Source organism: Escherichia sp. WS1265, from assembly GCF_046487585.1.
Taxonomy (GTDB): domain Bacteria; phylum Pseudomonadota; class Gammaproteobacteria; order Enterobacterales; family Enterobacteriaceae; genus Escherichia; species Escherichia coli.
The window spans coordinates 1-56,755 of sequence record NZ_JBJQJE010000003.1; the positions used below are offsets into that span (position 1 = coordinate 1).

Below are 56,755 nucleotides of genomic sequence, written 5' to 3' on the forward strand. Positions count from 1 at the left end.
GGCACGTCCGAAATTTGCGTATCTGGCACAGGGAATTAACAGCAGCGCAGCAGGGAGAAAAAATATAATGCGAGACTTAACCCTCAAATTTGCCGACAGGGCCGACTTTTCAGCCTTTATGGAGAGTACTGGCTATTATGATGACGAGTCGATGCAGGATGATATTCTTATTGACGTGATAGGTAACGTGTACAAAGAAACCGGAGAACTGAATGAAGATGGCGAACCGGTATGTGTTAAGGAAGACGGATATTTTGTAAACGTGCGCATCATTAATGATGTGAAAACACCGTCAATATTCGATGAATACGTGGTTGCTGTTGAGCATCAACTTCGTGGCTGGATGTGAGGAAGAATAATGGCTACATCGACAGTAATTCCTGATGACATCAAAACGCTAAAATCCGATGTTAGCAAATTAAAAAACGATCAAGGAAGCTACGCAACAAAATCATATGTAGACAGCAAAGATGAAACCGTTGGTGACTGGTCTGCTTCATGGTATCAGCAGGTATTGCCAACTAGCGGAGCTATATTTGGGAGAAAACTCCGCTCAACTCACAGGACGGCAGGTGTTGAGGATGCATATTGCGAACTATACCTCAAAAAATGGATAGACAGTCCAGGTAACGCAATGGCGCGCCTTAACCTGAACGATAACGGGACAAACATTTGCTGGGACTTTACCAACCTTTATGGCGGTACGATGATTTTTCCCGGTGACAGCGGATACCTCAAAATGGGTAACTGCCTTATGTCATACAGCAAGCGTGGAAGTAACGCGCTTATTAAATTTGATTACACCGACACATTACAGATCAAATATGCCAATCATGGGTCAACCATGACATTAAACACACAGGGAACCGCTTATGCTGGTGTTACTGCTCAATTGTGGGGCAACTCCAGCCGTCCTGTTGTTTATGAAGTCGGTGTTGATGGTGGCGCTTATATGTTCTATGCGCAGAAAACTACCAGCAATACCTACGAATTAACGGTTAACGGCGCGTGCAATGCAAGTGCATTTAATCAAGGCTCTGACCGGGATCTGAAAGACAACATTCAGGTGATCGATAATGCAACTGACCGCATCCGTAAAATGAACGGCTATACATACACGCTTAAAGAAAACGGTATGCCTTACGCTGGTGTTATTGCACAAGAAGCCCTGGAAGCCATCCCCGAAGTCGTAGGGTCTATGATGAAATATCCAGACGGTGGGAGTGGATTAGATGGAGAAGAAGGTGAACGGTATTACACTGTAGATTATTCTGGTGTTACTGGCTTGCTTGTTCAGGTAGCCAGAGAGTCAGACGACAGGATAACAGCACTGGAAGAAGAAAACGCAGAATTAAGACAAAGATTATCTGCAATTGAGGCGGCGCTTGCGTCTAAATAATATTAAGGGGACGAGCGCCCCGTTATATTGGGTAGGATGAAAATGGATATAACACCTTTCCTTCATGCTCTTTGTGCTGTGGCTGCGCAGCTACTGATTGGTTTTTTTACCGGGAACTGGGCTTACGGAGCGATAGCCGGTTGTACGTTCTTCATTGCGCGTGAACACACCCAGGCAGAATATCGCTGGATTGAAATGTTCGGGCATGGCAAGCGTATGAATATGCCGTGGTGGGGCGGTTTTGATCCGCGCGCGTGGGATGTGGCAAGCCTGATGGATTTTGCTGTGCCGGTGGTGCCGTGTCTGCTGATCTGGATGTTGATCCGTTAAATATAAAAAGTAAAAAGCCGCAGTAACTTGTCATGATAGGATACTGCGGCTGGCTGGTTAACTTTCGATAGTGCGAGTATTGAATGATTTCCAGCCGTTACTGATTTTACGTGCTAATTAGTGAACAAACCACTCGTCAGCAGACTCCCAGGTATCTTTCAGAGTTTCCTGAACAAAAGTTTTAGCTGAATCTTTATCGGCGGTGCGCGTAACAGAAAGGCCATCGTTGCTGGTGGCTTTTACGATCACCTCTACATCGTCATAACGTTTACTGATGCGTCGGGTTAATTCTTCCTTTAACGCATCCACAGCACCGTTTGGCATTTTAGTCATTTTTTCTTTGGCTATGCAGATCTCAATACGCATAAAAGTCCCTCTATACTGTGTTTGTATACAGTGTTATTTTTAACTGTATGGATAAACAGTGTCAAGAGGTCTTATTTCTGCTCCTTTGGAGCTCTTCAAAACGATTATGTAAAGATTTCGGATACAGTTCGGTATATACCTGCCATAGCACGTTTAATGAACGATGCCCTGTAACCTGAGCGACTTCCTCAATACTAAAACCAGCCTCAAATAAGCGACTTGCCCCTTCTCTACGCAAATCATGGTATCGCAGATCTTTAATACCTAATTTGCTTCTTACCCTCTGAAATCCTGCAGTAACAGAAGTGCTGTTATATGGAAAAATGAATTCCGATTTTTTGGGCTGTCGTTGGACGATATCCCAGGCTTCCCCAAGCAAGGCTACTTTCATGTGGTTGCCTTCCTTTTTGCGTGGATCTTTCCTGTCTCTTACGAGTATAGATTTTTGTTCCTGGTCGAGATCTTCCCATCGTAACCGGCATACTTCTCCGATCCGCATACAGGACCACACAGAAAATTTGAGGATATCAACGAACGGAATTTTTGAGCATTTATGAGTAGATCGTTGTTGAAGGCCTTCAATGAGCATGTCCAGTTCATCAGATGCTGGTCTACGATTACGACGGTTTGATTTACCAATCAAACCAAGTTTAAGTAGATATGGGCGAGCGCTTTTCGCCGGGTTTGATGTGTAATTAATTCCGTATACAGGTTTGGCCGCATCCAGAACACTGCCAAGATAACTAACATCGTGGCTGACTGTTGCTGGACCTGCACCAGCGTTGTTTCTTAGCCTGCAATGTTCAATTACGTCATTTTCTGTCAGTTCAGATAGTTTGATCGCGGAGATGTCACTATCCATAAGCAGTTCCAGCACATATCTTTTAGTACGGCCTGCTTTACCTCCGGCATTTGGGTCATTTAAATATTTGTGTAGTAAGTCACGGACTGTAAGTCCGTCAACTGCATTTGATGATGGAATGCCATATAGATCTAATTCCATCACTTTCTGTGTTCCCCATGTTTTGGCATGAGCATGTTTAGGGAATGTTTTGCTTTCCCTGTAAGTGATAACACCTTTTTCTTTGATAATCACATTACAGCGATAGCGTGGTGTGCCATCGGATTTTAGTCGTTTCTCTATGTTATAGTACGCCATTACACGACCTCGTTATTTCGGGTTCCCATAAAACGTGGGAACCTGTGCGGGAACCTAACGCGAGAAAAATAGCCTGAAATGTTCAAAAATGCACGATAATCATGAAACACAAAAAATTAATCAAACCAGCGTGATGCCTGAAAAAACTGGTGTTTACTGGAATTCTCGGTTTAGCATTGCTCCAATGCTCGACTGGACGGACAGACATTGCCGCTATTTCTTGCGTCTGCTTTCCCGCAATACGTTGCTGTATACCGAAATGGTGACCACAGGGGCGATTATTCACGGTAAAGGTGATTATCTGGCGTACAGTGAAGAAGAACATCCGGTAGCGTTGCAACTCGGCGGTAGCGATCCGGCGGCGCTGGCGCAGTGTGCGAAGCTGGCAGAAGCGCGCGGATATGATGAGATCAACCTGAATGTCGGCTGCCCGTCTGACCGGGTGCAGAACGGCATGTTTGGGGCGTGTCTGATGGGTAATGCGCAGCTGGTTGCCGACTGCGTGAAAGCGATGCGCGATGTGGTGTCGATTCCGGTGACGGTGAAAACGCGTATTGGAATCGATGACCAGGACAGCTATGAATTTCTCTGCGATTTCATCAACACCGTTTCCGGCAAAGGCGAGTGTGAGATGTTCATCATCCACGCACGTAAAGCCTGGCTTTCTGGGTTAAGCCCGAAAGAAAACCGTGAAATCCCGCCGCTCGATTATCCGCGTGTGTATCAACTGAAGCGTGACTTTCCGCATCTGACGATGTCGATTAACGGTGGCATCAAGTCGCTGGAAGAGGCTAAAGCGCATTTGCAACATATGGATGGCGTGATGGTCGGGCGCGAAGCGTATCAGAATCCAGGCATTCTGGCGGCGGTAGACCGAGAGATCTTTGGTTCTTCGGATACCGATGCCGATCCGGTGGCGGTGGTGCGTGCCATGTATCCGTACATTGAGCGTGAACTCAGCCAGGGGACGTATCTCGGCCATATTACCCGGCATATGCTGGGCTTGTTCCAGGGTATTCCTGGCGCGCGGCAGTGGCGGCGTTATTTAAGTGAAAATGCCCATAAAGCGGGTGCTGACATTAACGTGCTGGAACACGCGCTCAAACTGGTGGCAGATAAGCGTTAACTTTTCACCAAAAAGTAGTCAAATTCACCACGCCCTGCGCACCGTCGCGGGGCGTTTTGCTGTTAAATCAATAGATTATTTTTGGCATGATTCTTGTAATGCCAGCAAGAGATTTCATATTTGGGAGAGCATCATGCTGGAACTACTTTTTGTGATTGGCTTTTTTGTCATGCTGATGGTCACCGGCGTTTCGTTGCTGGGTATTATCGCTGCGCTGGTTGTGGCGACGGCCATTATGTTCCTCGGCGGTATGCTGGCATTGATGATTAAGTTGCTGCCGTGGTTACTACTGGCGATTGCGGTGGTGTGGGTTATTAAGGCGATTAAAGCACCAAAAGTGCCTAAATATCAGCGTTATGACCGCTGGCGTTACTAAGGGATTGTGCGGATGATCACAACCTAAGGTTTTATCCTTAGAACAAAATAGGAATTGATAATCAAATCTGTCACTATTGCGCCTCTAACAGATTCATCGTGCTGTACCCTACATACAGCCGAACTATAAAAAGAAAGGGCTTCCCAGGTGGAAGCCCTATTTCTTTTATGGAATCAACAGGCTGGAACCTTGCGTCGCCCGGCTTTCCAGAATCTCATGCGCACGCTGCGCATCCTTCAGCGGATATTTCTGCTGCTCGGCGACATCGACCTTAATCACACCGCTGGCAATCAAAGAGAACAGTTCATTACTGGCCTCGGTTAATTCCTCCCGCGTGGTGATATAGCCTTGCAGGGAAGGGCGTGTCACATACAACGAGCCTTTCTGATTGAGAATGCCTAAGTTCACACCGGTAACCGCACCTGATGAGTTGCCAAAACTCACCATTAAGCCGCGGCGTTGCAGGCAATCCAGCGACCGTTCCCAGGTGTCTCTGCCCACGGAATCGTACACTACGCGCACTTTCTTACCGCCGGTGATCTCTTTCAATCGCTCGACCAGATTCTCTTCACGATAGTTAATAACCTGCCACGCGCCGGCTTTTAGCGCGCTCTGCGCTTTTTGCGCGGTTCCTACGGTGCCGATAAGTTTCGCGCCCAGAGCTTTTGCCCACTGGCAGGCAATCAAGCCAACGCCGCCAGCCGCTGCGTGGAACAGGAACTGCTCATCAGGTTTAATTTCATAGATTTTGCGCAGCAGATAATAAACCGTTAAGCCTTTCAGGAAGGATGCCGCCGCTTGCTCAAAAGAAATTGCCGCAGGCAGAATCGCCGCTTTATCCGCATTAATGTTATGCACCGAGCTGTAAGCGCCTAACGCCGACTGCGCATAGACTACACGATCGCCTGCCTTAATATGCTTTACACCACTGCCGACTTTACTCACGATGCCTGCCGCTTCGGTACCTAATCCGCTGGGTAGCGATGGCGGTGGGTAAAGGCCGCTGCGGATATACGTGTCGATAAAATTGATGCCGATGGCTTTATTTTCGACCTGGATTTCATTCTCCGCCGGATCGGCAGGAGTGAACTCTACGGCTTGAAGTACTTCCGGGCCACCGTGCTTGTGAAATTCAATTCGTGTTGCCATGTGTCCTCCAGAACGTATCGTCAGGGTCTGCTTCATATGGTAAAGTTTCGACCCATTCTTTATCTCGGTAACTCCATTCACTATGGCAGGAAATAAACCCTTCAACAAACAGCAGGCTGAACCCCGCGAACGCGATCCACAAGTTGCCGGGCTGAAAGTGCCTCCGCACTCGATCGAAGCGGAGCAGTCGGTGTTGGGCGGTTTAATGCTGGATAACGAACGCTGGGACGATGTAGCCGAGCGTGTGGTGGCAGACGATTTTTACACCCGCCCACACCGTCATATCTTTACTGAAATGGCGCGTTTGCAGGAAAGTGGTAGTCCTATCGATCTGATTACCCTTGCGGAATCGCTGGAACGCCAGGGGCAACTCGATAGCGTCGGTGGTTTCGCTTATCTGGCGGAGCTGTCAAAAAATACGCCAAGTGCGGCGAACATCAGTGCTTATGCGGACATCGTGCGTGAACGTGCCGTTGTTCGCGAGATGATTTCGGTTGCGAATGAGATTGCCGAAGCCGGTTTTGATCCGCAGGGGCGCACCAGCGAAGATCTGCTGGACCTGGCTGAATCCCGCGTCTTTAAAATTGCCGAAAGTCGTGCAAACAAAGACGAAGGGCCGAAGAACATCGCTGATGTGCTCGACGCCACGGTGGCGCGTATTGAGCAGTTGTTTCAGCAGCCACACGATGGCGTTACCGGGGTAAACACCGGTTATGACGATCTCAACAAAAAAACCGCTGGCTTGCAGCCGTCGGATTTGATCATCGTCGCCGCGCGTCCGTCGATGGGTAAAACGACATTTGCGATGAACCTCGTCGAAAACGCGGCGATGTTGCAGGATAAACCGGTACTTATCTTCTCGCTGGAGATGCCATCAGAACAGATTATGATGCGTTCTCTGGCGTCGCTGTCGCGCGTTGACCAGACTAAAATCCGTACCGGGCAGCTCGATGATGAAGACTGGGCGCGCATTTCCGGCACCATGGGTATTTTGCTCGAAAAACGTAATATCTATATCGATGACTCCTCCGGCCTGACGCCAACGGAAGTGCGTTCCCGCGCGCGCCGTATTGCCCGTGAACACGGCGGCATCGGGCTTATCATGATCGACTACCTGCAACTGATGCGCGTACCGGCGCTTTCCGATAACCGTACGCTGGAAATTGCAGAAATCTCCCGCTCGCTGAAAGCACTGGCGAAAGAACTGAACGTGCCGGTGGTGGCGCTGTCCCAGTTGAACCGTTCTCTGGAACAACGTGCCGACAAACGCCCGGTCAACTCCGACCTGCGTGAATCTGGCTCTATCGAGCAGGATGCGGACTTGATCATGTTTATCTATCGTGATGAGGTGTATCACGAAAACAGTGATTTAAAAGGCATCGCGGAAATTATTATCGGTAAACAACGTAACGGCCCAATCGGGACGGTACGCCTGACCTTTAACGGTCAATGGTCGCGCTTCGACAACTATGCGGGGCCGCAGTACGACGACGAATAATAATTATTTTATGAATTAGGTAATTAAAGCAAACACTTATCAAGGAACACAAATGCAAGCGGCAACTGTTGTGATTAACCGCCGCGCTCTGCGACACAACCTGCAACGTCTTCGTGAACTGGCACCTGCCAGTAAAATGGTTGCGGTGGTGAAAGCGAACGCTTATGGTCACGGTCTTCTTGAGACCGCGCGAACGCTCCCCGATGCTGACGCCTTTGGCGTAGCCCGTCTCGAAGAAGCTCTGCGACTGCGTGCGGGGGGAATCACCAAACCTGTACTGTTACTCGAAGGCTTTTTTGATGCCAGAGATCTGCCGACGATTTCTGCGCAACATTTTCATACCGCCGTGCATAACGAAGAACAGCTGGCTGCGCTGGAAGAGGCTAGCCTGGACGAGCCGGTTACCGTCTGGATGAAACTCGATACCGGTATGCACCGTCTGGGCGTAAGGCCGGAACAGGCTGAGGCGTTTTATCATCGCCTGACCCAGTGCAAAAACGTTCGTCAGCCGGTGAATATCGTCAGCCATTTTGCGCGCGCGGATGAACCAAAATGCGGCGCAACCGAGAAACAACTCGCTATCTTTAATACCTTTTGCGAAGGCAAACCTGGTCAACGTTCCATTGCCGCATCGGGTGGCATTTTACTCTGGCCACAGTCGCATTTTGACTGGGTGCGCCCGGGTATTATTCTTTACGGTGTATCTCCGCTGGAAGATCGCTCCACCGGTGCCGATTTTGGCTGTCAGCCAGTGATGTCACTAACCTCCAGCCTGATTGCCGTGCGTGAGCATAAAGCCGGAGAGCCTGTTGGTTATGGTGGAACCTGGGTAAGCGAACGTGATACTCGTCTTGGCGTAGTCGCGATGGGTTATGGCGATGGTTATCCGCGCGCCGCGCCGTCCGGTACGCCAGTGCTGGTGAACGGTCGCGAAGTCCCGATTGTCGGGCGCGTGGCGATGGATATGATCTGCGTAGACTTAGGTCCACAGGCGCAGGATAAAGCCGGGGACCCGGTCATTTTGTGGGGCGAAGGTTTGCCCGTAGAACGTATCGCTGAAATGACAAAAGTGAGCGCTTACGAACTTATTACGCGCCTGACTTCAAGGGTCGCGATGAAATACGTGGATTAATCGTTCTGTAATATTTGATTGTCTGTGCCGGATGCGGCGTGAATGCCTTATCCGGCCAATAAAATCCTACCAATTCAATAAGTTGATGTTCTTTCATGTTCTTATAAAGGTCGTGCCTCTGGCGAATGTACGTTTGTCATGAGTCTCACTCTGTTGCTAATTACCGTTCGCTCCTGAACATCCACTCGATCTTCGCCTTCTTCCGGTTTATTGTGTCTTAACCACCTGCCCGTAAACCTGGAGAACCATCGCGTGTTTCAAAAAGTTGACGCCTACGCTGGCGACCCGATTCTTACGCTTATGGAGCGTTTCAAAGAAGACCCTCGCAGCGACAAAGTGAATTTAAGTATCGGTCTGTACTACAACGAAGACGGAATTATTCCCCAACTGAAAGCCGTGGCGGAAGCGGAAGCGCGCCTGAATGCACAGCCTCATGGTGCTTCGCTTTATTTACCGATGGAAGGGCTTAATAGCTATCGCCATGCCATTGCGCCGCTGCTGTTTGGTGCGGACCATCCGGTACTGCAACAACAGCGCGTAGCAACCATTCAAACCCTTGGCGGCTCAGGGGCATTGAAAGTGGGCGCAGATTTCCTGAAACGCTACTTCCCGGAATCAGGCGTCTGGGTCAGCGATCCTACCTGGGAAAACCACGTAGCAATATTCGCCGGGGCTGGATTCGAAGTGAGTACTTACCCCTGGTATGACGAAGCGACTAACGGCGTGCGCTTTAATGACCTGTTGGCGACGCTAAAAACATTACCTGCCCGCAGTATTGTGTTGCTGCACCCATGTTGCCACAACCCAACGGGTGCCGATCTCACTAATGACCAGTGGGATGCGGTGATTCAAATTCTCAAAGCCCGCGAGCTTATCCCATTTCTTGATATTGCCTATCAAGGATTTGGTGCCGGTATGGAAGAGGATGCCTACGCCATTCGCGCCATTGCCAGCGCTGGATTACCCGCTCTGGTGAGCAATTCGTTCTCGAAAATTTTCTCCCTTTACGGCGAGCGCGTCGGCGGACTTTCTGTGCTGTGTGAAGATGCCGAAGCCGCAGGCCGCGTACTGGGGCAATTGAAAGCAACAGTTCGCCGCAACTACTCCAGCCCGCCGAATTTTGGTGCGCAGGTGGTGGCTGCGGTGCTGAATGACGAGGCATTGAAAGCCAGCTGGCTGGCGGAAGTAGAAGAGATGCGTACTCGCATTCTGGCGATGCGTCAGGAACTGGTGAAGGTATTGAGCACAGAAATGCCAGAACGCAATTTCGATTATCTGCTTAATCAGCGCGGTATGTTCAGTTATACCGGTTTAAGTGCCGCTCAGGTTGACCAACTACGTGAAGAATTTGGTGTCTATCTCATCGCCAGCGGTCGCATGTGTGTCGCCGGGTTAAATACGGCAAATGTACAATGTGTGGCAAAGGCGTTTGCTGCGGTGATGTAATGCAGGAAAGCAGGCTGGAGTTACCCAGCCTGCAGTGAAATTAAACTGTTGTCGCTTTCACTCTTGCTTTATAGATGATTTTTTTGATGCCATCGTTCTACGTGAGAGGTAATAAAACGTTGTTAGTTCTAACTTGTTAAGTTTATCCCAATGTTCTGGAGTGCTTTTCCCTGTTTTACCGTGTGGAATAATAATTTTTGCACATCTAACCATTATTAAATTTAATAATAAGTATCGGGTTTGTTACGATAGGATTTTTCTATATCCTCAAGAATATGCTTTGCCTTATTGCCTGTGACTATCTGAGATTCAATTATAGTATCGTTAAATTCTAAAGTTAAAGAGAACTCTTTTTTTCCGCTTTGTGTAAGTTTAACCTTATATTGATTACCAATATCAAATAAAAAGGTCCTGTAATGAGAATAATCACCTTTAACCTCCTCGGCAAAACAGCAAAGCGTGCAAATATACATACAATCTTTCTTACCCCTGATTTTGTTAACTAAATCAATAAATGCGTGAAAAACTGTACTTGCAATAGAACTTGATACTTCTTCTCCAGGTCTACAAAAATCTTTTGCAATTTTTAACTGTGTTTCTATATATAAAAAGAGATCTTTGGCATAAGAGAAATCTTTGGCATAAGAGATATCTTTGTTATTTAGTGTATCTAGCTCTACAGGTAAAGATGTCGTTTTGTTGCTATTCACATTTGATATATTCATATCATCATCTCCTTCGGGAGTAATAAAATTAGTCACCATTGTAGGGTAGGGGGCTGGTCAATCAGAAATCATCTTTATAAACTTCGATTGTTTTTGTAATGCTGTATCATTAAGTTTATTAAATCGTACAGCAGATAAATGTTCTATCAAATTTCGCTCATTTGCAGAGGATTCATCATAATAAACGCAAAATTAATGTATTCTTACATCGCGTAATAAACATTTTTTTTACAAAAAACGACAGGAACGTATTTACTGGGTTAAATATAATCATCCTGCTTTTCATCACAAAAACCGCAGATAATCCTTCCTTTCCCCGGCTGCTGGCGTTATGGTCAGATGGTTTTTGCAACAAATCTCACAATAAAAAGTTTCAACATACTGACTATTTAGGGAAAAATATGCGCAAGATCACACAGGCAATCAGTGCCGTTTGCTTATTGTTCGCTCTAAACAGTTCCGCTGTTGCCCTGGCCTCATCTCCTTCACCGCTTAACCCTGGTACTAACGTTGCCAGGCTTGCTGAACAGGCACCAATTCATTGGGTTTCGGTCGCACAAATTGAAAATAGCCTCGCAGGGCGTCCGCCAATGGCGGTGGGGTTTGATATCGATGACACGGTACTTTTTTCCAGTCCGGGCTTCTGGCGCGGCAAAAAAACCTTCTCGCCAGAAAGCGAAGATTATCTGAAAAATCCTGTGTTCTGGGAAAAAATGCACAATGGCTGGGATGAATTCAGCATTCCAAAAGAGGTCGCTCGCCAGCTGATTGATATGCATGTACGCCGCGGTGACGCGATCTTCTTTGTGACTGGTCGTAGCCCGACGAAAACAGAAACGGTTTCAAAAACGCTGGCGGATAATTTTCATATTCCTGCCACCAACATGAATCCGGTGATCTTTGCGGGCGATAAACCAGGGCAAAATACAAAATCGCAATGGCTGCAGGATAAAAATATCCGAATTTTTTATGGCGATTCCGATAACGATATTACCGCCGCACGCGATGTCGGCGCTCGTGGTATCCGCATTCTGCGCGCCTCCAACTCTACCTACAAACCCTTGCCACAAGCGGGTGCGTTTGGTGAAGAGGTGATCATCAATTCAGAATACTGACAGAGCGGGAGAGCGTGACACTCTCCCGAATGCTGTTTTTTTAATCACACCTTTATCCTTTCGCTGTCTTGCTGCAAACTGATTAAGAGAGTTTTATCAAGGAGCAGCACATGTGGTATCAAAAGACGCTCACGCTTAGCGCCAAATCTCGTGGGTTTCATCTGGTAACGGATGAAATTTTGAATCAGCTGGCTGATATGCCGCGCGTTAACATCGGTTTACTGCATCTGTTGCTGCAACATACCTCCGCCTCTCTGACACTTAATGAGAACTGCGATCCCACCGTACGCCACGACATGGAGCGTTTTTTCCTCCGCACCGTTCCCGATAACGGAAATTATGAGCATGACTATGAGGGAGCAGACGATATGCCTTCTCATATCAAATCCTCAATACTGGGAACATCGCTTGTATTGCCGGTGCATAAAGGGCGTATTCAGACCGGCACCTGGCAAGGCATCTGGCTGGGGGAACATCGCATCCACGGCGGATCGCGTCGCATCATCGCGACACTACAAGGGGAGTAAAAAATGACCATTTCGGAGTTGCTACAATATTGCATGGCAAAACCAGGCGCAGAACAGAGCGTGCATAACGACTGGAAAGCGACGCAGATCAAAGTGGAAGATGTACTGTTTGCGATGGTGAAAGAAGTAGAAAATCGCCCAGCTGTTTCGCTGAAAACCAGCCCGGAGCTGGCAGAGTTGTTACGTCAGCAGCACAGTGATGTGCGTCCGAGCCGCCATCTGAACAAAGCGCACTGGAGCACTGTTTATCTCGACGGTTCGCTGCCGGATTCGCAAATCTATTATCTGGTGGATGCGTCTTATCAGCAGGCGGTGAATTTGCTGCCGGAAGAAAAACGTAAATTGCTGGTGCAACTCTGAAAGGAAAAGGCCGCTCAGAAAGCGGCCTTAACGATTACAGCATCGGCTTGAGGAAGCGCGCCGTATGCGAAGCTTCGCACTCCGCGACGGTTTCTGGCGTACCGGAGACGAGGATTTCGCCGCCGCCACTGCCGCCTTCTGGTCCCAGGTCGACAATCCAGTCAGCGGTTTTGATCACGTCGAGATTGTGCTCAATCACCACAATGGTGTTGCCCTGATCGCGCAGTTTATGCAGTACGTCGAGCAGTTGCTGAATATCGGCGAAGTGCAGACCGGTGGTCGGCTCATCAAGAATATACAGCGTCTGCCCGGTGCCGCGTTTTGACAGCTCACGCGCCAGCTTCACGCGCTGGGCTTCACCACCAGAAAGTGTGGTTGCGGACTGCCCGAGGCGAATGTACGTCAGACCAACGTCCATCAACGTTTGCAGCTTACGCGCCAGTGCAGGTACGGCATCAAAGAACTCACGCGCCTCTTCGATGGTCATATCCAGCACTTCGTGGATGGTTTTGCCTTTGTACTTAATCTCCAGCGTTTCACGGTTATAGCGTTTGCCTTTGCACTGGTCGCACGGTACGTAGATATCCGGCAGGAAGTGCATCTCCACTTTGATCACGCCGTCGCCCTGACAGGCCTCGCAGCGTCCGCCACGGACGTTAAAGCTGAAACGTCCTGGCGTATAGCCGCGCGCACGGGATTCCGGTACGCCCGCAAACAGTTCGCGCACAGGTGTAAACACGCCGGTATAGGTCGCCGGGTTAGAACGCGGAGTACGACCAATTGGGCTTTGGTCGATATCGATCACTTTATCGAAATGCTCCAGCCCCTGAATATCGCGATACGGTGCCGGTTCGGCGATGGTCGCCCCATTCAACTGGCGTTGGGCAATCGGGAACAGTGTGTCGTTAATCAGTGTCGATTTACCGGAACCTGAAACCCCTGTGATGCAGGTAAACAGACCGACTGGCAGCGTCAGCGTCACGTCTTTCAGGTTATTACCGCGTGCGCCTGTCAGCTTCAGCACTTTTTCCGGATTCGCCGGAACGCGTTTCTTCGGCACTTCAATCTTGCGTTTACCGCTCATGTACTGCCCGGTCAACGACTCCGGCACCGCCATAATCGCTTCCAGTGGACCTTCCGCGACCACTTCACCGCCGTGAACACCCGCACCAGGACCAATGTCGATCACATGGTCAGCGGCGCGAATCGCGTCTTCGTCGTGCTCCACCACAATCACGGTATTACCGAGATCGCGCAGATGGATAAGCGTACCCAACAGGCGCTCGTTATCGCGCTGGTGCAGGCCGATAGACGGCTCATCGAGCACGTACATAACGCCAACCAGGCCCGCACCAATCTGGCTCGCCAGACGGATACGCTGGGCTTCACCGCCAGAAAGCGTTTCTGCCGAGCGGGAAAGTGTCAGGTAATTCAGGCCGACGTTAACGAGGAATTTCAGGCGATCGCCGATCTCTTTAAGGATTTTTTCCGCAATCTTCGCCCGCTGACCTGCGAGTTTGAGATTGTTGAAGAATTCCATCGCATGACCGATGCTCATGTCGGAGATAGCAGGCAGCGGCGTATTCTCGACATACACATGGCGCGCTTCCCGACGCAGACGCGTCCCTTCGCAGCTGGCGCACGGGCGATTGCTGATAAACTTGGCTAATTCTTCGCGTACCGCACTGGATTCTGTCTCTTTATAACGGCGCTCCATATTGTGCAGCACGCCTTCGAACGGATGACGACGAATGGAGGTATCGCCACGATCGTTCATGTATTTGAATTCAATGTTTTCTTTGCCAGAACCGTACAACACCACTTTATGCACGTTCGCGCTCAGGCTGCCCCACGGCGCTTCGACGTCGAACTTATAGTGATCTGCCAGCGATTTCAGCATCTGGAAGTAATAGAAGTTGCGGCGATCCCAGCCTCGAATCGCACCGCCAGCCAGCGACAGTTCCGGATTCTGGATCACGCGGTCAGGATCGAAATATTGCTGCACGCCAAGGCCGTCACAGGTTGGGCAGGCCCCCGCCGGGTTGTTAAACGAAAACAGGCGCGGTTCCAGCTCGCGCATACTGTAGCCGCAAATTGGGCAGGCGAAGTTGGCGGAGAACAGCAGCTCTTCCGCTTTCGGGTCGTCCATATCCGCAACTACCGCGGTACCACCGGAAAGCTCCAGCGCGGTTTCAAACGACTCGGCAAGACGTTGGGTAAGATCGTCACGCACCTTGAAGCGATCAACCACCACTTCAATGGTATGTTTCTTTTGCAGTTCCAGTTTCGGCGGATCGGAAAGATCGCAGACTTCGCCATCAATACGAGCACGGATGTAACCCTGACTTGCCAGGTTCTCCAGCGTTTTGGTGTGTTCGCCTTTGCGCTCTTTAATGATTGGCGCGAGTAGCATCAGACGCTTGCCTTCCGGCTGCGACAACACGTTATCCACCATCTGGCTGACGGTTTGTGCCGCCAGCGGAACATCGTGGTCCGGGCAGCGCGGCTCACCAACGCGAGCGTACAGCAGACGCAAATAGTCGTGGATTTCGGTGATTGTCCCCACCGTAGAACGCGGGTTATGAGACGTCGATTTCTGCTCAATCGAGATGGCAGGAGAAAGCCCCTCAATATGGTCGACGTCCGGCTTTTCCATCAGTGACAGAAACTGCCGCGCGTAGGCGGAAAGGGATTCAACGTAACGGCGCTGCCCTTCGGCATATAAGGTGTCGAAAGCGAGCGAGGATTTGCCAGAACCCGAAAGCCCGGTCACGACAATAAGCTTGTCGCGGGGGATAACGAGGTTGATGTTTTTGAGATTATGGGTGCGGGCGCCCCGAACTTCGATCTTATCCATTCACCTTTCCCGGATTAAACGCTTTTTTGCCCGGTGGCATGGTGCTACCGGCGATCACAAACGGTTAATTATGACACAAATTGACCTGAATGAATATACAGTATTGGAATGCAATACCCGGAGTGTTGTGTAACAATGTCTGGCCAGGTTTGTTTCCCGGAACCGAGGTCACAACATAGTAAAAGCGCTATTGGTAATGGTACAATCGCGCGTTTACACTTATTCAGAACGATTTTTTTTCAGGAGACACGAACATGGCCAGCAGAGGCGTAAACAAGGTTATTCTCGTTGGTAATCTGGGTCAGGACCCGGAAGTACGCTACATGCCAAATGGTGGCGCAGTTGCCAACATTACGCTGGCTACTTCCGAATCCTGGCGTGATAAAGCGACCGGCGAGATGAAAGAGCAGACTGAATGGCACCGCGTTGTGCTGTTCGGCAAACTGGCAGAAGTGGCCAGCGAATATCTGCGTAAAGGTTCTCAGGTTTATATCGAAGGTCAGCTGCGTACCCGCAAATGGACCGATCAATCCGGTCAGGATCGCTACACCACAGAAGTCGTGGTGAACGTTGGCGGCACCATGCAGATGCTGGGTGGTCGTCAGGGTGGTGGCGCTCCTGCAGGTGGCAATATCGGTGGTGGTCAGCCGCAGGGCGGTTGGGGTCAGCCTCAGCAGCCGCAGGGCGGCAATCAGTTCAGCGGCGGCGCGCAGTCTCGCCCGCAGCAGTCCGCTCCGGCAGCACCGTCTAACGAGCCGCCGATGGATTTTGATGACGATATTCCGTTCTGATTTGTCATTAAAACAATAGGTTATATTGTTTTAAGGTGGATGATTAAAGCATCTGCCAGCCATAAAAAAAGAAGCCTCCGTTATGGAGGCTTCTACATATCAAGTTAAAATCATTGGCCATTGTGGCGGTGTCTGATTCATCTCTTCAATCATCACCGACTCGATGTTGTGCCAGATGGCGGTGATATCCGCCATTGTGATGCCAAGCAACCCCATTGCGAACCAGCAGGCAGAAACCACGCCCAGACCGCTGCTGATCACTGCAAGCCCGACATAATCAGACCGACGAAAACGGATGTTGAGCGTGCTGGCCAGAAACATCATTACGGCACTAAGAAGTTGCCAGCGAAGTAGAACCACGCCAGTGGTGAGGGTAGCCATCAAACAATTCCTCTGAAAAGAGCCGATGCCCTGGACAGCGCGGCGTTGTTCACGGGAGGCGTGGTACACTCTGGCTATCGCGGGGCTTGCAGGACACAAAAATGAAACACTCTGTTTGTTTCATTAATTTTGTGAACTATATCACAATTGATTGTTTGTTAGCCAGATTAGGCCGTGACTTTTATTGCTGTACAGATTATGTGGTTTTTCAGTGGCATTAAGGGTATATCTTCCCGCCGCCTCCGCATTTCTTTAGGAAATTAATTTTGAATATCAATGAATTACTTTTATTCAGGTGACGATTAAAAAGGTATCAATTTCAAATCAGGCAAAAGTGCTATTTATACCGTAAGATTTATCTAAAGACGTCGATAACCAGGGTTCTCGCCTTGCAATGACCGGGTATAAACAGGCAGGAAATTGATAGCAATGAGTCATCGTGCACGACACCAATTACTGGCGTTGCCGGGCATTATCTTTTTAGTTCTCTTTCCCATCATTCTGTCGCTATGGATTGCCTTCCTTTGGGCAAAATCAGAAGTGAATAGTCAGCTCCAAACTTTTGCTCAGCTGGCGCTGGATAAATCCGAGCTGGTCATTCGCCAGGCAGATTTAGTGAGCGATGCAGCAGAACGCTATCAGGGGCAAGTTTGCACTCCAGCCCATCAAAAGCGAATGTTGAATATTATTCGTGGCTATCTTTATATTAATGAATTGATCTATGCCCGTGATAACCATTTTTTATGCTCATCGCTGATAGCGCCTGTAAACGGCTATACGATTGCACCGGCCGATTATAAACGTGAACCTAACGTTTCTATCTATTATTACCGCGATACGCCTTTTTTCTCTGGCTATAAAATGACCTATATGCAGCGGGGAAATTATGTGGCGGTCATCAACCCTCTCTTCTGGAGTGAAGTGATGTCTGATGATCCGACATTGCAATGGGGTGTGTATGATACGGTGACGAAAACCTTTTTCTCGTTAAGCAACGAGGCCTCGGCAGCAACGTTTTCTCCGCTGATTCATTTGAATGATTTAACCGTACAAAGAAATGGCTATTTATATGCGACAGTTTATTCGACAAAACGCCCAATTGCAGCCATTGTTGCGACTTCATATCAACGTCTTATAGCACATTTTTATAATCATCTTATTTTTGCATTACCCGCCGGTATTTTGGGGAGTCTTGTTCTGTTATTACTCTGGCTACGTATTCGACAAAACTATTTGTCTCCCAAACGCAAATTGCAACGCGCCCTCGAAAAACATCAACTTTGCCTTTATTACCAGCCAATAATCGATATCAAAACAGAAAAATGTATCGGAGCTGAAGCATTGTTACGTTGGCCTGGTGAGCAGGGGCAAGTAATGAATCCGGCAGAGTTTATTCCGCTGGCAGAAAAGGAGGGGATGATCGAACAGATAACTGATTATGTTATTGATAATGTCTTCCGCGATCTGGGCGTGTACCTGGCAACACATGTCGATCGCTATGTTTCTATTAACCTGTCGGCCTCCGATTTTCATACGTCACGGTTGATAGCGCGAACCAACCAGAAAACAGAGCAATATGCGGTGCGTCCGCAGCAAATTAAATTTGAAGTGACTGAACATGCATTTCTTGATGTCGACAAAATGACGCCGATTATTCTGGCTTTCCGCCAGGCTGGTTACGAAGTGGCAATTGATGATTTTGGTATTGGCTACTCTAACTTGCATAACCTTAAATCATTGAATGTCGATATTTTGAAAATCGATAAATCGTTTGTTGAGACGCTGACCACCCATAAAACCAGTCATTTGATTGCGGAACATATCATCGAGCTGGCGCACAGCCTGGGATTAAAAACGATCGCTGAAGGCGTCGAAACTGAGGAACAGGTTAACTGGCTGCGCAAACGCGGCGTGCGCTATTGCCAGGGATGGTTCTTTGCGAAGGCGATGCCGCCGCAGGTGTTTATGCAATGGATGGAGCAATTACCCGCGCGGGAGTTAACGCGCGGGCAATAAAACTACAGGCGGTGGCGATAATCGCTGGGAGTGCGATCAAACTGCCGACGGAAAACGCGGGAGAAGGTCTGCTGCGAGACATAACCCAGGTCCATTGCGATATCAAAAATCGGACGCTCGGTGGTGCGCAACTCAACGGCGGCCAGTAACAGGCGGCGTTGGCGAATGTAATCACCAAGTGTCTGATGCGTCACCGTGCGGAACATCCGCTGTAAGTACCACTTTGAATAGCCTGATTTTTTTGCGACGACATCAATGTTAAGCGGCTGGTCAATATGCTCGTCAATCCATGCGATAAGATCCTGAATAATTTTCTGATGGGACATAAATCTGCCTCTTTTCAGTGTTCAGTTCGTTAATTCATCTGTTGGGGAGTATAATTCCTCAAGTTAACTTGAGGTAAAGCGATTTATGGAAAAGAAATTACCCCGCATTAAAGCGCTGCTAACCCCCGGCGAAGTGGCAAAACGCAGCGGTGTGGCGGTATCGGCGCTGCATTTCTATGAAAGCAAAGGGTTGATTAGCAGTATCCGTAATAGTGGCAATCAGCGGCGATATAAACGTGATGTGTTGCGATATGTCGCAATCATCAAAATTGCTCAGCGTATTGGCATTCCGCTGGCGACCATTCGTGAAGCATTTGGCGTGTTGCCCGAAGGGCATACATTAAGTGCGAAAGAGTGGAAACAGCTTTCGTCCCAATGGCGAGAAGAGTTGGATCGGCGCATTCATACCTTAGTGGCGCTGCGTGACGAACTGGACGGATGTATTGGTTGTGGCTGCCTTTCGCGCAGTGATTGCCCATTGCGTAACCCGGGCGACCGCTTAGGAGAAGAAGGTACCGGCGCACGCTTACTGGAAGATGAACAAAACTAAAGCGCCACAAGGGCGCTTTAGTTTGTTTTCCGGTCTTTGTCTTTCTCTCTATCCCGCTGGTACACAGGAGGGTTTCCCCCGACGTCAACACACCTCATTCGAGCACGTGGTGGAGGTTCCGGTTGGTGTTGATGCTTTAATTGTATGTCACCGGCGTTTCTTCGCCAGTGTAAAAGTACACTTTTTAGCCGCAATATTTTTGTCATCTCAGACGATTTTTTATCGCAATCCTGAACGGTATGCGGCTCGATAACGCTGCAATCTTGCGCATCGACGATAACGTTTGCGCATCAATTGCCTGGTTTTTCATCGTCAAGACAATAAAAGAGAAAAAAGCAGCAAACTTCGGTTGAAAAAGCCGCTATGATCGCCGGATAATCGTTTGCTTTTTTTACCACCCGTTTTGTATGCGCGGAGCTAAACGTTTGCTTTTTTGCGACGCACCAATTTGTCGCAAACCTGGAGCAGGAAGATAACGTTTCGCTGGCAGGGGATTGTCCGCCACGCATCTTGACGAAAATTAAACTCTCAGGGGATGTTTTCTTATGTCTACGCCATCAGCGCGTACCGGCGGTTCACTCGACGCCTGGTTTAAAATTTCACAACGTGGAAGCACTGTCCGTCAGGAAGTGGTTGCCGGGTTAACAACGTTTCTGGCGATGGTCTACTCGGTTATCGTCGTTCCAGGCATGTTGGGTAAAGCGGGCTTCCCGCCTGCGGCAGTTTTCGTTGCGACCTGTCTGGTTGCCGGACTCGGTTCTATCGTGATGGGTCTGTGGGCTAATCTGCCGTTGGCGATTGGTTGCGCCATCTCCCTGACGGCGTTTACCGCATTCAGTCTGGTGCTGGGGCAACATATTAGCGTACCTGTCGCGCTGGGTGCCGTGTTCCTGATGGGTGTGCTGTTTACGATAATTTCTGCCACGGGTATCCGTAGCTGGATTTTGCGCAACTTGCCGCACGGTGTGGCGCACGGCACGGGGATCGGTATCGGTCTGTTCCTGCTGCTCATTGCCGCTAATGGTGTCGGTCTGGTGATTAAAAACCCGCTTGATGGTCTGCCCGTTGCGCTGGGTGATTTCGCGACCTTCCCGGTGATTATGTCACTGGTAGGTCTGGCGGTGATCATCGGCCTGGAAAAACTGAAAGTCCCTGGTGGCATTCTGCTGACCATTATCGGTATCTCAATTGTCGGTTTGATCTTCGATCCTAACGTCCATTTCTCCGGCGTTTTCGCCATGCCTTCATTGAGCGATGAAAACGGCAATTCACTGATTGGCAGCCTGGATATTATGGGCGCGCTGAATCCTGTAGTCCTGCCAAGCGTTCTGGCGCTGGTGATGACGGCAGTATTTGATGCCACCGGAACTATCCGTGCCGTCGCCGGCCAGGCGAACCTGCTGGATAAAGACGGGCAGATCATCGACGGCGGGAAAGCACTGACCACTGACTCCATGAGCAGCGTTTTCTCTGGCCTGGTGGGGGCAGCTCCGGCAGCGGTATACATTGAGTCTGCGGCGGGTACGGCGGCGGGCGGTAAAACCGGTTTGACGGCTATCACCGTTGGCGTGCTGTTCCTGCTGATTCTGTTCCTCTCTCCGCTCTCTTACCTCGTTCCTGGGTACGCAACGGCTCCAGCGCTGATGTACGTTGGCCTGCTGATGCTGAGCAACGTGGCGAAAATCGACTTTGCTGATTTTGTTGATGCGATGGCGGGTCTGGTTACGGCGGTATTCATCGTGCTGACCTGTAACATCGTAACAGGCATCATGATCGGCTTCGCGACTCTGGTGATTGGTCGTCTGGTTTCCGGCGAATGGCGCAAGTTGAACATCGGTACGGTCGTTATCGCCGTGGCGCTGGTGACCTTCTATGCGGGTGGCTGGGCTATCTAATCTTTCATATGATTCTGAAAACGGGTGGCAATGGCTGCCCGTTTTTATTTTCTCCGCACATTGTGTGAGCTTTTGCGATATTCTGAAAAAATGAGAATTCAGGCATAACGTCTTTCTCAGATCATAAAAAACATCGCAAACAGGGAACGCATGGAAATCTTCTTCACCATACTGATAATGACCCTCGTGGTCTCGCTGTCCGGGGTGGTCACTCGTGTCATGCCCTTTCAGATCCCGCTTCCGCTTATGCAAATCGCCATCGGTGCGCTACTGGCGTGGCCGACGTTTGGTTTGCATGTGGAGTTTGATCCTGAACTCTTTTTAGTCTTGTTTATCCCGCCGTTGCTGTTCGCTGATGGCTGGAAAACGCCGACCCGTGAATTTCTCGAACATGGTCGAGAGATTTTCGGCCTCGCGCTGGCGCTGGTGGTGGTCACCGTGGTCGGCATTGGCTTCCTTATTTACTGGGTGGTGCCGGGCATTCCGCTGATCCCCGCCTTTGCGCTGGCGGCGGTGCTTTCTCCGACCGATGCTGTGGCGCTCTCCGGGATTGTTGGCGAAGGGCGCATCCCGAAAAAAATCATGGGCATTTTGCAGGGCGAAGCGTTGATGAATGACGCCTCCGGCCTGGTGTCGTTGAAGTTTGCCGTAGCAGTGGCGATGGGGACGATGATCTTCACCGTCGGCGGTGCGACGGTCGAATTTATGAAAGTGGCCATTGGCGGTATTCTCGCCGGTTTTGTAGTGAGCTGGCTGTATGGTCGCTCGCTGCGATTCCTCAGCCGCTGGGGCGGTGATGAACCCGCGACGCAGATTGTTCTACTGTTCTTGCTGCCATTCGCTTCTTATCTGATTGCCGAACATATTGGCGTTTCCGGCATCCTCGCTGCGGTTGCCGCCGGGATGACCATCACCCGCTCCGGTGTGATGCGCCGTGCGCCGCTGGCAATGCGCCTGCGCGCAAACAGTACCTGGGCGATGCTGGAATTTGTCTTTAACGGCATGGTATTCCTGCTGTTAGGTCTGCAGCTGCCGGGTATTCTGGAGACGTCGCTGATGGCGGCAGAAATCGACCCTAACGTCGAAATCTGGATGCTGTTTACCGATATCATTCTGATTTATGCGGCGCTGATGCTGGTCCGTTTCGGCTGGCTGTGGACGATGAAAAAGTTCAGCAACCGCTTCCTGAAGAAGAAGCCGATGGAGTTTGGTTCGTGGACCACACGAGAAATCCTGATCGCGTCTTTCGCCGGGGTGCGTGGGGCGATCACTCTGGCCGGTGTGCTCTCTATCCCGCTGCTCTTGCCGGATGGTAACGTCTTCCCGGCGCGCTATGAGCTGGTATTCCTGGCGGCTGGTGTCATTCTCTTCTCGCTGTTTGTCGGCGTGGTGATGTTGCCTATTCTGCTACAACACATTGAAGTCGCGGACCATTCGCAACAATTGAAAGAGGAACGTATTGCGCGAGCGGCAACGGCAGAAGTGGCGATTGTGGCGATCCAGAAAATGGAGGAGCGTCTGGCGGCGGATACCGAAGAGAATATCGATAACCAGCTGCTTACGGAGGTCAGTTCTCGCGTCATTGGTAACCTGCGTCGTCGCGCCGATGGACGTAACGACGTTGAAAGTTCCGTGCAGGAAGAGAACCTTGAGCGTCGCTTCCGTCTGGCGGCATTGCGTTCTGAACGTGCTGAACTGTACCACCTGCGCGCCACGCGGGAGATCAGCAACGAAACGCTGCAAAAATTACTGCACGATCTCGATTTGCTTGAAGCGTTGTTGATTGAGGAAAATCAGTAAGCCGAAAGCGACGTAACCAGGCCCGAGGTAATTTGAAAAAGGTGCAATCTTTTGCACCTTTAACAGGTTAGCTCGGGCTAACATACATGATTCTAAAACAAATAAGTTATCTCTCTTTTAAAGTCAATTCATTGGCTGTTCTTCGGCTTAACCTCAATCTGCATCTCGCATAATATCTGCAGTAATCTTCATAGCGACTGCATGAATATTATCCTCAGTTTGTGACATGCCAGTATGAGAGGTACAATCTTCTTCAAAGAATTTCTGTAGTGTTATCAGAGTATCACTATTAATGGGGATATTTTCCTCCCCTCGGAGAATGGAAATGCCCATTCCCTGCACGCTAGCCTCATCGAAATTAACCCGATAGAGACGGGTATTAAACATCCAGGCTTTTGTTAAAATAGAACAGTTGAAATGGCAGTTGCTTAAATTGGCATTATTAAAATTAACATTAGCCATATTAGATCCGGTACATATAACCATTTCGAGGAATGTATTTGTCAGCCGCGTAAAAAAGAGTTTGCTATCAATTAAGTTTATATTCTGGAGGATTGCTTTGTTCAGATTGACGCGAGACAGATCAGCATGGTCAAAGTTAATTAAATCGAGTTTAGAGAAACTAAGGTCGGCTTTAAATAAATTAACATATGGCGCTATTACTTTATAAAGATTTGCCTCAGCCATGTACGCCATATAAAAATTTGAATAATCAAGGAAGGTATTTTTAATATTGGCTCTATTCATTGCTGCATTGTAGAATTGAACATGCATAGCGGAGCATGCATTTAGAGTTCCGTCAGCCATTTTTATCTGAGCGAAATTTGAGTCATCGAGAATACAATTATCAAAAAGTATTTTTTCCATTATGGCGCAATAAAAATTCGTTTTATACATATTACAGTCCTGGAAAATAGCGTTTTGTAGTCTGCAACCTGCAAAATTCGAATTGGATAAATCTTCATCTTTAATCACGATGCCTTTCAGGCTAAGGTGTGAAAAATCGTAACCACCATTTACTGTCTGTGGGATTTCGATAGTATTATTATGGACGGTGACATTATTTATAAAATATACTACCTTAATGGACACTTCCTTATCTTTATTAAGGTAAACTCTTCTCGTAATTCTATCGTCACATTTATTATTTGCATGTGAAGCTATATCTATAAAATGTTTATGTATTTTCCTGTCCGTTTCTTTCGTGATTTTTCCTGATGGTAAACTATCATAAAATCTTTTCATTTTCTGAATCAAGCCTATCACTTTTTCATGATCATCTATTTTGAAAAGAGAGAGGGCTTTATTGTCAATTAACGTGTTTTTATGATGTTTTCTGTAATTATCTGATTTTGTTTTCTTTGTATGTGATGGACTTGTGACAGAGTGGTTATCGTTAATCTGGCAAAGAGGAAAAAACATATTATTTAAACCATTATAGCGCATAAAATATCCTTATAATTAACAAGAAAGAAAAGGCATATTCTCTGCATTATCATTTTCTACAACTGTCAAAAATCGCTCATTTTTTAATGAGTTTATTTCTTTAATATTATGGGAAAAGGTGATGCATTTTGCAGAGGAAGAGTATTCCCCGGTCAGGCGACCGGGGAAGGGGAGAGATTAATGCGCGCGGCCTTGCTCAACGCCAAAGCCGGTCTGGGAACGGATAAACTGCGCACGGAACAGTTCACGCTCGCGCGCGCCTTCCGCTGAGTTATCGGTTGCCGAGAAGAACCAGATGCCGAGGAATGCCACGCTGATAGAGAACAGCGCCGGGTATTCATACGGGAAGATGGCTTTTTCGTGACCGAGGATCTGTACCCAAATCGTCGGGCCGAGGATCATCAGCACCACCGCAGTAATCAGTCCTAACCAGCCGCCCAGCATCGCGCCACGGGTAGTCAGTTTCGACCAGTACATAGAAAGCAGAATGATCGGGAAGTTACAGCTCGCCGCGATGGCAAACGCCAGGCCTACCATGAAGGCGATGTTCTGATTCTCAAACAGCACGCCGAGGATAATGGCAATCACACCCAAAATCAGAACGGTGATTTTTGATACCCGCAGCTCTTCACGTTCGGTCGCGCCTTTTTTGAAGACGTTAGCGTACAGGTCGTGAGACACCGCCGATGCGCCCGCCAGCGTCAGACCCGCAACCACCGCAAGAATGGTGGCGAAAGCAACCGCTGAAATAAAACCGAGGAACAGGTTGCCACCCACTGCATTCGCCAGGTGAACTGCCGCCATGTTGTTACCACCAATCAGATGGCCCGCCGCGTCTTTATATTCCGGATTCGCACCAACCAGCATGATCGCGCCGAAGCCGATAATAAAGGTCAGAATATAGAAGTAGCCCATAAATCCGGTAGCGTAGAACACGCTCTTACGCGCTTCGCGGGCATCGCTGACCGTAAAGAAGCGCATCAGAATGTGCGGCAAGCCAGCCGTACCAAACATCAGTCCTAGCCCCAGAGAGAGCGCGGAGATGGGATCTTTCACCAGCCCGCCCGGCTTCATGATGTCGACACCTTTCGGGTGTACCGCCATCGCTTCGCTGAACAGATTGTTGAAGCTAAAGCCGACGTGTTTCATCACCATAAAGGCCATAAAGCTGGCACCGAACAGCAACAGCACGGCTTTGATAATCTGTACCCAGGTGGTCGCCAGCATGCCGCCGAACAGGACGTACATCATCATCAGCACGCCGACCAGTACTACCGCAATGTGATAGTTAAGGCCAAACAGCAGTTCGATGAGTTTACCTGCGCCTACCATCTGAGCGATAAGGTAAAGTGCCACGACCACCAGAGAACCACAGGCCGAAAGAATACGGATTGGCCCCTGTTTCAGGCGGTAAGAGGCTACATCGGCAAAGGTGTAGCGACCAAGGTTACGCAGACGTTCGGCAATCAGGAACAAAATGATCGGCCAGCCCACCAGGAAGCCCAGCGAGTAAATTAAGCCGTCATAGCCGGAGGTAAACACCAGCGCGGAGATCCCCAAAAATGAGGCGGCAGACATATAGTCCCCGGCAATCGCCAGCCCGTTCTGAAAACCGGTGATATTGCCGCCTGCGGTGTAGTAGTCGCTACGAGAACGTACGCGTTTTGACGCCCAATAGGTAATGCCGAGCGTAAACACGACGAAAATCAGGAACATAATAATCGCCTGCCAGTTCGTTGGCTGGCGCTCTACGGCCCCGCTAATAGCATCCGCGGCGTTAGCTGCGAAAGGGAGTGTGGCGGCAAGCGCCGTCAGAACTCTTTTCATGATGCTTGTACCTCATGCAGGACTTCATTATTAAGACGGTCGAATTCGCCGTTCGCCCGCCAGATGTAGATACCAGTGAGAACAAAGGAGATCACAATCACTCCAACACCAATCGGAATACCGCGTGTGACGCTGGTGTTCGGATTCAGCGGGGTGCCCAGCCAGCCGGGCGCGAAGGCGATCAGTAAAATAAAGCCGATATAAACTGCCAGCATAATAATCGACAGGATGGTGGCAAACCGTTGCCGTTTTTCGACTAACTCCCTGAAATGCGCATTGTCTTCTATCCGCTGATAAATAGTGCCATTCATCACAGATTCTCCAGAGGTTCCCCGTCGTCTTTCACGCCGCAGGTTCGTCAGCCGCACTCGCCTCCCCCAGTCACATAGTTTTCTATGCTCCTGGGGAGATGCTCGCTTGCTTCCTTCCTGCAACGCGAAATACTTAGGGGAATTTTTATATTTGCCCTTTCCCACTATAAAGAAAGGGGCGTGTAGACCGGATAAGGCGTTATACGCCGCATCCGGCAATTGTGGGTTACGATGGCATCGCGATAGCCAGCTTCTCTTCAAGCAGCTTCTCGACCACGCCTGGATCGGCAAGCGTCGAGGTATCGCCCAGGTTGCTGGTATCGCCCGCCGCAATTTTGCGCAGAATACGGCGCATAATTTTGCCGGAGCGGGTTTTAGGCAGGGAGTCGGTCCAGTGCAGCACGTCTGGCGTCGCCAGCGGGCCAATCTCTTTACGCACCCAGTTGCGGACTTCTGCGTACAGTTCTGGTGACGGTTCCTCCCCGTGATTAAGCGTGACGTAGGCGTAGATCGCCTGACCTTTAATATTGTGCGGAATACCTACTACGGCGGCTTCGGCAATTTTCGGATGCGCCACCAGCGCCGACTCAATCTCTGCCGTTCCCAGACGGTGACCGGAGACGTTCAGCACGTCGTCCACACGCCCGGTGATCCAGTAATAGCCATCTTCATCACGACGCGCGCCGTCGCCGCTGAAATACATATTTTTGAAGGTGGAGAAGTAGGTCTGTTCAAAACGTTCGTGATCGCCAAACAGCGTACGCGCCTGACCCGGCCAGGAGTCGGTGATCACCAGACTGCCTTCGGTAGCGCCTTCCAGCGGGTTACCTTCGTTATCGACCAGCGCCGGTTGCACGCCGAAGAACGGACGTGTTGCCGAACCGGCTTTTAGCTCGGTAGCGCCAGGCAGCGGCGTGATCATGAAACCGCCAGTTTCGGTCTGCCACCAGGTGTCGACCACCGGGCATTTCTCATTGCCGATTTTTTTCCAGTACCACTCCCACGCTTCTGGGTTAATTGGCTCGCCCACGGAACCGAGAATGCGCAGTGACGAACGGTCGGTGCCTTCAATCGCTTTATCGCCTTCCGCCATCAGCGCGCGAATCGCCGTGGGCGCGGTATAGAGAATATTGACCTGATGCTTGTCCACCACCTGCGCCATACGGGCAGGCGTCGGCCAGTTCGGTACGCCTTCAAACATCAGCGTGGTCGCGCCGCAGGCCAGCGGGCCGTACAGCAAATAACTGTGTCCGGTAACCCAGCCCACATCGGCGGTGCACCAGTAGATATCACCCGGATGATAATCAAAGACATATTTAAAGGTCAGCGCCGCGTACACCAGATAACCGCCGGTAGTGTGCAGCACGCCTTTCGGCTTCCCGGTAGAACCGGAGGTGTAGAGAATAAACAGCGGATCTTCGGCGTTCATCTCTTCCGCCTGGTGCTGATCGCTGGCTTGCTCAACCAGGTCGTGCCACCAGAGGTCGCGCCCTTCCTGCCAGTCGATTTTTCCGCCAGTACGCTTCAGTACCACCACATGCTCTACGCTGGTGACGTTCGGGTTTTTCAGCGCGTCATCAACGTTTTTCTTCAGCGGAATACTACGCCCGGCGCGCACGCCTTCGTCGGAAGTGATCACCAACCGTGAGTTAGAATCGATAATGCGCCCGGCAACGGCTTCCGGCGAGAAGCCGCCGAAAATTACCGAATGCACCGCGCCAATGCGGGCGCAGGCCAGCATCGCGACCGCGGCTTCCGGCACCATCGGCATATAAATCGCCACCACATCACCTTTTTTAATGCCCAGCTCGAGCAGGGTATTGGCGAAGCGGCAGACGTCGCGGTGCAGCTCTTTATAGCTGATATGTTTGCTCTGGCTGGCGTCGTCGCCTTCCCAGATGATGGCGGTACGATCGCCGTTTTCTTGCAGATGGCGGTCAAGGCAGTTTGCCGCCAGATTCAGCGTGCCGTCCTCGTACCATTTAATGGACACATTACCGGGGGCAAAGGAGGTGTTTTTCACCTTCTGGTAAGGTTTGATCCAGTCGAGAATTTTTCCCTGTTCGCCCCAGAAGGTATCTGGTGCGTTAATAGATTGTTGATACATCGCCTCGTACTGCTGAGGGTTTATCAGGCAACGGTCTGCGATGTTGGCAGGAATGGTGTGTTTGTGAATTTGACTCATGCTTTTGTTCTCCTTGTAGGATGTTAATAATATGTGGCATAAGCGTTAAATGTAGGGGTATTGGCAGTTTTGTTTAGTATTTGGGCGACAGATCACGCAAAAGTAGAATTGTGCAAATAAACGGCAGGGTAATTTTTGAAGGTCAGCAACAAAAGTTGATTAATTCTTTGAGGAACATGCAGTTATGCATGCTGTTGAAAAAGAGGAAGATACTGACTAACTCTAAAGTGGTATTTTACATGCACTTACAATTGATTAAAGACAACATTCACAGTGTGGTTATTTGTTACACATAGGGGTGAGCAATGTCATGACAGTGTAGGTGCGGTTACTGTCGTGAAAAACAATAAAAACCGCCATTGCAACAATGGCGCAATTCGGATGAAGCCCCTATGACAAGGATAAAAATAAACGCACGCCGTATCTTCAGCTTATTGATTCCTTTTTTCTTTTTCACTTCTGTTCACGCTGAACAAACGGCAGCTCCCGCAAAACCTGTAACTGTTGAAGCGAAGAATGAAACCTTTGCCCCGCAACATCCCGATCAATATCTCTCCTGGAAAGCCACCTCGGAACAGTCAGAGCGTGTTGACGCCCTGGCGGAAGATCCACGGCTGGTGATCCTGTGGGCGGGGTATCCCTTCTCGCGCGATTACAACAAGCCGCGTGGACATGCCTTTGCTGTGACCGATGTGCGTGAAACCCTGCGTACCGGTGCGCCGAAAAACGCTGAAGATGGTCCGCTACCGATGGCATGCTGGAGTTGTAAAAGCCCGGATGTGGCGCGTCTGATCCAGAAAGACGGCGAAGATGGCTACTTCCACGGAAAATGGGCGCGCGGCGGCCCGGAAATCGTCAACAACTTAGGTTGTGCCGATTGCCATAACACCGCCTCACCAGAGTTCGCCAAAGGCAAACCGGAGTTAACCCTTTCCCGTCCGTATGCGGCTCGCGCGATGGAAGCCATTGGTAAACCTTTTGAGAAAGCCGGACGTTTCGACCAGCAATCGATGGTTTGCGGTCAGTGCCATGTGGAGTATTACTTCGACGGCAAAAACAAAGCGGTTAAATTCCCGTGGGATGACGGCATGAAAGTCGAAAATATGGAGCAGTATTACGACAAAATTGCCTTCTCTGACTGGACTAACTCCCTGTCGAAAACGCCAATGCTGAAAGCGCAGCACCCGGAATATGAAACCTGGACAGCGGGCATTCATGGCAAAAACAACGTGACCTGTATCGATTGCCATATGCCAAAAGTGCAGAACGCCGAAGGCAAACTCTACACCGACCATAAAATTGGTAATCCGTTTGATAACTTCGCCCAGACTTGTGCGAACTGCCATACCCAGGACAAAGCTGCCTTGCAAAAAGTGGTCGCGGAACGTAAGCAGTCGATTAACGACCTGAAAATCAAGGTTGAAGATCAACTGGTTCACGCTCACTTCGAAGCGAAAGCGGCGCTGGATGCAGGCGCGACGGAAGCCGAAATGAAGCCTATTCAGGACGATATCCGTCATGCCCAGTGGCGTTGGGATCTGGCGATCGCTTCCCACGGCATTCATATGCACGCACCGGAAGAAGGTCTGAGGATGCTCGGTACGGCGATGGATAAAGCGGCGGATGCACGCACCAAACTGGCGCGCCTGCTGGCGACCAAAGGCATCACTCATGAAATCCAGATCCCGGATATCTCGACCAAAGAGAAAGCCCAGAAGGCCATTGGCCTGAACATGGAACAAATCAAGGCCGAGAAGCAGGACTTCATCAAAACGGTGATCCCGCAGTGGGAAGAGCAGGCACGTAAAAACGGTCTGTTAAGCCAATAACCCCGTTCCGCCTCGCAAGGGGCGGAAAACACAATGGAGTGAATATGAGCGTATTACGTTCGTTATTAACTGCCGGGGTGCTGGCGTCGGGCCTGTTGTGGAGCCTGAACGGAATTACCGCTACCCCTGCGGCGCAGGCATCTGGTGATCGCTACGAAGTTACCCAGCAGCGTAACCCGGATGCCGCCTGTCTGGACTGTCATAAGCCAGATACCGAAGGTATGCATGGCAAACATGCTTCCGTTATCAACCCGAATAACAAACTGCCGGTCACCTGCACCAACTGTCACGGCCAGCCATCACCGCAACACCGCGAAGGGGTGAAAGATGTGATGCGCTTTAACGAGCCGATGTACAAGGTTGGAGAGCAGAACAGCGTCTGTATGTCCTGCCATTTGCCGGAACAGTTGCAAAAAGCGTTCTGGCCACACGATGTCCACGTAACCAAAGTGGCGTGCGCCAGCTGCCATTCCCTGCATCCACAGCAAGATACGATGCAGACGTTAAGTGACAAAGGACGGATTAAGATTTGCGTCGATTGCCACAGCGATCAGCGTACCAATCCGAACTTTAACCCGGCGTCTGTTCCGTTGCTTAAGGAGCAGCCATGACCTGGTCTCGTCGCCAGTTTCTCACCGGCGTCGGCGTGCTGGCAGCCGTCAGCGGCACCGCAGGACGCGTGGTGGCGAAAACGTTGAATATCAATGGGGTGCGTTACGGCATGGTGCATGACGAGTCGTTATGCATCGGCTGTACCGCCTGTATGGATGCTTGTCGGGAAGTGAACAAGGTGCCGGAAGGTGTCTCGCGCCTGACGATTATTCGTAGCGAGCCGCAGGGCGAATTTCCTGATGTGAAATATCGCTTCTTCCGTAAGTCTTGCCAGCACTGCGATCATGCGCCGTGCGTTGACGTCTGCCCGACCGGTGCGTCTTTTCGCGATGCTGCCAGTGGGATTGTCGATGTAAATCCGGATCTCTGCGTCGGTTGTCAGTACTGCATCGCCGCCTGTCCGTACCGCGTGCGCTTTATCCATCCGGTCACGAAGACAGCGGACAAATGCGATTTCTGCCGTAAGACCAATTTGCAGGCCGGTAAGCTGCCCGCGTGCGTTGAGGCTTGCCCGACGAAGGCGCTGACGTTTGGCAATCTGGACGATCCCAACAGTGAGATTTCGCAACTGCTGCGCCAGAAGCCCACTTACCGCTACAAGCTGGCGCTGGGAACCAAACCGAAGCTGTACCGCGTACCGTTTAAATACGGGGAGGTGAGCCAATGACGCAGACTTCCGCATTTCATTTTGAATCGCTGGTGTGGGACTGGCCGATTGCCATCTACCTGTTTTTGATTGGTATTTCTGCCGGTCTGGTGACACTGGCCGTGCTGTTACGTCGCTTCTACCCGCAGGCGGGCGGTGCAGACAGTACGTTGTTGCGCACCACGCTGATTGTCGGGCCTGGCGCGGTGATCCTTGGTCTGTTGATCCTCGTCTTCCACCTGACAAGACCGTGGACCTTCTGGAAGCTGATGTTCCACTACAGTTTTACCTCGGTGATGTCGATGGGGGTGATGCTGTTTCAGCTCTACATGGTGGTGCTGTTGCTGTGGCTGGCGAAAATCTTTGAACATGATTTGCTTGCCCTGCAACAACGCTGGTTGCCGAAGCTGGGGTTCGTGCAAAAGGTTCTGAGCCTGCTGACGCCCGTTCATCGCGGACTGGAAACATTGATGCTGGTGCTGGCGGTAATGCTGGGGGCTTATACCGGCTTTCTGCTATCGGCGCTGAAATCGTATCCGTTCCTCAATAACCCGATCCTGCCGGTGTTGTTCCTCTTCTCCGGCATCTCGTCCGGTGCGGCGGTGGCGCTGATCGCCATGGCGATACGCCAACGCAGTAACCCGCATTCCACGGAAGCGCACTTTGTACACCGTATGGAGATCCCTGTGGTATGGGGCGAAATCTTCCTGCTGGTGGCGTTTTTTGTCGGACTGGCCCTGGGCGATGACGGTAAAGTGCGTGCGCTGGTGGCGGCATTGGGCGGCGGTTTCTGGACGTGGTGGTTCTGGCTTGGTGTCGCCGGGCTGGGGCTGATTGTGCCAATGTTGCTCAAACCGTGGGTCAATCGCAGTTCCGGCATTCCTGCTGTGCTGGCGGCGTGTGGGGCCAGCCTGGTCGGCGTGTTGATGCTGCGTTTTTTCATTCTCTACGCCGGGCAGTTAACGGTGGCGTAAGCCAGAACAGAGGTGGTTTCTGGACGTATTCCTTCCTGAAGTCGGTTTTCTGGCGTTGTTGTTAAGTCTCGGGGTCAACGTGTTGACCCCGTTGACGGCCTTCGCGGGAGTGCGGTTGCGCTGGCCTGCCATGATGCGACTCACTTGCATCGGCATTCTGGCGCAGTTCGCGCTCCTGCTGCTCGCCTTTGGCGTACTGACGTATTGTTTTCTCATCAGCGATTTCTCGGTCATTTATGTCGCCCAACATAGCTATAGCCTGCTGTCGTGGGAACTCAAACTGGCGGCGGTATGGGGTGGTCATGAAGGTTCGCTGTTGCTTTGGGTGCTGCTGCTTTCCGCCTGGAGCGCGCTGTTTGCCTGGCATTATCGGCAGCAAACCGATCCGCTATTTCCGCTGACGCTAGCCGTTTTATCTCTCATGCTTGCCGCACTGCTACTGTTTGTGGTGCTGTGGTCCGATCCCTTCGTGCGGATATTTCCACCAGCAATCGAAGGCCGCGATCTCAATCCGATGCTGCAACATCCCGGTCTTATCTTCCATCCGCCGCTGCTTTATCTCGGCTATGGCGGTTTGATGGTGGCGGCGAGCGTGGCGCTGGGGAGTTTACTGCGCGGCGAGTTTGATGCGGCCTGCGCCCGAATTTGCTGGCGCTGGGCACTACCTGGCTGGAGCGCATTAACGGCGGGGATCATCCTCGGTTCCTGGTGGGCCTATTGCGAACTGGGCTGGGGCGGCTGGTGGTTCTGGGATCCGGTGGAAAACGCCTCTTTATTACCCTGGCTTTCTGCCACTGCGCTGCTGCACAGTTTGTCCCTGACACGCCAGCGGGGGATTTTCCGCCACTGGTCGCTGTTACTGGCGATAGTCACTCTGATGCTGTCGCTGCTGGGTACCTTAATTGTCCGTTCTGGCATTCTGGTTTCGGTTCATGCGTTCGCGCTGGATAACGTCCGCGCCGTGCCGTTGTTCAGCCTGTTTGCACTGATTAGCCTTGCGTCTCTGGCTCTGTATGGCTGGCGAGCGCGGGACGGTGGCCCGGCGGTGCGTTTTTCGGGGTTATCGCGGGAAATGTTAATCCTCGCTACGCTGTTGCTGTCTTGCGCAGTGCTATTGATCGTGCTGGTGGGAACGCTTTATCCGATGATTTACGGCCTGCTGGGCTGGGGACGCCTCTCCGTTGGCGCGCCGTATTTTAACCGCGCGACGTTACCGTTTGGTCTGTTGATGCTGGTGGTGATTGTGCTGGCGACGTTTGTCTCTGGCAAACGCGTGCAGCTTCCGGCGCTGCTGGCGCATGCGGGCGTGCTGTTATTTGCCGCAGGGATCGTGGTCTCCAGCGTCAGCCGTCAGGAGATCAGCCTGAATTTACAGCCGGGTCAGCAGGTGACGCTGGCAGGATACACCTTCCGTTTTGAGCGCCTCGATCTGCAAGCCAGAGGCAATTACACCAGCGAAAAAGCGATAGTGGCACTGTTTGACCATCAGCAACGTATTGGTGAACTGACGCCGGAGCGGCGTTTTTACGAAGCACGTCGTCAGCAAATGATGGAAACGTCAATTCGCTGGAACGGCATCCATGACTGGTATGCGGTCATGGGGGAGAAAACTGGGCCGGATCGTTACGCTTTTCGTTTGTATGTACAAAGCGGTGTGCGCTGGATCTGGGGGGGAGGATTGTTGATGATTGCGGGCGCATTGTTAAGCGGATGGCGGGGGAGGAAGCGCGATGAATAAAGGACTTCTCACGCTACTGCTGTTATTTACCTGTTTTGCGCGCGCTCAGGTTGTAGACACCTGGCAATTCGCCAATCCGCAACAACAGGAACAGGCGTTAAATATTGCCAGCCAGTTACGCTGCCCGCAGTGCCAGAATCAGAACTTACTGGAATCCAATGCGCCGGTGGCAGTCAGTATGCGCCATCAGGTTTACAGCATGGTGGCGGAGGGGAAAAGTGAAGTCGAAATCATTGGCTGGATGACCGAACGCTACGGAGATTTTGTTCGCTATAACCCACCGTTAACCGGTCAGACTCTGGTGTTGTGGGCGCTGCCAGTGGTGTTGTTACTGCTGATGATACTGATCCTCTGGCGGGTAAGGGCGAAGCGATGAAACAGCCTCAAATACCGGTGAAAATGCTGACAACACTCACGATATTGATGGTATTTCTCTGTGTCGGCAGTTATCTGTTAAGTCCAAAATGGCAGGCGGTACGTGCGGAGTATCAGCGTCAGCGCGATCCGCTACATCAGTTTGCCAGCCAGCAAACCCCGGAAGCGCAGCTTCAGGCATTGCAGGATAAAATCCGCGCTAATCCACAAAACAGCGAACAATGGGCGTTACTGGGCGAGTATTATCTGTGGCAAAACGATTACAGCAATTCGCTGCTGGCGTACCGTCAGGCGTTGCAACTACGTGGTGAGAACGCTGAACTGTATGCGGCGCTGGCGACGGTGCTTTATTACCAGGCCAGCCAGCATATGACCGCCCAGACTCGCGCAATGATCGACAAAGCCCTCGCGCTGGACTCTAACGAAATCACCGCTCTGATGCTGCTGGCTTCCGATGCGTTTATGCAGGCGAATTACGCGCAAGCCATCGAACTATGGCAAAAAGTGATGGATCTCAACTCACCCCGGATCAACCGGACACAGCTGGTCGAGTCGATTAATATGGCGAAATTGTTGCAGCGGAGATCAGATTAATCATCTGGTGATGAAGATTATGTTATTGAGCTGCATAAAAAATAATCGAATGAACATATGCCAAAAATAATCACCAATCAGTATTATTGCAGATTAAACAAATAAAAATCTTTCCATAACAAATGGTTATTCATTAATCCTGCCATAAACTCGCGTTATTATGCATTAATGCAGCGAAAAGCTCTGTTGTTAAAGGGTTGCGCAACATACCGCGCAAATGATACTGATCATAAGCGTTAAAAAAATCTACAAACCAACGCAACACAATTCATGCCCTGGCAGTATGTCACGTTCTCACGTTTCTGAACGGGGAACGGCGCTCCATTGAGGAAGTTATTCTGATGAAAAATATAAAATTCAGCCTGGCCTGGCAGATTCTGTTTGCTATGGTGCTGGGCATTCTCCTGGGAAGCTACCTGCACTACCATAGCGACAGCCGCGACTGGCTGGTCGTCAATTTGCTCTCTCCGGCGGGTGATATCTTCATCCATCTGATCAAAATGATTGTTGTGCCGATTGTGATCTCCACGCTGGTGGTGGGTATCGCGGGTGTTGGTGATGCCAAACAGCTCGGGCGTATTGGCGCGAAAACCATTATTTACTTCGAGGTGATCACCACCGTCGCCATCATTTTGGGGATCACTCTGGCGAACGTCTTCCAGCCCGGTGCCGGGGTGGATATGTCGCAGCTGGCGACCGTCGATATCTCGAAATATCAGAGCACTACGGAAGCGGTACAAAGCAGTTCCCACGGCATTATGGGCACGATTTTGTCGCTGGTGCCGACGAACATTGTGGCGTCGATGGCGAAAGGCGAAATGCTGCCGATCATCTTCTTCTCCGTGCTGTTTGGTCTGGGGCTTTCCTCCCTGCCCGCGACGCATCGTGAACCGCTGGTGACCGTGTTCCGCTCCATCTCTGAAACCATGTTTAAAGTGACTCACATGGTGATGCGTTATGCACCGGTGGGTGTGTTTGCGCTGATTGCGGTGACGGTGGCTAACTTTGGTTTCTCTTCTCTGTGGCCACTGGCGAAACTGGTGCTGCTGGTGCATTTCGCCATTCTGTTCTTCGCGCTGGTCGTGCTGGGAATTGTGGCGCGCCTGTGCGGGTTAAGCGTCTGGATCCTGATTCGTATTCTGAAAGATGAGCTGATTCTGGCGTACTCCACTGCCAGCTCTGAAAGCGTGCTGCCGCGAATTATTGAGAAGATGGAAGCCTACGGAGCACCGGCGTCGATCACCAGTTTCGTGGTGCCGACCGGTTACTCTTTTAACCTTGATGGTTCGACGCTGTATCAAAGTATTGCCGCTATTTTCATCGCGCAGTTGTATGGCATTGACCTGTCCATCTGGCAGGAAATCATTCTGGTGCTGACGCTGATGGTGACCTCGAAAGGGATTGCTGGCGTGCCGGGCGTGTCGTTTGTGGTGCTGCTGGCAACGCTGGGTAGCGTAGGTATTCCGCTGGAAGGTCTGGCATTTATTGCCGGTGTTGACCGTATCCTCGATATGGCGCGTACTGCGCTGAACGTGGTGGGTAATGCGCTGGCGGTGCTGGTGATTGCCAAGTGGGAACACAAATTTGACCGTAAGAAAGCGCTGGCTTATGAGCGTGAAGTGCTGGGCAAATTTGATAAAACTGCGGATCAATAATTGAAGATTGCCGGGGATATCCACCCGGCAATATGTGGATGCCTGATGCGACGCTTACCGCGTCTTATCAGGCCTACCTTAACCGTTAGTTAATTTTTCAAACTCTTCACACCCGGTATCAAACCCTTCCATACAGCTCAGGTTCAACCAGTGCAGCGCCTTTTGTTTGTTCTTCTCGATAAAACCTTCTTCACCATTTAAGAACATCATTCCCGCCCAGTACTCGGAATAACCGGTTCGGGAAATCGCAGAGCTGCGTTTGAAATACCAGGTTGCCTTGTCATCGTCGGCCTTAATGCCCACGCCGTTGGCGTAAATCAAACCAAGCAGCATTTGGGCATCGACGGCAGAGTCGTTCTCCAGATCTTCCGAAGCGTTTTCTAACAGCGAAATCGCCTTTGGATAATCCGGTTTACCCGCTTGCGTATTTACCAGAATATGCGCCAGCGTTACTTCACCTTCTTTACTCCCCGCTTGCGCCGCTTTCTCTGCAAGAACTTTTGCTTGTGGATAGTCCAGACTGACCGGATTGGTGATTTTGATCTGCGCCAACAGCGCGCAGGCATCAGCATCACCGCTGTCGGCGGCTTTCTGTGCCCAATATTCGGCTTTGCTCAAATCGCCGGAGCTAAACCAGCTGTCGGCAAGAAAATATTGTGCGCGTCGGTCCCCGGCCTCTGCTGCCTTTAAATACTGGCTGCCAGGCTCGGAGTCGTTGGCGTGGGCAAAGAATGTTAAAAACAACATCAATGCGATAATTTTTTTCATTTTGATAATACGATTGGGTAGGGAGTAACCAGTATAAAGAGTTCGAATGGATAAAAAAACAGCCTCCGAAAGGAGGCTGTAGAAAGGACTGTATTACGCCAGTGCCGCTTCGCGCAGGCGAGTTTTCAACTTGTTGTACTCGTCAATCACGTACTGCTCGGCGGCGCGTTGATCGGCGATCGGCTCGACGCGCACGGCGCAGTATTTGTATTCCGGCGTTTTCGTAATCGGGCTTAAGTTTTCGGTAACCAGCTCGTTACAGGCACCAATCCACCACTGGTAGGTCATGTAAATCGCCCCTTTGTTCGGACGATCGCTGACCTGCGCACGGGTGATAATTTTGCCTTTACGCGAGTGCACCCAAACCAATGCCTCATCTTCAATACCCAGACGTTTGGCGTCTTCGGTATTGATTTGTGCGTAGCCAGGTTCATCAGCCAGCGCCGCCAGTGCCGCACAGTTACCGGTCATCGAACGGCAAGAGTAGTGACCAACTTCACGCACCGTTGACAGTACCATCGGGTACTCGTCGGTGAGTTTGTCGATTGGCGCTACCCAGTCGCAGGTGAAGAACTGCGCCAGACCGTTCGGGGTATCAAACTTCTCTTTAAACAGATAAGAAGTCCCCTGATCGGCATCTGAAGTATCGCGGCAAGGCCACTGAATGAAGCCCAGTTCGCCCATTTTCTCGTAAGTCGCACCGTAGAAATCCGGGCACAGATGACGCAACTCATCCCAGATCTCCTGGGTGTTGTTGTAGTGCATCGGATAACCCATGCGGGTGGCGATTTCACTGATGATTTGCCAGTCCGTTTTCAGATCCCATTTCGGTTCAACTGCTTTGAAGAAACGCTGGAAGCCACGGTCAGCCGCAGTAAACACGCCTTCATGCTCGCCCCACGACGTTGACGGTAAAATAACATCCGCCGCCGACGCGGTTTTGGTCATAAAGATGTCCTGAACGATAACCAGTTCCAGATCTTCAAAGGCTTTACGTACTGCCGACAGCTCCGCGTCAGTTTGCAGCGGATCTTCGCCCATAATGTACGCGGCACGCACTTCACCATGCGCTGCGCGGTGCGGCAGCTCGCTGATGCGATAACCGGTATGAGCAGGCAGGCTTTCCACGCCCCAGGCTTTGGCGAATTTCTCGCGGTTAGCCGGATCTTTCACGTACTGGTATCCCGGATACGTATCCGGCAGCGCGCCCATATCGCAGGCACCCTGTACGTTGTTCTGACCACGAACCGGGTTAACACCCGCATGTGGCTTACCGAGGTTACCGGTCAGCATCGCGAGGCTGGTCAGAGAACGCACGGTTTCCACGCCCTGGTAGAACTGGGTTACACCCATGCCCCACAGGATGGCGGCGCTTTTCGCCTGGGCATACATCCGTGCCGCCTGACGAATCTCACTGGCGCTGACGCCGGTGATATCTTCAACCGACTCCGGCGTGTAGCCTTCAACGATTTTACGATACTCTTCAAAGCCTTCTGTACGGGAAGCGACGAACGCTTTGTCGTACAAATTTTCTTCAATAATGACATGACCCATCGCATTCAACAGCGCGATGTTCGAGCCGTTTTTCAGTGCAATGTGCATGTCAGCAATGCGCGCGGTTTCAATTTTGCGCGGATCGCAGACGATAATTTTCGCCCCGTTACGTTTAGCGTTAATTACGTGGTTCGCCACGATTGGGTGGGAATCCGCCGGGTTGTACCCGAAAACGAACACTAAATCGGTATTATCAATTTCGTTAATAGCATTGCTCATTGCGCCATTACCGACCGATTGGTGCAGACCTGCAACCGATGGGCCGTGTCAGACACGAGCGCAGCAGTCAACGTTATTGGTACCAATAACGGCGCGCGCAAATTTTTGCATTACATAGTTGGTTTCGTTACCCGTACCACGCGAGGAGCCGGTCGTCTGGATGGCATCCGGACCGTACTTCTCTTTGATGGCGCTCAGGCGCTCGGCAACGTAATTCAGTGCCTCATCCCAGGAAACAGGTTCGAGTTTGCCGCCACGCTGGCGACGGATCATGGGGGTTTTCAGGCGCGGGGTCAGGATCTGGGTATCGTTAATGAAGTCCCAGCCATAATAACCCTTCAGACACAGGGTACCCTGGTTGGTTTTCCCCTGCGCTGCCTCCGCCCGGACGATTTTGCCGTTATCGACGACCAGGTTGATTTTGCAACCTGATGCGCAATAGGGGCAAACCGTGACGACTTTTTTCATCGGTCTCGCTCCAGTTAATCAAATCACGCATACGCGCTCTCGACTACAGTATGCATCTTTTATGCCACATTTTATTTGGGGTCATTCCCTGATATTACGGGCACTATTTATTCAAAACTCTGACGAAAAACAGGCTGTCGTCAGTTTTGACGTGACGAAACGAAATACCGCGTGACAGCCATCACGCGGCAGACATTTTATTTTTTCTCGACGACGGGACTTGCCTGATACCCGCCGCCCAGCGATTTCATCAACTGAATGCTTTGGATCACCCGGCGGCTGTCCAGCATCAGTAATGACATCTCCTCGGCAAGCACTGGCAACCGGGCTTCGGTGGCCTGTAAGCGGCTGGTTAAGCCGCGTTGATAGGCGGCCTCGGCAGCGCGCTGGGTGAAGCGCGTGGCTTCCACGCGTTCAGCCTGCATCTCTCGCTCGTCGTTGAGCGTTTGCAGACGCGTGCCGTTGACGGCAACGTCGCGCACCGCATTCAGCACTGACTGGTTGTAACGTTCAATCATCATGTTGCTGGCGGCGCGAGTGCCTTCGAGATTGGCATTCAACCGTCCACCGTCAAACAGCGGCAATTTCAGACCCGGGATAAAGTTAAACTGGCGACTGGTTTTTTTGAATAAGGTATCCAGGTGGATAGAATCCAGGCCGAAAAACGCTTTGATATCAAAGCTCGGATAGAACAGCGCCCGTGCGGAATCCACCTGATCTAATGACGCCTGAACATACCAGCGCATAGCTTGCAGATCCGGGCGTCTGGCGAGCAACTCATAAGAGAGTGTCGCCGGAATGCCGGTCTGGACTCGTGGTAATGCCACCGGTTTGATCTCCGGCATATCGCTGGCTCCCGCGCCAATCAATGCGCGCAGAGATTCTCGCGTTTCGGTGATTTGCCCTTTAACGGCAGCAATTTGTTTATCGACCGCCAGAATCTGTGCCCGCGCGCCGTGGAAAGGCACTTGCGCTTCCAGACCGTGCGCCACTTTACTCTGGTGCGCTTTCACCGCGTAATCAATCACATCGCGTGTTTGTTCTAACAGATCGAGCATCTGATAGCTGGCCTGCATACTGTAATAAAGCTGCGCTACGCCAGTGGTCAGCGATAGCTCTACTGCTGCGGTTTCTGCCAGCGCGGCATTATGCGCGCCAATGGCGGCGGCAACCGCTGAGCGATGCACACCCCACAAATCAAGATCCAGTCCGGCAAACAAACCGACTGTGGCTTCCGTATAGTACGGCCCGTCCATACCCAGTGCTGGCGCATCCATCGCATAAGGGCTTAAAAAGCCGTTCGCCGAGACACGTTGGCGGTTGAGCATCCCTAACGCTGCCACCTGCAACTGTGAACCGGCATCTAACAAATCGGCCTGCGACTGCGCTTTTTCTTCCCGCAGTTTCGCTTCGGCGAGGGTGTGTGAACCACTTAGCGTCCGTTGGATCAGGGCATCCAACTGCGGGTCATTGAGTTGTTTCCACCACTGCGCCTGCGGCCAGCCGGAGCTGGCAAGATGAATATCATCGGCCAGTTTGATTTGTTCCGGTTTGAGCTGTTGATGAGGCGCAGAATCCTTACGTACCAGGGCACAGCCGGAAATCAGCGTCGTGCTGCCGAGAATGCTGCACAACAGCAGGCGTGAAAGTTGACGATTGATCATTGCGTGGCTCCTTGTGCCTGTTCCGTGGCGGGCGTTAATGCCGGGGCTGTCCAGTCTGGCAAGCGGGCGAAAAGCTGGCAGACGTGTTGCTCCTGTTTTAATAAGGTCGGCAGGATGGCCTGCGAGGCGGGTGTTTCTTCAAGCGTTATTTGAGGAGAACGGCTGAGTGCGGTTGCCAGACCGGCGGCGTATTTCTCCAGTGCGTCGGCAAACTGACCTGCTCTGTCCGGCTGTAGTGCGTTATCCAGCGCCTGCGCCGAGTTCCAGGTTGCATCCCAGGCGTGAAGAATATCGCGGCCCTGACGAATAACCGTTTGCGAACGTTCAATCAGTAAAGCGCGTTCTTCGCTGTCCAGTTGACGCTCCAGCGCCACGCGTTGGCACATCTCTTCACAGGCATTAAACGCCGCATGCAGACCTATACGAATTTGCAGATAAGTGCGCAGAGCCGTGACTTCCTGCTGGCGTGGGATCCGCATTACTTTACTCAACATACCCAGCGCGCCAGCCAGTTTTTGCGGCAGTGTGCGCGCTTCACTTTCAGGCCAGACAAAGGTGTAAATCACCGCGGACACCACGGTACCAATGATGATACCCAGGGCGCGATCGCGAATTTCCACCAGGTCGTACACCGGGCCAAAAACGTTTTCGAGCGTGGCGAGCGCGAAGGTGACCACCATCTGTGTGCCGATATAAGAAGAGCGTTCAGAGCTGGTGGCAATCCATGCGCCCAACAGGAAAATCGGTGCCAGCACAAACAGCAATTCGACAATATTGTCCAGCCAGGGCATGACCAGTAGCGTGAATAACAGCGCCAGAATTGCACCGCAGAAGGCACCGCCAAAACGCAGCGCCATTTTCTGATACGACGAACCAACATTCGGGTTAGCGACGATCACGCAGGTCAGCATACAGGTGTGAATGCCTTCCCAGTCCACGCCGCTGTAGAAGGTGTAACAGATCAAACAGGCGAGCAGCGTTTTTACCGCGTAGCGCATATAGTCTGGATTGGTAAAAGCGTCGGCGACCATTGATGGCGGTTTGGTGGCGGGCGTTGGCGGCGTATTCGGGTCCATCTGACCCAGTTGCAACAATGTCTGGCAGATATTCTCCAGGTTACATTCCCGTGCCGCCATCGCTTCACTTTCAGTGATCCGCCAGTCGCTTTGCCAGCACTGACCTTCGGCAATGGCATGCTGCAGTTTGTTGATTTCTGTGGCTAATTTTTGCCGAAATTCAATAATTGCCTGAGAATCAGCAAAAGAGGTGGGATCGTAGCGATTCAGCGTCGAGTAAATGTAGGTTACCGTTGCCACGCAGCTTTGCCACCATGCGCTCTGAGTTCGCCAGTTGGCATCGTCCGCGAGGCAAAAGACATTGAGTTTTTGCAGCGCCAGCGCCTCTCTTTCAATCCGCGTTTCGGGTAGCGGTGCGAGGCTGTCCGTCAGGTGACTAATGGCATCATCAAGCCGATCATTAAGCGCTTGATGCATTTGCGTAATGGTGCGGCTGGGAAACCACAGCACGCCGATTAACGTCATCAGCAAGGTTGGATAGAGGCCAACAACGATACACCACAGGGTTAAGCGCACGACCACTTCCGGATAGTCGAGCATGGCGGGGAAGGTTTGCCCGTAAATAGCGACAATGGCGACGGCGAAAAAGACCAGCCCCAACCGATGGGTGCGCATCAAAAACATACAGCCCATCAGGATCGGTCCGGCAATGATCAATCGGATCAACGGTTCGCCATATGACCATTTGTAGATCAAAAACAGGCTGGCGATCTCCAGCATCGTGGCGACCACAAACAAGATCGCGACAAATTTGGTGTAAAACGCGTTCGACTGAATACCGTAAAACAGCACTGCCAGTGATAACGCCACAAAAGGGATCTCAAAAGTCATCGAGATCAGAATCACCAGCAGGCAGCCTACCCAGAGTTGCATAGTCTGCGGCACGCGGCCTGGTCGCCGCTCGCTTAACTCTTCATGAAAGAACGCCAGCAGCCTGACCACCGGTAATGGCAGGGAGTTGAGCGCGCTCATTATTGCGGCTCAAGATTAGCGACTGCCGAAGCGCCGATGCGGAACATTTCCGGGTCAGGTTTTTCAACCATGATTTTGACCGGAAAACGCTGGGCAACGCGGACCCAGTTAATAGAACGAGACACTTTCGGCAGGCCGCCCAGCACCAGGCCGCCGTCATCCGGTAGCACGCCGTAGCCAATCGAATCCACTTTACCCTCGAAGGTTTTGCCGCTGTCGCTCATCAGGCGAATCGTTGCGGGTGTACCTGAGCGAATATTTTTCAGATCGGTTTCGCGGAAGTTGGCGATCACGTACCAGTGACGAGTGTCGATTAGGGTAAAAATAGGGCGCATGGCAGAAGCAAATTGCCCGACGGAGGTTTTGAGGGAAATGACCCGGCCATCAAACGGCGCGCGAACGGTCGCCATTTCCAGATGCAGTTTGGTCAGGGCAATATCCGCTTCGACCGCCGCACGTTGGGCGACCAGCGCATCGACGCCGCTGACGGCACTGGCGGCTGACTGCGCCTGCAACAATACGGCATTAAGATCGGCTTCTGCGGCGCGCTGCGCAGTTCTTGCACGGTCAACGTCTTCCGCTGAGACAAAACCTTCTTTCAGTAATGGCTCGGTGCGGCGTAATGTATCTGTGGCCTGTTTCGCGGCGGCACGGGCTTTTTCTACCGTGGCATTAACCGAGTCGGCACCAAACTGTTGCGCGTCAACGCTACGTTGGGTGAGCATAATTTGCTTATCCAGCGCCGCGAGGGAGGCTTCGGCTTTCGCCAGATTGGCTTCGTATGGGCGTGGGTCGATGCGGAATAGCAAATCACCCTGTTTCACCGCCTGGTTGTCGGTGACCGCCAGTTCTACAATGCGACCGCTGACTTCCGGCACCACATCAATGGTATCTGCTGACGCGTAGGCGTCATTAGTTGATGGCGCACTGTCTACGCGCCAGATAACGAAAACAAGGGCAACCAGCGCCAACGCAACCACTAACAGAGCAGGGAATTTACTGCGAGGAGCTTTTTTCGGCGTACTTTCCATGAGCGCGTCTCAAATAGATTAGAAAAATGCCAGCCAGAGCAGCATGGCGTAGAGAGCAAAAAGGGCGGTATAAATAATTCCGACAAATGCCAGATTGATATTTGCCCGCTGAATAATTCGCCTCGTGATGAGCGTCAAAATAAGGCTGGCAATGGCGCAGAAAAACCAGCTGGGATAATAAGCGCCGATCACCGGGATTGCCGGAGATAATGAGCATCCCGAAACCATGAAGACGGGAATTATCCAGGCTGTTTTTTTGAGTTGCATCGCCATGCGAGAGAGAACTGTTGGCATATTAAATACATCCTGTCTGCTGCGAACAATATCTGTAGTGAATATCAATATCCATTGAAGGCGTCAGTATGGCTATTTTCTCGATGAATAAAAATAGCTTTATTCAGCCACCGCATTCATAACTTATATATTTTATGTATTAATTTGCTGTATATATTTTTTAAATAAATGCTTTTGGGGGCTTAAGGGCCCCCAAAAGTGAGTGGCATTAATTTGGGGTTACGATATTCACCCACAAATCGAAATTATCCAGACAGGCAATAATTTCTTCCAGTTTCGCGCCATTGCCAATAATTTTGGCTTTCTTCGCTTTTACCAGATCCGCCATTTTGGCTTGTCCGGTCAGCACGGCGTGAAGATCTTCACGGCTGATGTAGAAAGAGGCGTTGGCTTCAGGTTGCAGCGTTTTACGGTAGTTAAGCACGCTATCGTTCAGCGTCAGGTTGAGGTTATCGCCGTTGCTCATATTGAAGTTCAGGCTGATATTTTTACCCGCGGCTTTCGCACTATCGAGGCGAACGGACATAAAGTCGAACAGCATTTCGACCGACATTCCGCGAATGGTGTCCGGGGAACCGGTGGTGCCGTGGCTGAATTTATGCACCCCTTCGCGCAGCTCTTTCGCGCCGGTCAGGTAGAAACCGCGCCAGGTGGCGGACTCGGCCTGATAGCCCAGCTGTTCAAAGTTATTCGCTTGCAGATTCTTCGCGACCTGGTCACCAGGGTTGGCGGCAATCACCTGTTTCAGCAGTTCTGCCGACCAGCGATAATCACCTTGCTTGTTCGCTTCTTTCGCCAGGTTGATGACGCGGGCAGAACCGCCCAGAGCTTGCACGTAACGTTTACCCATCTCCACCTGACCATATGGATGCAGGTTAGCCGGGTTACCGTCGTAATAGCCAAGATAGAAGTTATACACCGCGCGGGCGTTGTGGCTGACAGAACCGTAATAGCCGCGGCTGGCCCAGTTATTGGCAAGCGCAGGCGGCAGCTTAATCATGTCGCCGATTTCATTCATGGTGTAGCCCTGGTTCGCCAGGTGCAGGGTCTGGTCGTGAATGTACTTGATAGTATCGCGATATTTACCAATATAATCATTGATATGCTTATTGCCCCAGACCGGCCAGGTGTGCGGCATAAACAGTACTTCCGCGTCGTTACCCCACATATCCAGCGTTTCGTTCAGGTACTCGGTCCACTTGCTGGTATCGCGGGTTTTCGCGCCGCGCAGAGTGTAGAAGTTGTGCAGGGTATGCGTGGCGTTCTCGGCGGTACACAGGGCTTTCAGGGCCGGAATATAGAAGTGCATTTCGGCTGGCGCTTCGCTACCCGGAGTCATCAGGAAGTCAAACTCCAGGCCGTCGATAATCATCTTCTCGCCAGTTCTGACGATAGTTTTAGTCGGTGCAATAATGCTCGGGTCGCCGGTTGCCAGCGTCACGCCCAGGCCGTTGCCCACGTTGCCTTGCGCGTTGTGCGGCAGTAACAGACCGTAAGAGTAGAGCGCACGGCGGCTCATGATGTTACCCGCCAGCACGTTTTCGCTGATGGCTTCGTCCATAAAGCCTGCCGGAGCGATCACCTGCACTTTGCCGGATTTAACATCCGCTTCAGAGATAATGCCTTTCACACCGCCATAATGGTCGGCGTGGCTGTGGGTGTAAATCACAGCAACAATCGGTTTTTGCGGACGATGCTGGAAGTAAAGATCAAGTGCGGCTTTTGCGGCAGGCGGCGTCACCAGCGGGTCGATAACAATAATGCCTTTCTCGCCCTCAACGAACGTAATGTTAGAGATATCCTGGCCGCGCACCTGATACATTTTATCGGTGACTTTGAACAGGCCAGAAATACCGTTGATTTGCGACTGACGCCACAGGCTGGGGTTTACGGTTTCCGGCGCAGCGGCATTAATATCAAATTTGTAATCGTCTGCGCGGTAGTAAACTTTGCCGTTAGCATCACGCAGAATACCTTCATCCAGCAGCGGAGCGATAAATCCACGCTGGGCATCGTCAAAATCTTGACGATCGCTAAAAGGTAATGATTTGGCGTAATTCTGATTAATCTGTTGGGTATATTGAGTGGCGGCTTTCGCTTCATCTGTTGCGTAAGCGGTATTTACCATCATGCCGCTGGCGGCAGTTAACGCAATAACAATCCTGCTCAAACGGAATAACCGAGAGTTATTCATATAAATCTCCATTTATCATTTATGTCGTAAATATGTAATCCATGCAAAATACGTCATTTAAAGCTGGCGTTATCATAATTGGGAAATTGCGACTTTAATAAGTAGAAGTGTGAGCTGAACGCGCCACTTTATTAGGCATTTGTGCTGAAGAGGGAAAAGTACGCGAATTTATTATCTCTGTAAATAATATGAGGTGTTTTATATATTTATTATATATATTGTACTTCGGCAAATACTGAGCACAATTAATCAATGCAACCGGTGTTTTTTATTAAAAAACGTACCGGAGCAATGGGCGGTCATGTCGCTGGCACCGCAGGATTCTGCGTTGCTGTGCCAGCCTTTTATTCATGGTCAATGAGTGAGGGGATTGATAAAGAAACCAGGTCGTCAGAGCGTACTGATTATCCGCATTACGCCAGTGAAGTTGCACTGGCTTTTGGTTCACGAGTGGTTGGCCTCGAACTGGCAAAAATGATTGTGGATGCGTGGCTGGGCGCGCAGTACGAAGGCGGTCGTCATCAACAACGCGTGGAGGCGATTACGGCAATAGAGCAGCGGAGAAATTGAGATTCATCCACTACTTGCATGGATGAGTAATGACTAATGTGGATAGAGTTTCTTTTTGAGGTTGGCTAATGAAACGCTTTCCGCTATTTCTTTTATTCACCCTGCTCACGCTGTCCACCGTTCCGGCCCAGGCCGATATTATCGACGACACCATTGGCAATATTCAGCAGGCGATTAACGACGCTTATAACCCTGACCGTGGGCGAGACTATGAAGATTCGCGCGACGACGGCTGGCAGCGTGAAGTGAACGACGATCGGCGCAGACAATATGACGATCGCCGCCGCCAGTTTGAAGATCGCCGCAGGCAGCTGGACGATCGCCAGCGCCAGCTGGATCAGGAGCGTCGGCAGCTAGAAGATGAAGAGCGGAGAATGGAAGATGAGTATGGGCGTTGATGTTGGGTATGGAGCAGGCATCGCCCCTCACCCCGGCCCTCTCCCCAATGGGGCGAGGGAGAAAACCAGCGCAATATTCAATATCGAGCACAATCGGTCCCCTCGCCCCTCTGGGGAGAGGGTTAGGGTGAGGGGGCCAGCGCGCACATTCCCTCCCATCACGCCACCCCAATCTCCATCCCATCAAACCCCGCCTCAAACCCCGACGGCAGTGCGTTTTCCATCAGCCACGCATCAAACTGGTGGCTGATATGGGTCAGAATCACCCGTGGCGAGCGGATAACCTGATTCAGCGCAAGCACGGTATTTAAATCACAGTGATTACGCGGTGCATCCTCGCGCGGCGGGTGACTGCAATCAATCACCATCACCTGCGGCTGATTATTGCGTAAAAATTTCAGCGTTTTTTCCGGCAAGCCAGCGGTGTCAGACAGCCACGCCACCCGGCTGTGTGCCGTTTCCAGCAGATAACCGAAGGTCAGTTTTGAGTGGTTGAGCGGCAGGGGCGTGACCTGCAACCCCTGCAAATCAAACACCACAAACGGTTCCATCGTGTGGCTGAAATCAAGCAGGCCCGGATGTTTAAACAGATCGTCGCAGCCCTGTTCATCCGGCGGGCCGTAGACCGGGATCGAATCGCCCACGCCCCAGCGCAGCGGAAACAGCCCCTGCACGTGATCCATATGGTAGTGCGTCAGCAAAAACTGCTGGAACGATCCGGGCGACCAGCGATCGGCGAGATCGTGCAGCCCGGCGTCGATCAGGGTGATCGCGTCGTTAAACTTCACGACGCCGCTGCATGGCTGGCGGCGATACTGCGGTGAGCGCCGCGCTCTGGCGCAGGCCGCGCACTCACAGCCCCATGCGGGAACGCCCTGTGCGCCGCCAGTGCCAGTAAGTGTGAGGGTCAGGCTCATGTTACAGCGCCTTGGTGAAGCGGAAGTGGCTCTGCTCGTAGCCTTCGCGCAGATAGAAACGGTGCGCGTCGTGGCGCTTGACGTTGGTGGAAAGCTCGGTCATTTCTGCCCCGGCCTGGCGGGCTTCTTCTTCTGCCCATGCCAGTAATTTACTGCCGATGTTCAGACCGCGCGCCTGCGGCATCACCACCAGTTCCTGAATTTCGCCGATCCAGTTGACATGATGCAGATGAAACTGCAAATGCAGGCCGATCATGCCGACAACTTCGCCATCCAGCAGCGCCAAATGGTAGCGCATGTTCGGGTCGCGCAGATTGGCGTTAAACCCCACGCGAAACGCATGGTGGTCAAACTCCGCCTGTTTTAGCTCACAAATCAGCGCGTAAACTGCGTCGGTGTCGTACTGCGTAGCCGGGCGAAGCTCACAAGCAGGCATGGTTTTTCTCCTTCTGATGAATCAGCGTCAGCAGCGTGTCGACCGACTGGCGCAGGCTGCCGTCATTATTGAGCGTAAGACAATCCTGAGGAGTATAGCGGGCAGCGCGTGCTAGTCGGGCGTTAATTTCACCGGCATTTTCACGACCACGGTTTTCCAGGCGCTGGCGCAGGATCTCTGGCGAAACCTGTAAACAAACGGGCAGCAGCGCCGATTGATAGCGCGCCCGCGCCTGCGGCAGATGGGCGCGTGAGCCGTTGACCACCACGTCAAATCCAGCGTGCAGCCAGAGGTCAATCTCGACGCCGATGCCATAATACAGGCCGTTGGCGTGCCAGCTTAAGGCCAGCAGATTTTGCCCCGCGCGGGTAAAAAACTCCTGCTCGCTCAGGGCGATATGATTTTCGCTTCCGGCGCTGGCATCGCGCGTGATGTAGCGATGCGCCACCAGTAACTGAGTTTGTTCCCGCTGGCGGAGTTCCGTCAACAGACTGTCTTTTCCGGAGCCAGAGGCCCCCATTAACCAAATCAGTTTTCCCGTCATCAGAACACCCTTTTACCCTGACGCCAGACGTGGTCGATATGAATGTGGTTGCCCTTGCGATGCGCCAGCACCAGGTCGGCGCGTTTGCCCTCGCCAATCACTCCGCGATCCTGAAGATTAAGCGCCTGCGCCGGATTTTTAGTCACCAGCTTCACCGCCTGCGGCAGCGTAAAGCGGTTGCTCTCGTCATCGGCGACGCGAAATGCCGCATCGAGCAGGCTGGCGGGGTAGTAGTCGGAAGAGAGGATATCCAGCAGGCCAAGCTGCGCCAGTTCACTGGCCGCCACGTTGCCGGAGTGCGAACCGCCGCGCACGATATTCGGCGCGCCCATCAGCACGTTCATGCCATGCTTGCGCGAGGCTTCTGCCGCTTCGAACGTGGTGGGAAATTCGGCGATCACGCTGCCAAGCTGGTGAGATTCGGCAACGTGGGCGTGCGTGGCGTCATCGTGGCTGGCGAGGGCAATGTGTCGCGCGCGGCACATTGCGGCGATGGTTTCGCGATTTGGCTGCGACCAGCGTGCGGCGAGCGCCAATTGCTCTTCTTCGTACTGCTGCATCTGCGCATCGGTGAGGGAATATTTGCCCTGATAATATTCGCGATACTTCTCGCGATTGGCGAACTGGCGCTGGCCTGGCGAGTGGTCCATCAGCGATACCAGCGTCACCGGTTCGCGCTGCACCAGTTTTTCAAACAGCGGCAACGTGGTGTGGTGCGGCAGTTCGCAGCGCAGGTGCAGGCGGTGCTCGGCGCGGTTGACGCCGCGTTTCTGCGTCTCTTCGATGGCGTTGATCATCTTCTCCAGATTCTCCAGCCGATCGCCGCCGTCGCGCACATCACCAATCGCCACGGCGTCCAGTACGGTGGTGATGCCGCTTGCCACCATCAGCGCGTCGTGGCTGCTCATCGCCGAATGGGCGGGCCAGTCGACTTTCGGGCGCGGGGTGAAGAATTTATCGAGGTTGTCGGTATGCAGCTCAATCAGTCCGGGCAGTAGCCAGCCACCTTCGCCGTCCATCGCTTCCGGCTGGCGGCTCTGGCTTTCGGCAAAGGCCCGAATTTCGCCATCCTGTACTTCCAGTGAACCGTGCACCACTTCATTTTCCAGCACCAGTTTGACGTTATTGATAATCATGAAGAGGCTCCCATCGGGTGCAGGCGGTCGGCGACGTCATTGCGTACGGCTTCGTCATGAAAGATACCGACGATGGCCGCGCCGCGGGCTTTGGCTTCGCGAATTAGTTCCACCACCGCGGCGCTGTTTTTAGCGTCCAGCGAGGCGGTGGGTTCATCCAGCAGCAGAATCGGATAGTCGACGATAAAGCCACGGGCGATGTTGACGCGCTGCTGTTCGCCGCCGGAGAAGGTCGATGGTGCCAGGTGCCACAGGCGTTCAGGCACGTTCAGGCGCGTCAGTAATCGGGCGGCTTTAGCGGCGCAGGCTTCACGCGGTACGCCGGTATCGAGCAGCGGCTGCATCACCACTTCCAGTGCCGAAATACGCGGGATAACGCGCAGAAACTGGCTCACCCAGCCGATGGTGGTTTTGCGGATCTCCACCACTTTGCGCGCTGGCGCAGTGACCAGGTCTACCCATTCCTCACCGTGTTTGATCTGGATTTGCCCTTCGTCGGGCAGATAGTTGGCGTACAGCGAGCGCAGCAGGGTTGATTTTCCGCTGCCGGAGTGGCCGTGAAGCACCACGCATTCGCCTGCGTTGACGGTGAGCGAGGCACGTTGTAAGACGGGCAGGCGCACGCCGTTTTGCTGGTGCAGGATGAAGGTTTTACTGACGTTTTGTACGTTAATCATTTTTCGCCTCGTGGTTCGGGTGTCGGATGCGACGCTGACGCGTCTTATCCGACCTACGGGGAGCGCATTTGTCGGCCGGATAAGGCGTTTACGCCGTATCCGGCACTGGCTCAATTCTGCAAAACCGATGACACCAGCAACTGGGTGTACGGGTGGTGCGGGTCGTCGAGCACGCGGTCGGTTAACCCACTCTCCACCACTTGCCCCTGTTTCATCACCAGCAAACGGTCCGCCAGCAGGCGGGCGACGCCCAGATCGTGGGTAACAATCACTACCGCCAGGTTCAGCTCCACCACCAGGCCGCGCAGCAGGTCGAGCAGGCGCGCCTGTACGGATACATCCAGCCCGCCGGTTGGTTCGTCCATAAACACCAGCTTCGGATGCGTCACCAGGTTGCGGGCAATCTGCAAACGCTGCTGCATGCCGCCGGAAAAGGTGGTTGGCAGGTCGTCGATCCGGTTAGCGGGAATCTCCACCTCTTCCAGCCACTTCTGCGCGGTGGCGCGAATATCGCCGTAATGACGCGCCCCGGTCGCCATCAGCCGCTCGCCGATATTGCCGCCTGCCGACACCTGGCGGCGCAGGCCGTCGAGTGGATGCTGATGCACCACGCCCCATTCGGTGCGCAGCAGGCGACGGCGGTCGGCCTCGCTCATGCCATAGAGGGAACGGTTTTCATAGTGAATCTCCCCTTGCTGCGGCGTCAGACGCGCGGAAATTGATTTCAGCAGCGTGGTCTTCCCGGAGCCGGATTCCCCGACGATGCCCAGCACTTCCCCCGGCCATAAATCAAAAGAGACATCGCTAAAGCCTTTGCCCGGCGCGTAAAGGTGGGTCAGGTTATTGACCGAAAGTAACGGTTGATTCATTGGTTTTTTGCCTCGCTCTGTTGGCGGCAATAATCGGTATCGGAGCAGACAAACATGCGGTTTCCGGCGTCATCCAGCACCACTTCGTCGAGATAGCTGTGGGTCGATCCGCAGATGGTGCATGGCTCATCCCACTGCTGAACGGTGAACGGGTGATCGTCGAAATCGAGACTTTCCACGCGGGTAAACGGCGGCACCGCATAGATGCGCTTCTCGCGCCCTGCGCCGAACAGCTGCAGGGCGGGCATCATGTTCATTTTCGGGTTATCGAATTTCGGGATCGGCGACGGGTCCATCACGTAGCGCCCGTTCACCTTCACCGGATAGGCATAAGTGGTGGCGATATGACCGAAGCGGGCGATATCTTCATACAGTTTCACCTGCATCACGCCGTACTCCTCCAGCGCGTGCATAGTGCGGGTCTCCGTTTCGCGCGGCTCGATAAAGCGCAGCGGTTCCGGGATCGGCACCTGGAAAATAATGATCTGATCTTCGGTCAGCGGCGTTTCGGGGATGCGGTGGCGCGTCTGGATAAGCGTCGCATCGTCCGTACGTTCAGTGGTGTTTACCCCGGTCACGCGCTTAAAGAAGTTGCGAATCGACACGGCGTTGGTGGTGTCATCCGCGCCCTGGTCAATCACCTTCAACACGTCGCTTTCGCCAATCACGCTGGCGGTAAGCTGGATACCACCAGTTCCCCAGCCGTACGGCATCGGCATCTCGCGCCCGCCAAAAGGTACCTGATAACCGGGGATCGCTACCGCTTTTAAGATGGCGCGGCGGATCATGCGTTTGGTCTGCTCGTCGAGGTAAGCAAAGTTGTAGCCGCTCAGATTAGCCATGGTTCTGCTCCTGTTGCAGACGTTTGAGTAGCTCCAGTTCGGCCTGGAAATCGACGTAGTGCGGGAGTTTAAGGTGCGAGACAAAGCCTGCGGCTTCGACGTTGTCGGCATGCGCCAGCACGAACTCTTCATCCTGCGCCGGGCCTGTCGCGTGCTCGCCGTACTCCGGGGCTTGCAGAGCGCGGTCAACCAGCGCCATTGCCATCGCTTTGCGCTCGCTCATGCCGAACACCAGCCCGTAGCCGCGCGTGAAGTGCGGCGGCTCATCCGGTGGGTCGATAAAACCGTTGACCATTTCACATTCGGTCATCAGCAGTTCGCCGACGTTCACCGCAAATCCCAGCTCTTCCGGCACAATCGACACGTCGATATAGCCGCTGCGGATTTCGCCTGCGAACGGATGATTGCGTCCGTAACCACGCTGGGTGGAGTAGGCCAGCGCCAGCAAATAGCCTTCGTCTCCGCGCATGAGCTGCTGCAAACGGGAAGAACGTGAGCAGGGGTAAACCGGCGGCGTGCGGGTGATGTCGTCCGGCTGTGCGCCGCTATCTTCTTCAAACTTCGCCAGCCCCTGACGCGCCAGCAGGCTGAAAACGTGCGGCGACGGCTGTTGTGCGCTGTCGGCGGTGGTCAGCGTCGGCGCTTCGCCGTTTGCCAGCAGGGTGAAATCGAGCAGGCGATGGGTGTAGTCGTAGGTTGGGCCAAGCAGCTGGCCGCCGGGAATATCTTTATAAACCGCTGAAATACGCCGTTCGAGACGCATCTCCGTGGTGTCGAGCGGCTCGCTTACCGCCAGCTTCGCCAGCGTGGTGCGGTAGGCGCGTAGCAGGAAAATCGCTTCGACGTTATCGCCGCTGGCCTGTTTCAGCGCCAGCGCCGCCAGTTCGCGGTCGGCAATGCCGCCTTCGGTCATCACGCGATCTACTGCAAGATTAAGCTGCTGTTCAATCTGGGCGACGCTCAGTTCAGGCAAATCGGTATTGCCCCGGCGTCGGCTCTCTTGCAGGGCGTGGGCGGCGTCGATCGCCTTCTCGCCCCCTTTCACGGCAACGTACATCAGCACACCTCCACATGAGTGGTTCGCGGGATAGCCAGCAGCCGCTCGCCGCAGGTCAGGATCAGGTCGATGCCGAGCGGGAACGGGTGCGGGCGCTCGGTAAGTTCGTGCAGAATGCACTCCGGCAGCTGCGGAGCGATCATTCGTTCTTCGGCAATACCCGCGCCAGTAAGGCGCAGCATGCGCCCGCCGCTCAGGCTGACGACCTGTAAAATCAGCGTCGCGCCCGCTTCTGGCGCAACAGCGGTGCCGCTGGAAAGGGCGTTAAGCTGTTCGCTGGAAATCGCCTCATCCGTTACCGCGAAGGTCGCCAGTTCCGGCTGATTGACCAGCGGCGCATTGGTATGAAAACGCAGGCTCTGGCTGACGATATCGTTACTTAATGGCGCAGAAAGCCACACCGGCGTGTCGTTATCGGCCAGCGTCAGCAGCACGCTGGTGGTGGCGATATTCAGCGGCTGCCAGCCGCGTTTGAGCTGATGCAGGGCGACAATCACGCCCGGCTCGCTCATGGCCTTTAACAGGCGACGAAAACTGTGCTGGGCATCCTGCACAGGAAGCATAAAAGCGGTTTCCAGGGTCATGCGTTATCTCCGCGAACCATCGTAAAGAAGTCGACCCGGCTGGCGTTCACTTCGGCCTGGCGTGCGGCAATGCGTGCCATACGGTCAGCGTCCAGCGGGGCAATAAGGGTTTCTGATAAGTTTTGAAAATGGCGGGTTTGCTGCATCAGCGCGTCAATCAGCGCGCAGCGTTCGGCGTGCTGTTTGTCGCGCCCCAGCACCCAGCTGTAGCCGAGCGTGCCGTCAGTCAGGCGTACGGTGGCGCGGGTGAGCGTGGCGTCGCCAGCAAAAAAGCGTTCGCCGGTGCCACCCATCCGCGCCTGAATCTGCACCAGGCCGGTTTCAGCGGCGCGGATTACTTCATAGTCGGCAGTGATGTTCAGCGCCTTCAGGCGGGCTGCCAGTTCAGCCGGTTGGCTGTGTGCCAGTACGGACATCCAGTGCTGGCGGGTCGCGGTATCTGCGTGCATTCAGTGCTCCATAGTGAATTCAATCATGTCGGCGCGCGTCAGGCTGACGGAGTACTCCGCCGGGCTGCTTTCACCGTCACGGTGGTTAAGGGTGCGCACGCACAGCAGCGGCGACATATTCGGGATTTCAAGACGCTGGCACTCTTTGGCCTGGGCGCGGCGGGCGCTGATCCGCGTCTGGCTGCGGCGCAGCGCAATCCCCGTTTGCTCGCGCAGAAAATCGTGCAGCGAGCCGCTGTCGAAGCGTTGCAGCGTCGGCCAGAGGGTGAGGTCCGCAAAGTAGTGGTCGATTAAACAGAGCGCGACGCCGTTGACCCGGCGCAGGGTGCGCAGGTGGATAACGTTCTCGCCCTCGGTTATCCCCAGCGCGTCAGCGACGTGACCGGAGGCCGGGCGCAGCACCGACAGCAGTTTTTCGCTGGTGGGATGGCTGCCCTGATCCAGCAGGTTCTGGCTAAAACGCGCCTGGGCGTTGAGCGGGTAATCGAACGGGCGCATCAGCACCAGCACGCCGACGCCC

Annotated in this window: 54 protein-coding genes and 2 pseudogenes (1 of these 56 cut by a window edge); 27 read left to right on the forward strand and 29 right to left on the reverse strand. The window is 52.4% G+C overall.

Translation table 11 applies throughout. The features are described 5' to 3' along the window. The first annotated feature begins 67 nt into the window (after positions 1-67). The 4 genes and pseudogenes from ACJHX3_RS03925 to ACJHX3_RS03940 all read left to right on the forward strand — a co-directional run. Positions 68-349: a hypothetical protein gene (locus tag ACJHX3_RS03925; RefSeq protein ID WP_410236126.1), complete on the forward strand. Its 282-nt coding sequence runs from the start codon at positions 68-70 to the stop codon at positions 347-349. A gap of 9 nt (positions 350-358) precedes the next feature. Continuing rightward, positions 359-1,399 (forward strand): tail fiber domain-containing protein, encoded by a 1,041-nt coding sequence (locus ACJHX3_RS03930; protein ID WP_024240110.1) that lies wholly within the window; start codon positions 359-361, stop codon positions 1,397-1,399. 42 nt (positions 1,400-1,441) lie between these two features. Then, on the forward strand, positions 1,442-1,729 hold the full coding sequence (locus ACJHX3_RS03935; RefSeq protein WP_094308604.1) for a hypothetical protein: 288 nt from the start codon (positions 1,442-1,444) through the stop codon (positions 1,727-1,729). A gap of 40 nt (positions 1,730-1,769) precedes the next feature. Beyond that, positions 1,770-1,850 (forward strand): annotated as a pseudogene (locus ACJHX3_RS03940) (capsid protein); the annotation flags it as partial. Here ACJHX3_RS03940 and ACJHX3_RS03945 read toward each other — a convergent pair. Together ACJHX3_RS03945 and ACJHX3_RS03950 are read right to left on the reverse strand one after the other, a co-directional pair. Continuing rightward, entirely contained in the window at positions 1,847-2,095 is a 249-nt protein-coding gene (locus ACJHX3_RS03945; RefSeq protein ID WP_001217539.1) for a DinI-like family protein, read from the reverse strand. The pseudogene ACJHX3_RS03940 and the gene ACJHX3_RS03945 sit on opposite strands and share 4 nt — an antisense overlap. Positions 2,096-2,156: 61 nt before the next feature. Then, the gene (locus ACJHX3_RS03950; RefSeq protein ID WP_000332271.1) at positions 2,157-3,254 is read right to left on the reverse strand and encodes a tyrosine-type recombinase/integrase; all 1,098 of its coding nucleotides are present in this window, start codon (positions 3,252-3,254) and stop codon (positions 2,157-2,159) included. An 88-nt stretch (positions 3,255-3,342) separates the two neighbouring features. Between ACJHX3_RS03950 and dusA the strand changes: the two genes are divergently transcribed. Both dusA and pspG read left to right on the forward strand, forming a co-directional pair. After that, positions 3,343-4,380: a tRNA dihydrouridine(20/20a) synthase DusA gene (dusA, locus tag ACJHX3_RS03955; protein ID WP_000543828.1), complete on the forward strand. Its 1,038-nt coding sequence runs from the start codon at positions 3,343-3,345 to the stop codon at positions 4,378-4,380. 133 nt (positions 4,381-4,513) lie between these two features. After that, positions 4,514-4,756 (forward strand): envelope stress response protein PspG, encoded by a 243-nt coding sequence (gene pspG / locus ACJHX3_RS03960; RefSeq protein ID WP_000891404.1) that lies wholly within the window; start codon positions 4,514-4,516, stop codon positions 4,754-4,756. A 165-nt stretch (positions 4,757-4,921) separates the two neighbouring features. Here the strand turns inward: pspG and ACJHX3_RS03965 are convergent, their stop codons facing one another. After that, complete coding sequence (locus tag ACJHX3_RS03965; RefSeq protein ID WP_094321808.1) at positions 4,922-5,905, reverse strand: quinone oxidoreductase; 984 nt, start codon at positions 5,903-5,905, stop codon at positions 4,922-4,924. 82 nt (positions 5,906-5,987) lie between these two features. On the opposite strand from ACJHX3_RS03965, the gene dnaB reads away from it, so the two are divergent. The 3 genes from dnaB (at position 5,988) to tyrB (ending at position 9,981) form a co-directional block, all read left to right on the forward strand. After that, positions 5,988-7,403, forward strand: a complete 1,416-nt coding sequence (gene dnaB, locus ACJHX3_RS03970) for a replicative DNA helicase (RefSeq protein ID WP_000918363.1) — start codon at positions 5,988-5,990, stop codon at positions 7,401-7,403. A 52-nt stretch (positions 7,404-7,455) separates the two neighbouring features. Next, positions 7,456-8,535 (forward strand): alanine racemase, encoded by a 1,080-nt coding sequence (alr, locus tag ACJHX3_RS03975; RefSeq protein ID WP_001147328.1) that lies wholly within the window; start codon positions 7,456-7,458, stop codon positions 8,533-8,535. A 252-nt stretch (positions 8,536-8,787) separates the two neighbouring features. Then, positions 8,788-9,981, forward strand: coding sequence for an aromatic amino acid transaminase (gene tyrB / locus ACJHX3_RS03980; protein ID WP_000486972.1), 1,194 nt, complete (start codon positions 8,788-8,790; stop codon positions 9,979-9,981). Positions 9,982-10,483: 502 nt separating this feature from the next. Here the strand turns inward: tyrB and ACJHX3_RS03985 are convergent. Then, positions 10,484-10,706 (reverse strand): annotated as a pseudogene (locus ACJHX3_RS03985) (hypothetical protein). 401 nt (positions 10,707-11,107) lie between these two features. Here ACJHX3_RS03985 and aphA point away from each other — a divergent pair. The 3 genes from aphA to ACJHX3_RS04000 all read left to right on the forward strand — a co-directional run bounded on the left by aphA (position 11,108) and on the right by ACJHX3_RS04000 (position 12,708). After that, positions 11,108-11,821: an acid phosphatase AphA gene (gene aphA / locus ACJHX3_RS03990; RefSeq protein ID WP_094308601.1), complete on the forward strand. Its 714-nt coding sequence runs from the start codon at positions 11,108-11,110 to the stop codon at positions 11,819-11,821. A gap of 110 nt (positions 11,822-11,931) precedes the next feature. After that, positions 11,932-12,348, forward strand: a complete 417-nt coding sequence (locus ACJHX3_RS03995; RefSeq protein WP_000270370.1) for a secondary thiamine-phosphate synthase enzyme YjbQ — start codon at positions 11,932-11,934, stop codon at positions 12,346-12,348. Between the two features lie 3 nt (positions 12,349-12,351). Then, complete coding sequence (locus ACJHX3_RS04000) at positions 12,352-12,708, forward strand: MmcQ/YjbR family DNA-binding protein (RefSeq protein ID WP_000155657.1); 357 nt, start codon at positions 12,352-12,354, stop codon at positions 12,706-12,708. 34 nt (positions 12,709-12,742) lie between these two features. On the opposite strand, the gene uvrA is transcribed toward ACJHX3_RS04000, so the two are convergent. Further along, entirely contained in the window at positions 12,743-15,565 is a 2,823-nt protein-coding gene (gene uvrA / locus ACJHX3_RS04005; protein ID WP_000357763.1) for an excinuclease ABC subunit UvrA, read from the reverse strand. 254 nt (positions 15,566-15,819) lie between these two features. Here uvrA and ssb1 point away from each other — a divergent pair, with 254 nt between their 5' ends. Beyond that, positions 15,820-16,356 carry a single-stranded DNA-binding protein SSB1 gene (gene ssb1 / locus ACJHX3_RS04010; protein ID WP_000168305.1) on the forward strand — a complete coding sequence of 179 codons (537 nt, stop codon included), beginning with the start codon at positions 15,820-15,822 and terminating at the stop codon, positions 16,354-16,356. A 99-nt stretch (positions 16,357-16,455) separates the two neighbouring features. On the opposite strand, the gene ACJHX3_RS04015 is transcribed toward ssb1, so the two are convergent. Continuing rightward, positions 16,456-16,737 carry a YjcB family protein gene (locus ACJHX3_RS04015; protein WP_001295689.1) on the reverse strand — a complete coding sequence of 94 codons (282 nt, stop codon included), beginning with the start codon at positions 16,735-16,737 and terminating at the stop codon, positions 16,456-16,458. Positions 16,738-17,166: 429 nt separating this feature from the next. Here ACJHX3_RS04015 and pdeC point away from each other — a divergent pair, with 429 nt between their 5' ends. Beyond that, on the forward strand, positions 17,167-18,753 hold the full coding sequence (gene pdeC / locus ACJHX3_RS04020; RefSeq protein ID WP_000019572.1) for a c-di-GMP phosphodiesterase PdeC: 1,587 nt from the start codon (positions 17,167-17,169) through the stop codon (positions 18,751-18,753). Positions 18,754-18,755: 2 nt separating this feature from the next. On the opposite strand, the gene soxS is transcribed toward pdeC, so the two are convergent. Next, positions 18,756-19,079: a superoxide response transcriptional regulator SoxS gene (gene soxS, locus ACJHX3_RS04025; RefSeq protein ID WP_000019358.1), complete on the reverse strand. Its 324-nt coding sequence runs from the start codon at positions 19,077-19,079 to the stop codon at positions 18,756-18,758. 85 nt (positions 19,080-19,164) lie between these two features. Here soxS and soxR point away from each other — a divergent pair, with 85 nt between their 5' ends. From soxR to ACJHX3_RS04040, 3 genes are all read left to right on the forward strand, one after another. Then, positions 19,165-19,629 carry a redox-sensitive transcriptional activator SoxR gene (gene soxR, locus ACJHX3_RS04030; protein ID WP_000412424.1) on the forward strand — a complete coding sequence of 155 codons (465 nt, stop codon included), beginning with the start codon at positions 19,165-19,167 and terminating at the stop codon, positions 19,627-19,629. A gap of 545 nt (positions 19,630-20,174) precedes the next feature. Then, positions 20,175-21,524, forward strand: coding sequence for a guanine/hypoxanthine transporter GhxP (gene ghxP, locus ACJHX3_RS04035; RefSeq protein ID WP_000106871.1), 1,350 nt, complete (start codon positions 20,175-20,177; stop codon positions 21,522-21,524). Positions 21,525-21,674: 150 nt separating this feature from the next. Further along, the gene (locus ACJHX3_RS04040) at positions 21,675-23,324 is read left to right on the forward strand and encodes a Na+/H+ antiporter (protein WP_000402207.1); all 1,650 of its coding nucleotides are present in this window, start codon (positions 21,675-21,677) and stop codon (positions 23,322-23,324) included. A gap of 153 nt (positions 23,325-23,477) precedes the next feature. On the opposite strand, the gene ACJHX3_RS04045 is transcribed toward ACJHX3_RS04040, so the two are convergent. The 4 genes from ACJHX3_RS04045 to acs form a co-directional block, all read right to left on the reverse strand. Next, the gene (locus tag ACJHX3_RS04045) at positions 23,478-24,770 is read right to left on the reverse strand and encodes a pentapeptide repeat-containing protein (protein WP_094308600.1); all 1,293 of its coding nucleotides are present in this window, start codon (positions 24,768-24,770) and stop codon (positions 23,478-23,480) included. 177 nt (positions 24,771-24,947) lie between these two features. Continuing rightward, on the reverse strand, positions 24,948-26,597 hold the full coding sequence (actP, locus tag ACJHX3_RS04050; protein ID WP_000832571.1) for a cation/acetate symporter ActP: 1,650 nt from the start codon (positions 26,595-26,597) through the stop codon (positions 24,948-24,950). Beyond that, positions 26,594-26,908: a DUF485 domain-containing protein gene (locus ACJHX3_RS04055; protein ID WP_001014565.1), complete on the reverse strand. Its 315-nt coding sequence runs from the start codon at positions 26,906-26,908 to the stop codon at positions 26,594-26,596. Before ACJHX3_RS04055 ends, actP begins: the two co-directional genes overlap by 4 nt. A gap of 226 nt (positions 26,909-27,134) precedes the next feature. Further along, positions 27,135-29,093, reverse strand: coding sequence for an acetate--CoA ligase (acs, locus tag ACJHX3_RS04060; RefSeq protein ID WP_094321806.1), 1,959 nt, complete (start codon positions 29,091-29,093; stop codon positions 27,135-27,137). A 392-nt stretch (positions 29,094-29,485) separates the two neighbouring features. Between acs and nrfA the strand changes: the two genes are divergently transcribed. From nrfA to gltP, 8 genes are all read left to right on the forward strand, one after another. Then, positions 29,486-30,922, forward strand: coding sequence for an ammonia-forming nitrite reductase cytochrome c552 subunit (nrfA, locus tag ACJHX3_RS04065; protein WP_001305718.1), 1,437 nt, complete (start codon positions 29,486-29,488; stop codon positions 30,920-30,922). Positions 30,923-30,966: 44 nt separating this feature from the next. After that, the gene (nrfB, locus tag ACJHX3_RS04070; RefSeq protein WP_001296647.1) at positions 30,967-31,533 is read left to right on the forward strand and encodes a cytochrome c nitrite reductase pentaheme subunit; all 567 of its coding nucleotides are present in this window, start codon (positions 30,967-30,969) and stop codon (positions 31,531-31,533) included. Beyond that, positions 31,530-32,201: a cytochrome c nitrite reductase Fe-S protein gene (gene nrfC, locus ACJHX3_RS04075; protein ID WP_000220281.1), complete on the forward strand. Its 672-nt coding sequence runs from the start codon at positions 31,530-31,532 to the stop codon at positions 32,199-32,201. Before nrfB ends, nrfC begins: the two co-directional genes overlap by 4 nt. Further along, a complete protein-coding gene (nrfD, locus tag ACJHX3_RS04080; RefSeq protein ID WP_094308599.1) occupies positions 32,198-33,154 on the forward strand; it encodes a cytochrome c nitrite reductase subunit NrfD in 957 nt (318 codons plus the stop codon). Before nrfC ends, nrfD begins: the two co-directional genes overlap by 4 nt. Positions 33,155-33,173: 19 nt before the next feature. Further along, the gene (locus tag ACJHX3_RS04085) at positions 33,174-34,892 is read left to right on the forward strand and encodes a heme lyase CcmF/NrfE family subunit (RefSeq protein ID WP_094308598.1); all 1,719 of its coding nucleotides are present in this window, start codon (positions 33,174-33,176) and stop codon (positions 34,890-34,892) included. Then, complete coding sequence (gene nrfF, locus ACJHX3_RS04090; RefSeq protein ID WP_001032533.1) at positions 34,885-35,268, forward strand: heme lyase NrfEFG subunit NrfF; 384 nt, start codon at positions 34,885-34,887, stop codon at positions 35,266-35,268. Before ACJHX3_RS04085 ends, nrfF begins: the two co-directional genes overlap by 8 nt. Next, the gene (gene nrfG / locus ACJHX3_RS04095) at positions 35,265-35,861 is read left to right on the forward strand and encodes a heme lyase NrfEFG subunit NrfG (RefSeq protein WP_000812982.1); all 597 of its coding nucleotides are present in this window, start codon (positions 35,265-35,267) and stop codon (positions 35,859-35,861) included. The genes nrfF and nrfG overlap by 4 nt, the downstream gene beginning before the upstream one ends. Before the next feature lie 341 nt (positions 35,862-36,202). Next, positions 36,203-37,516, forward strand: coding sequence for a glutamate/aspartate:proton symporter GltP (gene gltP / locus ACJHX3_RS04100; RefSeq protein ID WP_000789589.1), 1,314 nt, complete (start codon positions 36,203-36,205; stop codon positions 37,514-37,516). Between the two features lie 78 nt (positions 37,517-37,594). Here the strand turns inward: gltP and yjcO are convergent, their stop codons facing one another. From yjcO to yjcS, 7 genes are all read right to left on the reverse strand, one after another. Then, on the reverse strand, positions 37,595-38,284 hold the full coding sequence (yjcO, locus tag ACJHX3_RS04105) for a Sel1 family TPR-like repeat protein YjcO (RefSeq protein WP_000719886.1): 690 nt from the start codon (positions 38,282-38,284) through the stop codon (positions 37,595-37,597). Positions 38,285-38,377: 93 nt separating this feature from the next. Continuing rightward, entirely contained in the window at positions 38,378-40,525 is a 2,148-nt protein-coding gene (gene fdhF, locus ACJHX3_RS04110) for a formate dehydrogenase subunit alpha (RefSeq protein WP_001300547.1), read from the reverse strand. Positions 40,526-40,722: 197 nt separating this feature from the next. Then, positions 40,723-42,189 carry a multidrug efflux transporter outer membrane subunit MdtP gene (mdtP, locus tag ACJHX3_RS04115; RefSeq protein ID WP_000610581.1) on the reverse strand — a complete coding sequence of 489 codons (1,467 nt, stop codon included), beginning with the start codon at positions 42,187-42,189 and terminating at the stop codon, positions 40,723-40,725. Further along, on the reverse strand, positions 42,186-44,237 hold the full coding sequence (mdtO, locus tag ACJHX3_RS04120) for a multidrug efflux transporter permease subunit MdtO (RefSeq protein ID WP_094308596.1): 2,052 nt from the start codon (positions 44,235-44,237) through the stop codon (positions 42,186-42,188). The genes mdtP and mdtO overlap by 4 nt, the downstream gene beginning before the upstream one ends. Then, positions 44,237-45,268, reverse strand: coding sequence for a multidrug efflux transporter periplasmic adaptor subunit MdtN (mdtN, locus tag ACJHX3_RS04125; RefSeq protein ID WP_000446379.1), 1,032 nt, complete (start codon positions 45,266-45,268; stop codon positions 44,237-44,239). The genes mdtO and mdtN overlap by 1 nt, the downstream gene beginning before the upstream one ends. 18 nt (positions 45,269-45,286) lie before the next feature. After that, positions 45,287-45,562, reverse strand: a complete 276-nt coding sequence (locus ACJHX3_RS04130; RefSeq protein ID WP_001309139.1) for a YtcA family lipoprotein — start codon at positions 45,560-45,562, stop codon at positions 45,287-45,289. Positions 45,563-45,770: 208 nt separating this feature from the next. Further along, positions 45,771-47,756: an alkyl sulfatase YjcS gene (gene yjcS, locus ACJHX3_RS04135; RefSeq protein WP_001366716.1), complete on the reverse strand. Its 1,986-nt coding sequence runs from the start codon at positions 47,754-47,756 to the stop codon at positions 45,771-45,773. A 252-nt stretch (positions 47,757-48,008) separates the two neighbouring features. Here yjcS and ACJHX3_RS04140 point away from each other — a divergent pair, with 252 nt between their 5' ends. After that, positions 48,009-48,326, forward strand: a complete 318-nt coding sequence (locus ACJHX3_RS04140) for an RpiB/LacA/LacB family sugar-phosphate isomerase (protein WP_001183282.1) — start codon at positions 48,009-48,011, stop codon at positions 48,324-48,326. Between the two features lie 68 nt (positions 48,327-48,394). Further along, the gene (gene yjdP, locus ACJHX3_RS04145) at positions 48,395-48,724 is read left to right on the forward strand and encodes a DDRRRQL repeat protein YjdP (protein ID WP_000819739.1); all 330 of its coding nucleotides are present in this window, start codon (positions 48,395-48,397) and stop codon (positions 48,722-48,724) included. A gap of 158 nt (positions 48,725-48,882) precedes the next feature. On the opposite strand, the gene phnP is transcribed toward yjdP, so the two are convergent. From phnP to phnF, 11 genes are all read right to left on the reverse strand, one after another. Next, positions 48,883-49,641 carry a phosphonate metabolism protein PhnP gene (gene phnP / locus ACJHX3_RS04150; protein WP_024043640.1) on the reverse strand — a complete coding sequence of 253 codons (759 nt, stop codon included), beginning with the start codon at positions 49,639-49,641 and terminating at the stop codon, positions 48,883-48,885. Position 49,642: 1 nt separating this feature from the next. Then, positions 49,643-50,077, reverse strand: a complete 435-nt coding sequence (phnO, locus tag ACJHX3_RS04155; RefSeq protein WP_001110486.1) for an aminoalkylphosphonate N-acetyltransferase — start codon at positions 50,075-50,077, stop codon at positions 49,643-49,645. Next, a complete protein-coding gene (gene phnN / locus ACJHX3_RS04160; protein ID WP_024043639.1) occupies positions 50,064-50,621 on the reverse strand; it encodes a ribose 1,5-bisphosphokinase in 558 nt (185 codons plus the stop codon). Before phnN ends, phnO begins: the two co-directional genes overlap by 14 nt. After that, positions 50,621-51,757 (reverse strand): alpha-D-ribose 1-methylphosphonate 5-triphosphate diphosphatase, encoded by a 1,137-nt coding sequence (phnM, locus tag ACJHX3_RS04165; RefSeq protein ID WP_000586310.1) that lies wholly within the window; start codon positions 51,755-51,757, stop codon positions 50,621-50,623. Before phnM ends, phnN begins: the two co-directional genes overlap by 1 nt. Continuing rightward, positions 51,754-52,434, reverse strand: coding sequence for a phosphonate C-P lyase system protein PhnL (gene phnL / locus ACJHX3_RS04170; protein ID WP_000611435.1), 681 nt, complete (start codon positions 52,432-52,434; stop codon positions 51,754-51,756). The genes phnM and phnL overlap by 4 nt, the downstream gene beginning before the upstream one ends. A gap of 110 nt (positions 52,435-52,544) precedes the next feature. Then, entirely contained in the window at positions 52,545-53,303 is a 759-nt protein-coding gene (gene phnK, locus ACJHX3_RS04175; protein ID WP_001075518.1) for a phosphonate C-P lyase system protein PhnK, read from the reverse strand. Further along, positions 53,300-54,145, reverse strand: a complete 846-nt coding sequence (phnJ, locus tag ACJHX3_RS04180; RefSeq protein WP_094308595.1) for an alpha-D-ribose 1-methylphosphonate 5-phosphate C-P-lyase PhnJ — start codon at positions 54,143-54,145, stop codon at positions 53,300-53,302. The genes phnK and phnJ overlap by 4 nt, the downstream gene beginning before the upstream one ends. Continuing rightward, positions 54,138-55,202, reverse strand: coding sequence for an alpha-D-ribose 1-methylphosphonate 5-triphosphate synthase subunit PhnI (phnI, locus tag ACJHX3_RS04185; RefSeq protein WP_001317555.1), 1,065 nt, complete (start codon positions 55,200-55,202; stop codon positions 54,138-54,140). Before phnI ends, phnJ begins: the two co-directional genes overlap by 8 nt. Beyond that, complete coding sequence (gene phnH / locus ACJHX3_RS04190) at positions 55,202-55,786, reverse strand: phosphonate C-P lyase system protein PhnH (protein ID WP_000171616.1); 585 nt, start codon at positions 55,784-55,786, stop codon at positions 55,202-55,204. The genes phnI and phnH overlap by 1 nt, the downstream gene beginning before the upstream one ends. Continuing rightward, positions 55,783-56,235 (reverse strand): phosphonate C-P lyase system protein PhnG, encoded by a 453-nt coding sequence (gene phnG / locus ACJHX3_RS04195; RefSeq protein WP_000542773.1) that lies wholly within the window; start codon positions 56,233-56,235, stop codon positions 55,783-55,785. The genes phnH and phnG overlap by 4 nt, the downstream gene beginning before the upstream one ends. Further along, positions 56,236-56,755 carry the 3' portion of a phosphonate metabolism transcriptional regulator PhnF gene (gene phnF / locus ACJHX3_RS04200; protein ID WP_001295387.1) on the reverse strand. The gene runs 206 nt beyond the window's last position, so 520 of the gene's 726 nt are visible here — the last part of the coding sequence; its start codon lies beyond the right edge, outside the window; it ends in the stop codon at positions 56,236-56,238.

What these genes read in the sequence shown, in the direction of transcription:
- soxR (WP_000412424.1), top strand. Translation starts at nt 19,165, where the DNA reads ATGGAAAAGAAATTACCCCGCATTAAAGCGCTGCTAACCCCCGGCGAA.
- yjdP (WP_000819739.1), top strand. Translation starts at nt 48,395, where the DNA reads ATGAAACGCTTTCCGCTATTTCTTTTATTCACCCTGCTCACGCTGTCC.
- aphA (WP_094308601.1), top strand. Translation starts at nt 11,108, where the DNA reads ATGCGCAAGATCACACAGGCAATCAGTGCCGTTTGCTTATTGTTCGCT.
- nrfF (WP_001032533.1), top strand. Translation starts at nt 34,885, where the DNA reads ATGAATAAAGGACTTCTCACGCTACTGCTGTTATTTACCTGTTTTGCG.
- ACJHX3_RS04055 (WP_001014565.1), bottom strand. Translation starts at nt 26,908, where the DNA reads ATGAATGGCACTATTTATCAGCGGATAGAAGACAATGCGCATTTCAGG.
- uvrA (WP_000357763.1), bottom strand. Translation starts at nt 15,565, where the DNA reads ATGGATAAGATCGAAGTTCGGGGCGCCCGCACCCATAATCTCAAAAAC.
- ACJHX3_RS03930 (WP_024240110.1), top strand. Translation starts at nt 359, where the DNA reads ATGGCTACATCGACAGTAATTCCTGATGACATCAAAACGCTAAAATCC.
- yjcS (WP_001366716.1), bottom strand. Translation starts at nt 47,756, where the DNA reads ATGAATAACTCTCGGTTATTCCGTTTGAGCAGGATTGTTATTGCGTTA.
- nrfB (WP_001296647.1), top strand. Translation starts at nt 30,967, where the DNA reads ATGAGCGTATTACGTTCGTTATTAACTGCCGGGGTGCTGGCGTCGGGC.
- actP (WP_000832571.1), bottom strand. Translation starts at nt 26,597, where the DNA reads ATGAAAAGAGTTCTGACGGCGCTTGCCGCCACACTCCCTTTCGCAGCT.
- phnJ (WP_094308595.1), bottom strand. Translation starts at nt 54,145, where the DNA reads ATGGCTAATCTGAGCGGCTACAACTTTGCTTACCTCGACGAGCAGACC.
- phnK (WP_001075518.1), bottom strand. Translation starts at nt 53,303, where the DNA reads ATGAATCAACCGTTACTTTCGGTCAATAACCTGACCCACCTTTACGCG.
- phnG (WP_000542773.1), bottom strand. Translation starts at nt 56,235, where the DNA reads ATGCACGCAGATACCGCGACCCGCCAGCACTGGATGTCCGTACTGGCA.
- ACJHX3_RS03935 (WP_094308604.1), top strand. Translation starts at nt 1,442, where the DNA reads ATGGATATAACACCTTTCCTTCATGCTCTTTGTGCTGTGGCTGCGCAG.
- nrfC (WP_000220281.1), top strand. Translation starts at nt 31,530, where the DNA reads ATGACCTGGTCTCGTCGCCAGTTTCTCACCGGCGTCGGCGTGCTGGCA.
- ACJHX3_RS04000 (WP_000155657.1), top strand. Translation starts at nt 12,352, where the DNA reads ATGACCATTTCGGAGTTGCTACAATATTGCATGGCAAAACCAGGCGCA.
- ssb1 (WP_000168305.1), top strand. Translation starts at nt 15,820, where the DNA reads ATGGCCAGCAGAGGCGTAAACAAGGTTATTCTCGTTGGTAATCTGGGT.
- ACJHX3_RS04045 (WP_094308600.1), bottom strand. Translation starts at nt 24,770, where the DNA reads ATGCGCTATAATGGTTTAAATAATATGTTTTTTCCTCTTTGCCAGATT.
- yjcO (WP_000719886.1), bottom strand. Translation starts at nt 38,284, where the DNA reads ATGAAAAAAATTATCGCATTGATGTTGTTTTTAACATTCTTTGCCCAC.
- ACJHX3_RS03950 (WP_000332271.1), bottom strand. Translation starts at nt 3,254, where the DNA reads ATGGCGTACTATAACATAGAGAAACGACTAAAATCCGATGGCACACCA.
- ACJHX3_RS04140 (WP_001183282.1), top strand. Translation starts at nt 48,009, where the DNA reads ATGCAACCGGTGTTTTTTATTAAAAAACGTACCGGAGCAATGGGCGGT.
- pspG (WP_000891404.1), top strand. Translation starts at nt 4,514, where the DNA reads ATGCTGGAACTACTTTTTGTGATTGGCTTTTTTGTCATGCTGATGGTC.
- soxS (WP_000019358.1), bottom strand. Translation starts at nt 19,079, where the DNA reads ATGTCCCATCAGAAAATTATTCAGGATCTTATCGCATGGATTGACGAG.
- mdtP (WP_000610581.1), bottom strand. Translation starts at nt 42,189, where the DNA reads ATGATCAATCGTCAACTTTCACGCCTGCTGTTGTGCAGCATTCTCGGC.
- alr (WP_001147328.1), top strand. Translation starts at nt 7,456, where the DNA reads ATGCAAGCGGCAACTGTTGTGATTAACCGCCGCGCTCTGCGACACAAC.
- phnI (WP_001317555.1), bottom strand. Translation starts at nt 55,202, where the DNA reads ATGTACGTTGCCGTGAAAGGGGGCGAGAAGGCGATCGACGCCGCCCAC.
- dusA (WP_000543828.1), top strand. Translation starts at nt 3,343, where the DNA reads ATGCACGATAATCATGAAACACAAAAAATTAATCAAACCAGCGTGATG.
- phnH (WP_000171616.1), bottom strand. Translation starts at nt 55,786, where the DNA reads ATGACCCTGGAAACCGCTTTTATGCTTCCTGTGCAGGATGCCCAGCAC.
- phnM (WP_000586310.1), bottom strand. Translation starts at nt 51,757, where the DNA reads ATGATTATCAATAACGTCAAACTGGTGCTGGAAAATGAAGTGGTGCAC.
- ACJHX3_RS03995 (WP_000270370.1), top strand. Translation starts at nt 11,932, where the DNA reads ATGTGGTATCAAAAGACGCTCACGCTTAGCGCCAAATCTCGTGGGTTT.
- nrfA (WP_001305718.1), top strand. Translation starts at nt 29,486, where the DNA reads ATGACAAGGATAAAAATAAACGCACGCCGTATCTTCAGCTTATTGATT.
- phnO (WP_001110486.1), bottom strand. Translation starts at nt 50,077, where the DNA reads ATGCCTGCTTGTGAGCTTCGCCCGGCTACGCAGTACGACACCGACGCA.
- nrfG (WP_000812982.1), top strand. Translation starts at nt 35,265, where the DNA reads ATGAAACAGCCTCAAATACCGGTGAAAATGCTGACAACACTCACGATA.
- mdtO (WP_094308596.1), bottom strand. Translation starts at nt 44,237, where the DNA reads ATGAGCGCGCTCAACTCCCTGCCATTACCGGTGGTCAGGCTGCTGGCG.
- ACJHX3_RS03925 (WP_410236126.1), top strand. Translation starts at nt 68, where the DNA reads ATGCGAGACTTAACCCTCAAATTTGCCGACAGGGCCGACTTTTCAGCC.
- dnaB (WP_000918363.1), top strand. Translation starts at nt 5,988, where the DNA reads ATGGCAGGAAATAAACCCTTCAACAAACAGCAGGCTGAACCCCGCGAA.
- nrfD (WP_094308599.1), top strand. Translation starts at nt 32,198, where the DNA reads ATGACGCAGACTTCCGCATTTCATTTTGAATCGCTGGTGTGGGACTGG.
- ACJHX3_RS03945 (WP_001217539.1), bottom strand. Translation starts at nt 2,095, where the DNA reads ATGCGTATTGAGATCTGCATAGCCAAAGAAAAAATGACTAAAATGCCA.
- ACJHX3_RS03965 (WP_094321808.1), bottom strand. Translation starts at nt 5,905, where the DNA reads ATGGCAACACGAATTGAATTTCACAAGCACGGTGGCCCGGAAGTACTT.
- phnN (WP_024043639.1), bottom strand. Translation starts at nt 50,621, where the DNA reads ATGACGGGAAAACTGATTTGGTTAATGGGGGCCTCTGGCTCCGGAAAA.
- pdeC (WP_000019572.1), top strand. Translation starts at nt 17,167, where the DNA reads ATGAGTCATCGTGCACGACACCAATTACTGGCGTTGCCGGGCATTATC.
- mdtN (WP_000446379.1), bottom strand. Translation starts at nt 45,268, where the DNA reads ATGGAAAGTACGCCGAAAAAAGCTCCTCGCAGTAAATTCCCTGCTCTG.
- acs (WP_094321806.1), bottom strand. Translation starts at nt 29,093, where the DNA reads ATGAGTCAAATTCACAAACACACCATTCCTGCCAACATCGCAGACCGT.
- phnL (WP_000611435.1), bottom strand. Translation starts at nt 52,434, where the DNA reads ATGATTAACGTACAAAACGTCAGTAAAACCTTCATCCTGCACCAGCAA.
- ACJHX3_RS04130 (WP_001309139.1), bottom strand. Translation starts at nt 45,562, where the DNA reads ATGCCAACAGTTCTCTCTCGCATGGCGATGCAACTCAAAAAAACAGCC.
- gltP (WP_000789589.1), top strand. Translation starts at nt 36,203, where the DNA reads ATGAAAAATATAAAATTCAGCCTGGCCTGGCAGATTCTGTTTGCTATG.
- ghxP (WP_000106871.1), top strand. Translation starts at nt 20,175, where the DNA reads ATGTCTACGCCATCAGCGCGTACCGGCGGTTCACTCGACGCCTGGTTT.
- ACJHX3_RS04040 (WP_000402207.1), top strand. Translation starts at nt 21,675, where the DNA reads ATGGAAATCTTCTTCACCATACTGATAATGACCCTCGTGGTCTCGCTG.
- phnP (WP_024043640.1), bottom strand. Translation starts at nt 49,641, where the DNA reads ATGAGCCTGACCCTCACACTTACTGGCACTGGCGGCGCACAGGGCGTT.
- ACJHX3_RS04015 (WP_001295689.1), bottom strand. Translation starts at nt 16,737, where the DNA reads ATGGCTACCCTCACCACTGGCGTGGTTCTACTTCGCTGGCAACTTCTT.